We start from the raw sequence: 56,848 nt of genomic DNA on the forward strand, positions 1-56,848 counted from the left end.
TGCAAAGTCGCCCGATTACTACCCTGCAGCCGATCTGGACTCGCAAAATCGCTGCCGAGGTGATTCCGGGCAGCATCCGCCCGCTCACCTGGTCGATTAATCGGCCGCTGACCTGCGGCGTATGGGGCGATATTTTTACGATTGTGCTGGGGCCACGGGCTCAGGGGCTGGACTTTGAAGAAACGGCCACGCTACACCACAGCTATGCCTACTTCAATGCCACTCTGCTGGGCGACATCTTCCGGCGTATGGGCCTGCCTGCCGAAAGCCTGGAGTTTTTGACGCGGGGAGCCAAGTTTAGCAAGCCACCCCTAGCCTCAACAATGCGCAACCTGCCGGGTCTGCTGCGGCTGCTGGGGCGAGAACTGTCGCTCGAAAAAGACTTTGAGCAAGAATTTCAGACGTTGCTACAGCCAGAGCTAGAACAGCTGGCAGCGGTTGACCCCAAAACTTTGGCGCCCTCTGAACTGCTGCAGCGCATTGAAACAGTGCTCGCCCTGCTGCGACGGGCCACCTACTACAACATTTTCACCCCACTGAGCTTTGCCATTCGAGACGGGATGTTTAAGGTGCCTGCTCCAGCCCTAGATGCGGGGCAGAACCCAGAAGTAGCAGCGCTGAAGGAATTGGCTGCGATCGCAGCCGAAACCCGCCAGCTCCTGCCCGCTAGCACTCGCTCCAGCATTACCGATGCCCCCTCGCTAATGACCGCGCTCTCAGAAACAACCGAGGGCCAGATTGTCCTGAGCCAGCTAGATCAGTTCATCGCCACTTACGGCTATCTGAGCCAAGTGGGCACCGATATCGCTGTCCCCACCTGGCGAGAAAACCCCAGCCCAGTGCGAGAACTGCTGGCCCAATATGTCATGACTCCCCCGACAACCCCAGCCCCCGAGCCAACGACCGATGCCAGCGGCTGGAAGCGAGATGCTGTGCAGCAGCGGCTGGATCTAAAAGGCCAGGTCAATGCCCTCTACAGCCGCCTGCTGGACGAACTGCGCCGCTGTTTCTTGGCACTAGAGAGTCGCTGGCTGGAGGCCGGTCTGCTGTTCCAGACAGGCGATATTTTCTTTCTCACATTTGAAGAAATCAAAACCCTGATCACTACCCCTGACGCTCTGCAGGACAGCCTGCCTCAGCGCCTCAGCACTCGGCAACAGCAGTTTGAGGCCGACCGCCAGCTCAATCCAGTGCCTATGCTGGTGTTTGGCAACGATCCGCCTCGGGTTGACCGCGCCACCCTGACCGTGAGCCCTCTAGGCGTGGCCCAAACCTTAAGCGGCATCGGGGCCAGCCCCGGCATTGTGGAGGGCAAAATTCGGGTGATGCGAGAGCTGACCTCTCTAGAGGGAGCAGACGGCTCGATCATTTTGGTGGTGCCCTACACCGATGCTGGTTGGGCACCGCTACTCGCCCGCGCCAATGGCCTAATTGCTGAAGTTGGCGGTCGTCTATCCCACGGCGCGATTGTTGCTCGCGAATATGGCATTCCAGCGGTGATGGATGTCACTGCCGCGACTCAGCGCTTTCACGACGGGCAAAGGGTCCGGATTGACGGGGCAGCAGGCACGGTGGAGGTTTTGGCCGAGTAAACCTAGTAGCTAGTCGCAGCCGTGACGCGCCAGAGCAACTAGCTATTAATTAAGTAGGGCTAAGCATACCGAAACCCAACAGTAGAGGGGGTTGTTGGTCGCGCTGCGCTTGACCTGACCTGCGGGACTGTAGGGATGTTTGGGACGGCTATGTTTTTACTCGGTTGTCGGAGTAAAGAAACAGGGTGAAGAGAATGGCAAAGGTTAGATCAAGCACGCCTGAAATCAGGAAAAACGGGTGAAGATTGCCCAGCAGAACGTGATAGGCCAATACTGCAAAGACGCTATATTGGGCCAGCACGCCCAGCTTGATAATGCCGTAGTTGTGGTCAATATCTTCAGCCACCCACCAATAGCCAATGCCAATGATTAGAACCAGGCCATAGAATAACTGCGAGTATTCGGGATTGGCCAAAGGCTCGGTGGCGAGCAGATCGCGTATCCAGCGATCGCAAAATAGCAGCAGGATACCTTCGACCCAATTGATTACGGCTTTGGTCTGGAATATGAGTTTCCAAGGAAGGGAATTGTTCATAAGCTCAAATACTGGATACAACTGCAGCTGCAGACGTGGCACTAGGCCCCTGTGCGCCTAGCCTAAATAAGGTGTTGTTAGACAGACTTTAGGGATTTGGAATCGTTAGCAGCCATTTGTTCTTGAAGCTGCTTTTTGGCCGCTTTAAAGTCAGTCGCTAGCTGCTTCTGCTGCTCGTGGCTAAAGCAATCTTTGAGTTTTGGAAAAATGTCTTTTTCTTCCTGATTGACATGACTGCGAACAGCGATTCTGACCTGCTCGATCTGGGCTTTGAAGTTTGGATCGGTAGGATTCAAAGCTTTTATGTCATCTAGCATTTCAATCACACCGTCAGTCTGATCAAAGATTTCCGGCATCTGCGAGTAATGGGGCTGGACTGCCGGATAGAGCACCTGCTCTTCGGCTAGACCGTGAATGGTGACATCACTATAGAGCTGGCCAAAATACTCTTGAATCTTCTGAGGATCGTCGCTGCCCAAGATTTCGGTAAACAGAACATCCGCTTTGCTGTGATCCATTAGAAGCAGTTCGCGAATGGGAATTTCGTCATCGGTACGAGTGATGAGGCTGCCTGCAATGCCAGCGAGGGCTGCGATCGCATCTTCAACCCGCGCCCACAGTCCTTGCTCTGCGTCCTGTCCAGTGAGCTCACGCACACCCAAGAGTTCTATCATGCCCTTGAGCTGTTCTTGGTGAGCCCGGTTTTCAAAGTTGATTGTGTGCAGCGGTGTGATTGCGGCTTCGACATCGGCCCCAACTCGTTGGGCGATCTTGTGAATCACTAGCCCCGTCATTGTCTGTTGATGCTTTAACAGCTCATGCTGAGATACCTTCTCAGCCAGCGTCAGGTCAGAGCTCTCCATCAGACTGTGAAGGGTTTTGACCTGTTGTTCAATAGTGTCTTTGGGCTGAGCCTGAATGCCGTACTGAACGATCACTGTTTCGAGAATGCTCAGGTTTTTTTGATCCTGCTCCAGCATCTTCTGCAAACGCGGGCGAAGGGCTCCATCAAGTGCATCTAGCAGCATTTGATCGACGGAAATCAGCAGCCTCTGGAGGGCTTTCATGCCTGCAAGTTGTTCTGCGATCGCAAGGCGCTTAGTGTCGTTCAAAGTAGCCGACATTTCCCTGTTCCTCTAGCAAAGGCAACGACTTTCGGACACCCTAGCGGCTCTCCTTCTAACGACATCTCTACCAAAGGAGTAACGCCTATTTAGCTAAGAGGATGAAGTTTAGCAAACCCGCTCTGTAGAAACTATTCAGCTAGGGGCGCTAAGGTGACACTGCCTGCCGGAAACAGGGTCAGGCGCAGCTGCTGGGGCGATGCTTGAGGAGCTAAAACCGGACTGCCTAGAGGGGGCAGGGGAATGCGATCGCGATTTTCCCGCGCCAGCCTGCCCTGAGGGATGACGCTCTGTAGATTGCCCGCCTCATCAATTACTAAAACATAGACCAGCGAGTCGGCCAGATTGGCGGGCGGCACCCACTGTTCTTGCAGCGTGAACTGCAACGCCTCTAGCGATCGCGCTGCTGGGGGCGGGGCTTCGGTGGCTTGGCTGCTGAGACTACCGACAGCACTATCCGCCGAGGCATCAGGAGGTTGAGCAGGCAACTGGGGCGGGGCGCTCAGGACAGAAGGGGGGGCAGGTTCTAGAGCTCGGTTAGCCTCAGGCCCGGGCTCAGACGGCACCGGGGCGGCTTCTATCTGGGGCAGCGCTTGCTGCTCCCCAGGAACCTTAGCCGTGGGTGGAGCCGCTGGGCTTTGAGAAGGTGCCGTTGGGCTTTGGGAAGGTACTGCGTCCCCGTTTAGAACGACAGGCGGCGGGCCGACAGCTCCACTAGGGGCGGGAGGTACTGCCTGATTGAGTTCTCCAGGGGCCGTTGGCACTTCGGTCGCTTCTGGCAACCCGGTTTGCGGCATAGAAAAGCTTTCGGCTCCGGGCTCAGGGGCCATGCTATCGGCACTGCCGCCAGCGGGGGCTGAGGCCGTTGTCTCTAGCTGAGATACCGAGTTGCGCTGCAAAATTCCTGGTAAGACAGCACTTGCGCCAACCACGACCAGTAAGGCTGCCGCTGCCGTTCCCCCCCAAGCCAGCCGCCGAGACGGAGAACGGCGACGAGATCTGGCCTCAGCCGGGGCAACCTCAGTGGGCAGCACGTCAACGGCCTCCTCTAGCTGGGCCAGCACATCGGCTAGGTCGGCTAGCTGCAGCGTACTCAGACGCACCTGCCGAGGACCGCTGTGAACCGCTAAGTTACCTAGATCCAGGCTGTGACGGCTAGGGCTGTAGGGCTGTAGGGAAATGCCCTCAACCGCTGCCGGTCGCAAGGCACTCTCAGCAGGCCCGTTTAGGTAGTTTTGAACGTAGGTTTGAACGAGGGTCGAAAGGTCTAGGAGATGCGATCGCATTCCCCGTGCTGCTATTACCGGGTTTCCTGAGGCGTCTTGAATCTGCAGGTCAAACCGCAGCCGCTTCAGAATAGGCTGCTCAGCCACCTGGCTCAGGGGAGAAAGTTCCCCCATCACCTCAAGGGTGCAGGTTGGGGCCGTATACCGGAGAGAGGTTAGTTCAGAGATCGGCGTCATGGATACTCACTTTGCCCGGTCCAGCAGCGATAGCCAGAGCCGACGATCACCGCCAGTTCCGCTGTAAAAGAGCAAATCAGTCAGCAGTTTTAGGGCCAGGGCGCTCAGCTCCTCAGGCGTTGCCTCGCTATCGCCCTCCATGCGCTCCTCGTAGGTGTTGCTAAAGGCGTCAAGGTAGTCACCCAGCCGCGCTACTCGATGGGGCGGCAGCTGCCGCTCTAAAACATCCTCTAGCAGCCCTACCGCCTGACGAATCACAGCCTTATGCTGCTGGGCCAAATGACAGCTAACCAGCACCAGCGCCCGCGCTTCCTCGATATCAAGCTTTTTGCGACCCTGGCCCTTACGCAATGGGCTGGCCTGCCGCAACCGCCACAGGCTCACGCGATCGCTCAAAAAATCCTCTATCCCCAGCGTCTTTGCCGCCGTTAACATCGCATCTGACCCAATTCCAGTAAGAGATTCTAAAGCCAGCAGCACCAGATCTAGCTGAGCCTTGATGTTGTCCAGCTGGCGGGGAGACATTGGCTCCTCTGGTACACCGGGCTGAACTTGAGCAGAAAAAGACGGTTCCACTGCCCGCCACCTTTCTAAGCTAAGGGATACGGCCCATTGTGGCACAGGGGTTACAGAACCTGAAACACCAGCCTTAGTCGTGAGCAATCCTTAATTGACTGGGATTGTTTTCAAGTTCTTTGTGAGGGTCGAGGGTTGAAGCTGAGGCATGACTTTTGAGGGTTATCTAAATTAATCCTAAAACAGACTGATTTGAGTCCCAGAAGCACCCTCGGGCAGTGCTGATTGGCCCTTTCGAGAAGAAGAGAGCCGATCTGCTAAGCGGGTCGTTTCGGGCAGACGGTAGCGGGTGGTGCAGCGCAGGGTGTAGTCAATGGCCGTTTCCAAGCTGATGCGATGGCCGGGGGAAATGTAAAGCGGGTTGACCTTGTCTCGACTGCGGAGCACTGCCCCAATCCGTTCACCTTTGTCTAACAGCGGCACCCATGCGCCCTTTTCGCTGGGCACAGGGTCATGGGTACCGACGAGCCGAGATTTGGCCACCCCGATAGTAGGGCAATTGATCAGCAGGCCCAAGTGCGAAGCAATGCCGAGGCGGCGCGGGTGAGCAATGCCTTGGCCATCGCAGAGAATCAGATCGGGGTTGGTTTTAAGCTGGGCTAACGCATCTAGCACGGCAGGCACTTCTCGAAACGAGAGCAGACCCGGCACGTAGGGAAAGATCGTGGGGCGGCGTACCAGGGCTTCTTCAACCGGCACTAGATCAGGAAAGCTGAGAACCACAACGGCAGCGCGGGTGATAGTGCCGTCGGCCTCAAATCCGGCATCGACTCCAGCGACGTAGGTAATCGGGTCGGGCAGCTGGTCTTGGGTGATGATCTGGGGGCGCAGCTGGTGCTGCAGTGCGATCGCATCTGCTGCCGTTGTCGGCCACTGCTCAGGAGGCGTGATATCCATCAGTTAAGTCCATTTAATAATTCCATCAAAGCTGTTAAGAAAGGCTGTCGCTCGTTCGTTTTTCGGTAGCATCTAAAGACCATTTTGAGACCAACCTGGATACCTATGGGGATTCGGCACTGCATCACCCTTCTGGGCACTACCCTGGTCGTCACCGCTTCATCTGCGCTAGCGCAGATGCCGTCCGAGGTGCCCTCTCTTGAGCCTATGACCGGCCAAATTTATCAGAGTGAGTGGAATCAGCGCAGCCTCTATAGGGAAGTGTTGCCCCTTTGGCTAATCGCTGCCAGCCTAGCGGGCGGTGCCTTGATTGCGCTGACCTGGCTGCACCTATACCAGCAGCGATGGCGACAGCGTGTTGAGCTGGCCCGGCAAGAGACCAAAGCCTTTCGAGAGCGAGAGGCCGTCAGGAACGTGCTCGACATTCTCGACTACGAGGAGTACCGCACGTTTTACGTCAAACACCCCCAAGATGGTCGGCTGCTGACCTTTGAGGCCAGTGACGACCTGCTGCGACGAGCCCTCAGATCCCACGATCAGATGGTCAAAACCCGCCAGGGCCTAGACGAAATCAAGCAGCTTACGGCCCAGCAGCCCGACGCCATCGACGCTAAGACTGTGGCGGTTTTTAAGCGTTACGAAACCGAAGAATTTGTCATTGAAATTATTCTGCGGGACTGGTTTGACTCCTTTTTGGGGGGGCTAGAGAACTTTGACACTCTGATCGAGGCTGGCCTGATCTCCGCTAGCGAGCTTAAGCCGTTCGTCATTCACTGGATCAAGCTGATTGGCGATCGCCGCTACCGACGCAAGGGCGGCTCTGGCTTTTACGACCAGTTTTTCCACTATATCCACTGGGCCGGATATAGCCGGGTGCAAAAGCTTTTTGAGCGCTACGGCTACAAGATTTTGCCGCCGCCCTATTCCTCCCATGACTTCGCCCAGATCAGCCAAGAGCAGTCTTCCGATACGCACCGGGCCATCAGTCTGGCGAAGGCTGCCTATCTGGTCTACGAAGATCAGGACTACGTTAACGACATTGTTGGCAACTGGGTCAGCAGCGAGGACGACAACCGCTGGATGAAAATGTCGCCCCAAGAATACGTTGTAGAGGTGCTTAATAACTGGCTTAAGGAAGGAAAGCAGCCCAGCAAATCTACTCTAAAAGGCAGCTTCTTCTACCTCGATAAGAAGAAAACCGACACCCAAGCATTTATCTTCTGCCAGGGTGAAGACATTATTCTGGCCTTTCGCGGCAGCCAGCAGCTCAACGACTGGCGCACTAATTTTAAGATCCGCCTGAATCAGTTTACGGTTTTAGCGGATCAACAGCCCGTTCCGCCCTTGGGCCGAGTCCACCGGGGCTTTCTGGCTGCCTGGCACAGCGTTGAGATGGAAGTGCTCGACTACCTGAGAAAGCGGTGGATGCCTGCCTCTCGACTGTGGATTACGGGCCACAGCTTGGGCGGTGCCCTAGCAGCGATGGCGGCAGTCTCGCTGGAATCGCAGGGCTTTCAGGTGAGCGGGCTATATACCTTTGGCCAGCCGCGTATCGCTGACTGGAAGCTAGTCAACTACATGAACAGCAAAATGCGCGATCGCATTTTCCGCTACGCCAACAACAACGATGTCGTGCCGCTAATTCCGCCGCCCATCTTGCCCTGGGTGCCCACCCGAGTCTATGGCCACATGGGCCACTTCCGCTACTTCGACTGGCGCGGCAACCTACAGCGTCAGTCTTTTCCCACCGAGCGCCTGCCCGATCGGCTGCTGGGCTACCTTATGGCCATCGGACGCCCCGGCCTCGACTCCATTGGTGACCATAAGATGGAGTTTTACCTAGCCAACCTGCAAAAGGCGCTAGAGAAGGAACAGGAAGAAGCCAAGATAGAAGCCGAAAAGAAGAATATCCATAGTCAATCTGTCGCTCCCCTCACCCCCGACCCTATCAACTAAGCTAGAAACATTGCCCCTGGATAGGCTTGTCTCGTAGCGACGCTGTGAAATATTCCCCCTCTCGCCCCATTCAACTTCGTAAATACATTCCCTTGGTGCTGGTGCTGGCCTTTGTGCTGGCGTTTACAGGAACGCTGGTGCGATTGCTGACCGACTCTTGGTGGTTCGCCTCGGTTGGCTTTGAGCAGGTCTTTTGGACCCGAGTGGGCTGGCAGGTAGGAATTTGGGCTGTCACGTTCACGGTGTATACGGCATTTCTGTGGGGCAACTACCTGTTAGCCCAACGGATTACCCATGACCACCCCTATGTTTATTTAGAAAAGTACGTTGAGCAAGGCAACCCGACCGTATTGCGAGGGCTGCCCCGCTATGGTGCGATCGCACTCATTCTGCTTCTGGCTATCAGTGCTGCCTTACGCAGCGCCGCTGCCTGGGAGACAGTACTCAAGTTTTTTAACCCTGTCCCGTTTAATACTGCCGATCCTATCTTTCAACGTGACATCAGCTTTTTTGTGTTTCGGCTGCCCTTTCTCCACGACCTACAAGACGGCTTGCTGGGGCTGCTAGTCTGGAGCGCGTTTCTGGCCCTGGGTGTCTATGTGCTCAAAGGCGAGATTCGACCAGAGCGGGGTTGGAAATATTTTTTAACCGGAGAGGCCAAAACCCATCTGTGCCTCCTACTAGCGGGTGTGGCATTACTGTTTGGAGCCGGCTTTTGGCTGGCCCGCTTTGACTTGCTGTATTCACCTACAGGCGTAGTATTTGGGGCTGGATACACCGACGTTCATGCTCGTCTGCAGGCCTACTGGATGATGGGCTTTGTCACACTAGCGGTGGCAGTGCTATTTGTCCTATCGCTCTGGCGTAGCGGCTTTTCTCTGCCCAGCTTTGCCATTGTGATTTACCTAGCAGTGTTGATTCTAGTCAACGGGCTCTATCCACTGGTGCAGCAAACCGTGGTAGTCGGCCCCAACGAACTAGAGAAAGAGCGGCCCTACATTGCCTACAACATTGAATACACCCGACGGGCTTACAACCTACAGCAAGTCCAGGTCGAACCCTTTCCAGCAGAAGAAATGCTCGACCGCGAGATCCTGCAGGGCAGCCAACCGACGCTGCAAAACATTCGCCTATGGGACAACGAACCGCTACTCAGCACCTATCGCCAAATTCAAGAAATCCGCCTTTACTACCGCTTTTCAGACGTTGACGTTGATCGCTATCGCCTCAGGAACGACTACCGACAGGTCATGTTGGCTGCCCGAGAACTGGCCTACAGCCAGGTACCTGAGGAGGCGCAAACCTGGGTCAATCAGCGGCTCAAGTTTACCCACGGCTTTGGCCTAGCCATGAGTCCTGTAAACCAGGTAACGCCCGATGGTCTGCCAGAACTGTGGATTAAAAACGTCCCCCCAGTGACTTCGGTCGATCTAGAGATTGATCAGCCTCGCATTTACTACGGTGAAGAGAATGACCACTATATCTTTACCGGCACCAGTACTGACGAATTTGACTATCCTCTAGACGACGAAAATGCCTCCTTCCGCTATAGCGGTGTGGGCGGTGTACCCATTGGTAGCCTGCTGCAGCGACTGACCTACGCCTACGACCTGGTTAACCTGCAGCTAATTTTTTCTAACTACTTCACGCCAGAGACGCGCATTCACTACTACCGCACGATTAAGGATCGGGTGCGTCAGGTCGCGCCCTTTCTCACCTTCGACAGCGATCCCTACATTGCCCTGATCGACGGTCGCCTGCAGTGGATCGTCGATGCCTACACGGTCAGCGATCGCTACCCTTACTCCGAACCTTTGAGCCGCAGCCCTGAGGCGGAGGTGGTTTTGCAGAGCAGTACCCTAAGTGATCTGGTGCGGCGAGACACTAACTACCTGCGCAACTCGGTCAAAGTTGTAGTCGATGCCTACGATGGCACCCTGCGCTTTTTTGCCATTGATGAACAAGATCCAGTGCTGGCCAGCTACCGCCGCATGTTTCCCAGCCTGTTTGAACCGGCAGCAGCAATTCCTGCCACTATCCGCGACCATCTGCGCTATCCCCCAGACCTCTTTACAGCCCAGGCTCAGGTCTACCGAACCTACCACATGGCCAACCCCGAGGTGTTTTACAACCGAGAAGATCTCTGGCGCTTTCCTAATCAGGTCTATGAGGGCAACCAGGTGATGATGCAGCCCTACTACCTGATCATGCGGCTGCCCGATTTCAACCAGGAAGAGTTTGTCCAGATCATGCCATTTACCCCAGCCAATCGAGACAACATGGTGTCTTGGATGGCGGGCCGCTCTGATGGTGAAAACTACGGCAAGCTACTGCTCTACGATTTTCCCCGGCAGGAACTGGTGTACGGCCCCAGCCAGATCGAAGCGCGAATCGATCAAACCCCAGAAATTTCAGAGCAGGTCTCGCTCTGGAGCCAGCAAGGATCGCGGGTGATCCGGGGAGACCTGCGGGTGATTCCCATTGGTACGTCGCTGCTCTACGTCGAACCGCTCTACTTGCGCGCCGAACAGGGTGAGTTGCCAGAGCTGCGGCGAGTGATTTTGGCCTACGGCGATCGCATTGTCATGCGCGAAACGCTGGAGGACGCCTTAAACGCGATTTTTGGTGAGGGCGTCGGCAACGTGGTGGCTGACTCTTCCCCGCCAGAGACTTCACCCACCGGTCCCTCTTTACCTGACAACTACTCGGCCCTGATTCAGTCAGCCCTAGAGGCTTACCAGAATAGTGAGGAAGCCCTACAGGAGGGCAACTGGCAGGCCTACGGCGAGAGCCAGCGGCAGCTAGGGGAGATCTTGCAGCAGCTGCAGCAACCGTAACTCTAAAAAGATATTAAAAAACTGGAGGCGCTTGAAGTGCCTCCAGTTTTGCTTTTGAAATTACTCTGCAACTACACTTTGAAATTACTTCACCATATTTGAAATTACTTCACCATATGGTGGTCTACGGCAAAACGCACTAGCTCAGCTCGATTGTTGGTGTCGGTTTTGCGGAACAGGCTGCTGACGTATTTTTCGACGGTACGAGGGCTGAGATAAAGCCGATCGCCAATCTGGGCATTAGACAGGCCGTCGGAAATCAAGGTGAGGACGTCTTGCTCTCGGGAGGTGAGATCAGGCTTGGGTTCTTCCGCTCGCTTTCCGAGCTTGGCCTTTTCGAGGGCCATGGCTCGGTCTTGAGCGGTTTGGAGGGCGACTTGGTTGATCCAGGCGGCCTGAATCAGCTGCGATCGCTCCAGTAGATTGCGCACGACTGCGCCGATTTCATCTAGCTCAAAGGGCTTGGGCAGGTAAGCATCACAGCCCATCTGGTAGCCCTTGATGCGATTTTCGGTTTCGGTGTGGGCCGATAGGAAGATCACGGGCAGCAGTCGCCAGGCGGGATGCTGTCGCACTCGCTGCACCAGTTCATACCCGTCTACGTGGGGCATGGTGATATCTGTTATCAGCAGGTGGGGCTGATATGCAAAAATTTGCCGAAAGGCATCCTCGCCATCGGTAGCTAGAAGAACCGAGTAGCCCTCAAGCTCCAGGTAATCGCTAATTGACAGGCGAGTTCCCTCGTCGTCTTCTGCGACCAGAATTGTCAGGGGCATAGCCTCAACTTACACTCTTGCGCCTACTTAATAGCCTAGGAGAGAACTCCTTGAAATGTATGTATCTGTTGCTGAAATTCAACTAAATTGAATTCTTTTGAAACACTTTTATGAACTAATGGTTTGATAGCACTCTTTGCCCTAAGCGACAACTGTCATTAGTTCAGCCTGCCATGTCTGACGAGCCTGCTCTAAATCAAAGGGAAAAGGCCGCCTTAGGGGACGAAACTCACGGGAATGGGTCGGCCCATGACGCAAGACTGCATTGACTAGAACGCAACTTTCTCCACTGAGGTTAATGGCTGCATGGGGAACGCCCGGAGGAATAGTGACCACTTGGGGCGTGCGATCGCACAGCCCAATATAGCGGTACTGTCGGTTTTGCAACACCACCAGCACCAAACTGCCCTTAACCACCAGTAGCTGATCGGTCTGGAAGTGGTGCACGTATAGGTCATCCACTGTCCCCGCCGGAATGTCTACCAGCATGGTTTCGTGGCTGGCCTGGGGGGTGTAAAAGGCGGCCATCCCGCCCTTCATTGAATCTAGCTTGCGAACCTGCACCTGGGCCGTAAGTCCCATAAAGCCTCCCGATGGGGCACGAGTCTGCTTATACAGTTTTCTTACTCACATACTAACGAATCATTAAAAAAATGCTTCGTCTTGAGAAATATGAGCCAAACTATGCTTCTAAGCCGACCCGGCTATCGGGGCCTAGGCTACCGCAATTTTAATCTCGTCAGGTTGACCCGGATCTCCCAGAATGGTCACGCTTCTCTGATTGGCGTTGAGGTGGCGAACAATTTTATAAATAGTCTCTACCTCGTCTAGGGAACCGACCTTAGCGGCCAGGTCAGCCAGCGTTAGCGGTTGGTCGCTAGCCTGCAGGGCCTGAATCACTTTGGACTGGAGATCGATAACGCTGGCTGCCGCCTTTTTCCCGGCCTCAACCCCTGGTTGGTGATAAGCGTTGATATTGACCAGGGAGGCATAAAATCCGACGGCCCGTTCGTAGAGGGCAATTAGCGCTCCTACCGTGTGGGCATTGACTTCAGGAATGGTCAGCGTGATCGAATCTCGGAAGTTTTCAAAGAGGGCCTGACGGGTGCCCTGCAGCAAGCCCAACAGGAAATCGCCCGAGGTCGCCCCTGCTTCGATTTCAACCGAGTCTCCCACACGGTCTTTGAGAACTTCGATAAAGGTGACAAAGAAGGTGGGCACGCCTTCCCGCAGCTGCTGCACGTAGGCATGCTGGTCGGTGCTGCCTTTGTTGCCATAGACCGCAATGCCTTGATAAACCACGTTGCCGTCCAGGTCTTTTTCCTTGCCTAGCGACTCCATCACGAGCTGCTGCAGGTAGCGGCTAAACAGCAACAGGCTGTCTTTGTAGGGCAAAATTACCATGTCCTTTTCGCCTTTGCCGTTGCCTGCGTAGTACCAGGCTAGGGCCAGCAGCGCAGCAGGGTTTTGGCGCAGATCGGGAACTCGGGTAGCCGCATCCATCTCTCGCGCTCCGCCCAAGATAGAGCGAATATCGATGCCCTGCAGCGCTGCTGGCAGCAGACCCACCGCCGAGAGTTCGGAGGTGCGCCCACCCACCCAGTCGTGCATGGGGAAGGTAGCTAGCCAGCCTTCCTGCTTAGCCTGCCGATCGAGACCGCTATCGACGCCGGTAACCGCAACGGCTTGGCGGGAGAAATGCAGGCCCCGCTGCTCTAAGCAGTGGCGCACTTCAACCATGCCATTGCGGGTTTCGGGGGTGCCCCCAGACTTGGAGGTGACGATCACTAGGGTCGTGGCCAGGCGGTCTTCTAGCCGCGCCAGTATCCGGTCAATGCCTTCTGGGTCAGTGTTGTCGATAAAGTGAATTTGTAGGGGCGGAAAGTCGGGGCCAAGGGCCTGGGCGACAAACTGCGGTCCTAGGGCCGACCCACCAATGCCAATGGAAAGAATGTCAGTGAAGCGCTCTTGCCCAGGTGGGTAAAGCACTCCGGTACGGATTTGGCTGGCAAATTGCTCAATACCGACCAGCGTATCGACGATGTCTTGGCGCAGTTCGGGGGTGGGAGCGAGATCGGGATCTCTCAGCCAGTAGTGGCCCACCATGCGGTCTTCATCGGGGTTTGCGATCGCACCTGCTTCTAGCGCCGCCATATCTTCAAAGGCTTTTTGAAAACGGGGCTGCATCTGGGCCACAAAGGCATCATCAAACCGCATGCGGCTGACATCCAGATAAAAGCTTAGCCCTTCGTTGTAATAGAGCCAATCCCGATAGCGTTGCCAGAGCGCCGCAGCATCATTCATGACCGTCACTCCTCTTTTCTTCCTGCTAAATCCAACTCTACTGCGTGAAGTTTAGGACACAATCGCCGGAATGCCCCTGAAGTGGTGATGAATTTAAACTGCGAAAAGAATTGATTAACCTTATCCTTCAAGTCTTTCGAATGACGGAGCCAGTCCTTGACAGACTGGGCTTAGGGTGCAAGCGGGAGATTGCGTCGCAAAAGGTTCAGCGGTTCCTAAACACTTTTACTTGACAGCCCTCAAAGAATACTCAGAAAAATTCTCTCCAAGGGCTGACCTGTTTAGACACTCATCCGTTGAGGTCGGCAGCTTCGGCAGTATAGCGCGTTTCCTACACAGCCTAGAAAAGCCGCCTTTCTGTCGTCATTCTGTTGGCAACAAGTCTCAGGCTTATTGAAACAGAATTGCAATAAGATTAGGTTTTAGGTATTCTAAATGACAGGCACCTCTAGCTTGCCCACCTTGGCAACAGCAGGCTGCTCGTAACGGCAAACCCTGAGCCGACCGCAGTTTTTGGGAGATAGCGATGAGAGAGGCAACAATTCGGCCCCAATTTCTAGAGGGCACGTATGTCGGTGAACTAAAGTCGCCTAAAGGCAAGCTGAAGGGAATTCGGCTGCAAACGGCCCGACAGGAGTACCCAATTAAGCTGCCGAAGTATCTTGTCCCTATCCTGACCCATGAGCTTGAATCTGGCAGCCCCATGCGGGTTTGGGTCACCCCCAAAAAAGATACCTGGATAGCCCTTAATATTATTCCGCTCAGCCCCAAAGAGCTGGCAGCCGAGTCGCTGCCGATCGCAACGCCAAGCCTAGCGCAGCCCAGCAAACCCTACTGTGTTCAAGTCTGTAGTAAGAGCAATTGCTGCAAGCGCGGTAGCAGTGAGGTCTACAGAGCCATGGAGGATGCGATCGCAACCAACCCCAGTCTCAGCAACATTCGTCTAGAGCCCACAGGCTGCCTGAAAGAATGTAAGAAAGGCCCCTGCATCCGCCTGGCCTCTACCGGCAAAGTATTTACCCAAGTAACTTGCGAGAACGCACCAGCAATACTGGCAGAACACGGTCCCCGTCCTCAAGTTCTTCGTTAGATATCGCTAATTAGACGGCCTAGGGCACAGTCAACCTATCCGGCCTCTGGTCATATAGGCTTCTTACGGTAACCAACAACATCAGGGGCGCATAAATGCACACCCCTGATGCAGTCTTAGATCCTACCCTTCGCCGCCTTCGCCGCCTTCACCCCCTTCAGTTCCTCCAGGGGCTTCAGGAACAGCTCCAGGGGCTTCAGGAACAGCTCCAGGAGCTTCAGGAACAGCTTCAGGAACGGTCTCCTCCGTAGGTGCTAGATCGCCCTCAGGTGCCTCTTCTACATCAGTAGCAGGGCCTTCACAGGCCACAAGAGTAGCTGCCAAACCTGCAGCCAAAAAAAGCCCGACTGGCTTGAGTCCTCTCATTATAGTTACGCCTTAGCTTCTACTTAACTAAATCGTGCATCCAAGAGATTAGCGATCAACGAAACCAACGTCAATCGTCTTAAAGGTATAGAAATACGCCAAAATCGGTTTTTTTGAGCCTTGGCATTAAGACGAACTGGCTATCTGATTCAGGCTCCAGTCATAGGGCAAATACTTGACTGTGGTAGCACCAGAAAGCCCAGCAGCAGGCAGATAAAGCTGGACATAGTCAGGCACAGAGGGCGCAACCCGCAAAAAGTCCTGACGATACCACTTAAAAATTTTGCTGCAGTACAGGGTCTGCTCAGCCGCTTCATATCTGACCTTCTGAGGGTTTTGGATAAAGCGCTGGGCATCTTCCTCAAGCTGCTGCTCAATCTGGTCGGCCCGATAGGCTCGATTGCGCAACAAAGGGCAGCCGGTAGAAGCACAAACTAGCGCAAAGTGAATGCGAGGTTCACTATACTGCTGCCGCAGCAGGCCATGCTCAATCTGGTTAAGACTAAGCTGCTGCCCGTTAAGGGTATAAATTGACCGGGTGAAGAACCGCCAAAACGCAATCCAGTTGGGAATGCCTAACCAAGTAGGCTGAATCGAGGCAATGGGATAGCGTTTTAACACTTGCTGAACGGTCAGAGCGTTGTAAAGGTTGAGCAGTAGGGCTAGGCTCTCCTGTCGATCTAGAGCTGCAGGGTCAAAGGATGAGAGAGAAGCCAGCCAGTCCTCCAACCAGGAAGCAGACTCGGCCTGCCAACGTCGATAGTCAACTCGCCCCTGCAGATTTACGTAAGTCTGCAGCATCTCATCCCAAGGGGAAACATTTATCATGACTGCCAACCTCCCTAATAGGCACGCTCATCTGCCAATGTAGTCCTTAAGCCTAAAATAGGGCGGGTCGTGCAGTTTCTGGCAAAAAACGTCCTATGCTCAGCTTTCTAGTCAGCCCGTTGCGATCTTGGGTCTGGCAGCTTGTAAAAACCAAAATTCGAGCGCGGTTTCCCTCGGTCAAACCCATCTCAACCCAGAGTCTAGCTACCTGGCTAGATCAAGCGCCCTTCCCGGTTTTGCTAGACGTGCGCCAAGCCGAAGAGTTTGCCGTCAGCCATCTCCCTGGAGCGCAACATACGCCAAATATTGAATCGGCTATTCAAACAGGCCTAGCACCCGATCAGCCTATCGTCGCCTACTGCTCAGTGGGATATCGCTCAGCCCGATTGGTTCAGCAGCTGCAGCAAGCAGGCTTCAGCCAAGTTTATAACCTGGAAGGGTCTATCTTCCAGTGGTTCAACGAAGGCCGCAGAGTCGTGCAAAACGGGGAGACAGCCGAACGAGTACACCCTTACAACAGCCTCTGGGGAATGCTCCTCACACCCAGCCGAACAACTCCTACAGAGGCAGAAGTGGAACCACAGCAATCATGTCGTTAGAGTTGAGGTGGGCAACAAAGTTAATCAATCCCAAAAGCAGACCAATGCCCAGAATCATAGAAACGGCAACTAGAAGTCGCCCTACAACGGGTTTCACAGGTTACTGCGCTCCCAAGCTCGCAATATGTTTAGTCCCCTACCCTATAGCCGGTTGCTGCCTACCCGCGTCTACCACGAGACGGACTGGGCGCGCTACTACTCGTTACTTGATCCTGCTAGAAATTGCCGGAGACTGCCTTTTTCAGATTGTCGGGAGTGCCAATATCAAGGTAGCGCCCGGTGGGGAAGACTTCTGCCTCAACCCGTAAGCCCGCTCCAATAGCGGCTTGAATCACGTCGCCAATAGGAATTTCGCTGTAGGAAGGAAACTGCTTCAGTGTTTGTGGCACCGTGCTGCCAATCAGTTGCTTTAGCTCGGCCTCAATAAATTGGTGCAAAAACTCAGTGAAGCTGGGCTGCCAAACTGCGATCGCCCACATATATTTCAGGTCAGTACGTTGCGACTTTTCAAAAATGGCTGCAACTCGACCTGCCTTATCAAACTCAACAACACCAACCTTTTCCGGCTGATCGGTAGGAAACAGCCCCAAGACGACATCGGCTCCCCCCGCTGCCTGTCTTGCCAGCAGTTTGGTGTAGGCCTCTTGCGGTTGAAACAAAATATCAGGAAAGCCTAGCGCCACTGTCGCCTCTCGGACAAAGGGATAGGCCTGGTTCAAGCTAAACGGCACTCCAAAGGGAACATGGACTGTGAGATAGCCCAGTCGCATGTCCAGCAGTGCGCCATCGCCTAAATAGGCTGGAATATCCCATTTCCCTGGCCGCAAAATTACCAGAGCTTCGGTAATTCCAGCCTGCCGCATGGCTGTTAATAAAGAGTGGCAAGCAACTTTAGGCCCTGTCCCAGCTTGAATGCCCAAGGGAAATAGCTCTTTGCTCATCGGCAGCGGCCCCAGGCGGGTCGCCTGTCCGGCAGCAGGCATTAGCCCAATGACTCGGGTCAGTGGCATGGTCGGCAGTTTTGTTAAAGGGACTCAGCGTTGAGGGGTTGACGGTAGAGACAGCGTAGCTGCCGCACATCTGCCTGGGTTTGGAATGAATCAGGCGCTGCAACAGCCTGCACTTCATTGAAGGCAATTTGAGCTGGGGGGGCAATAGCACCTAGGGGTTGGTTTTTGACCATGGCATCTGCGATTTCCTGCCGCACCGCTGGCTCTAGCGTTTGATAAAGCAAGCTCAAGTGCGGATTGAGCTGATAGCCAGCTGAGTCCGGCAAGGCCTGGCGAATTTGCTGAGCCAGTTGAAGAAGCAAATCGCTGGGCTGGAGCTGCACAAAAACGGTTTTAGCAAATACCGAACTCTGCTGTACACCCACAACATCTAGTGTAAAGCCAGGAATACCCCGTACCGCTACTGCTATCGCCTGCTGTAGGTTCACACTTGCAGGAACCGGCCCACTCTGCAAAGTGACATGAGGCAAAAAGGAGGTTGCCCCGTAAGCTTGAGCCAAGCTATCGATCAAAGCCTGAAAATCGGTTAGATATGGTTCAGACGGTACCAGCCAGAAAGAAATGTGACCCACACTTCACCCCCCCTTAAATAAATCAGAAGGAAAGAGCCCCCGCGCTCCTCTGCCCCTCTACCTTCGATGCCCTCAATGCCCCTTACTATCTCGCACAAACTGTACATCATGGATCGGACAGCGGGGCGTTTCTACAGTAGAGCTGCGGCGGTACCACTCTTGATGGCAGCTAGCGACGGGGCAGACATAGTGAGGGCTTTCAATCGGGTTGTGGCTACCGGTCAAAGGCTCGTAAGTTCTTAGCAATTTCAGGATGGCCTCGGCGGGGGTGTGCTCCTCTAGAGACAGTCGCAGCCACTCTCGCGTCAATTCGTGCTGAGACAGTACCGCTACAATTTGCTGGGTAGCCGGAGGTTCCGTCGGCCCCTGACTTAGCAAACCGGCTAGCTGGCCGTCTACCTGCTGAGCAATCGGGGTATCGAGAAGTTTGGGCAGGTAAGGCCGGATTTCTTGAGCTATGTTGACAATTTCATCGGCAGAATACATAAAAACACCCTAGGTTGAGTGAATGCCTCCATTTTAGTGGGATGTAATTGCGGCCCTTCCTCTGCCAGCGCTGCGACGATAAAACTATTTACACAGATCTGCCGCCTAGTAAGAATGTCCCTAGAGCCACCCAGGTAACCTATGTCTGAGGCTAACCCCTTCCCACACGCTGACCGATTGCCGCCAGGGTGCTGCTTGAGAAAAGCTAGGGCAGAAGATAGCTGGGCAATTCGCTGGCGGGTGCTGCAGGCTAGGCTAGACCCGACTCAGCTGCGCTGGCAGCAGTTTTGGGTGATTGAGTGCGATAAGGAGATGATCGCCTGCGGCCAGCTGCGCCAATTTGAGGGGGGCCAAGAGTTGGGCAGTCTGGTGGTTGCGCCCCAGTGGCGAGGCCGAGGCCTAGGCACACTACTGACCACTCATCTGATTCAGCAGGCTAGCGGCCCACTCTACTTGGAATGCTTGGGCGATCGGCTAGCTCATTTTTACTATCGCCTAAGCTTTAAACCGGCTACTTGGGACACTATGCCGCCAGCCCTGCAAAAAAAGTTTCGCCTCTCCCAACGGATTTCTCGCTGGTTGCGGCTGCCGCTGCACGTTCTTTGCTATGAAATTCCCCCACTGCAGCCCTAACGTTTAGGCACAATGAAGGAAGCGGGCAAGCGTTCTACCCTTGCCGTTTATCTCCGCTGTCAGAGCTGCCAACTGGCCAACATAGATATATGGAAAACTCTCCCAATCAAGCCTGGAATACGGACCTTTATCAAAGCAGCCATAGTTTTGTCTGGCAGTATGGGGAATCGCTGCTGGATTTGCTGTCGCCGAAGAGCGGTGAGCGGATTCTAGATTTGGGCTGTGGTACGGGGCAGCTGACGAATGCGATCGCAAAACGCGGAGCCACCACTCTAGGGACAGACGCGGATGCCGACATGATTGCCCAAGCCCAGAAAAACTTTCCTGAGCTTCAGTTTGAGGTGGCCGATGCCCGCTACTTTGTCATGCCGGATGCAGTCGATGCCGTGTTTTCTAATGCCGTGCTGCACTGGATCCAGGAGCAAGACTGGGTAGCTGAGCGCATCTGGCAAGCGCTAAAGCCAGGGGGAAGATTTGTAGCGGAATTTGGCGGTAAAGGCTGTATTCAGTCGATTTTAGATGCTATTCACATTGTTCGCTCTAATCTCGGCTACGGTCAGACCACCGCAGCTCCCTGGTACTTTCCCAGCGTAGGCGAGTATGCCACCCTGCTAGAGCAGCAGGGATTTGAGGTGAGCTTGGCGACTCTGTTTGACCGCCCTACCCCACTAGAAGGCGAAACAGGCTTAGCTAACTGGATCTTTATGTTTGCTGGACGCTTTTTAGGCGACTTGACTATGGATCAGCAGGCCGCCGTGATCAAGGCAGCAGAGGACTGGCTGCGCCCCTCTATGTATCAGAATGGGCGTTGGATAGCCGACTACCGCCGCCTGCGGGTTGTGGCAATCAAACATCAGACCATCTAAACCACAGACCCCCATTAGGCGAGCCTTCTTTGAGATTTGGGTAAATACGCTAGAAGCATCTGCTAACCCCCGCCCCCACAGTTTCCCACCTTCTCGACCTCCCCGCATCCCGCGTCCTTCCTCACACCTCTACCGGCTCTAGACACTCAGCCGCATCATTTCGGGGACTGTTCACAGCTTTGCTCACCGGGTAGCTCTCCATCCCCTCTGCACGATAGGGATCTAGCATGGTCTGAAGATCCTTAGGATCATAAAAGTCAGGGTCTAACCAGGCCGCGTACTGGTCAGGCTCTAGAATCACGGGCATGCGATCGTGGACAGGTTCTAAAACTGCATTAGCAGCCGTGGTCAAAATGGTGCAGGTATCTAGTTCGCTGCCGCTTTGAGGATCGGTCCACTGCTCCCAAAGTCCGGCAAAGGCAAAGGGGGCATGTTCTTTTAGGCGAAAGTAGTAAGGCTGCTTGGCCTTGGAGTTGGGGTCACTTTTCCACTCATAAAAGCCGTCGGCCACAATCAGGCAGCGTCGCCGCTTGAAAGCAGCCCGAAAGGAGGGCTTTTCTGCAACGGTTTCAGAGCGGGCATTGATCAGCCGACTGCCGATGCTAGAATCTTTGGCCCAACTTGGGATCAGGCCCCAGCGCAGCAGCTGATAGCGGGGTTCTGGGCTGTCTGGGGTAGCTAGAATAGCTGAGACGGGCTGGGTCGGGGCAATGTTGTAGCGTGGCTGGAGGTTGGGCACAGCCTTGAGCTGAAAAGCCTGAGCCACCGATTCGCCGCTTTGGCTTTGGGTGAAGCGTCCACACATGGTTAAATTTTGAGCCTGGGTTACTGGCCCTTACCTGCCGCGCCGCTCCATTTCATCGCGGATGGCCTCCATGGTTTCTATCAGGCTGGCTTCAAACAGCTTGTAGAACATTTTCTTGAAGGGGCCTAGGTCGGCCTCTGCCTTGACCTGCTGGGAAATCAAAACGGCTTCGGGGTAGGGTAGGTTCCAGTCTACCGACTCTATCCGCCAATGTCCGTACATGTACTTGAGATTGCCTTCTAACAGCCGGAAGCTGATTTGCTGCTGGTCTATCTCGACATTCTCAGTCAGGATAGTAGTCTCTACTATAGACAGCAAAATGCGGCGGCGGTCGATCTGTTCGACAATGCTGCGAGCGCCATCGATTTCGACAATGCGGCTGGCAGCAATAGTGGGCACGAAGCGATCGAAGCTGCTGTAGTCAGTGAGGACAGACCATGCGATCGCAGCATTGACTTTAGCCAGTCCCATCAATGCATACTGACCTTTTTCCCCCAGCAGCACCACCTGCCCAAGATTCAGCCGCTGTCGGTCTGAGTCCGATAGCAGAGAAGTTGAAGCCATTGCCGAAGGATCGGGGCTAGACACGGAGGCCATGGACTGGGGTAAGTTAATAAGGTCTTTAGGCTACTTTACCCGAACTCCACAATTTAAGGTGTTCGTACCCTTAACATACCCGCAATTCTGCTGATAGCGCTTATGTCACAGTTCGACGAGGTTCTTGCGGCCTATCAGGCTTTTCCCACCGAGCGGCAGAGCCTGATGATGAGCACCGTGACGGCTGATGGCATGCCCCATGCCAGCTATGCTCCCTTTGTCATGGATGAAGACCACCGTCTCTACATCTATATCAGCGGCCTCTCAGCCCACACACAGAATCTAGAGCAGAGCGGCAAAGTTAGCGTGCTGCTGATCGCCGACGAAAGAGAAACTCCGCAGATTTTTGCCCGTAGTCGGCTAACCTACGACTGCACAGCCCAGCTGCTAGAGCGCAAGACCCCAACCTGGGACCATGTGGTTAGCCGCTTTGAGTCTCGCTTTGGCAACATTATTCAAATGTTTCGACAGCTAGAAGATTTTCGGATTTTCCAGCTAACGCCTTATGCTGGCCGATTTGTGGTGGGATTTGGAGCGGCCTATGACGTCGATCCACAGCAGCCCGATCGGCTAATCCAGGTCACAGGGAAGTGAGCGGGCAACGGCCAAAGCGCTATCAGAACCAGCCCTAGACACAGTTTTGGCCGAGTCTACAGAGACATTTATAGGAGTACTTTTTGAGATAATTTGCCGCTGCTGTTACCGGGATCGCCTGCCTTCTCAGTGATCCCACGGAGCAGACACACCCTGGAATAATTCGGTAGAATGGCCTCTTGTAACTAAAAGTGCGCCCCTTCGGGTCATCTTCTGCGCCTATGGGACAACTCAATAGTGGCATTACGCTTTTTTTGAGCTTGCTGGTTGAAGCCATGCCCTTCCTCCTAATGGGGGTCGCCTTTTCGAGCATTTTGCTGTTTTTTGTCGATGAGCGAAAGCTGATTGCTGTTCTGCCGCGCAACCCTATTCTGGCTGCTCTAGCAGGCAGTCTGGTAGGGTTCTTGTTCCCGGTGTGTGAGTGTGGCAACGTGCCGGTGGCCCGACGGCTGCTGATGCAGGGTGCACCTACGGCAGTGGCGATTGGCTTTTTGCTGGCCGCTCCCACGGTCAATCCGATTGTGTTTTGGGCGACTTGGGTGGCCTTTCGAGACCAGCCAGAGATTGTGTTTTTGCGGCTGATCTTTACCCTGCTGATCGCGACAACAATTGCGGCTATCTTCAGCAGTCAAAAAGATATGCGCCCATTTTTGCAGCAGAACTTGGCTCGACTAATGGCCGATCCGGCAGACTCTCCGGCCCAAGCTGCCTCGGATGATGGCTCAATGCTGCTGCAGTCGGGCACCTTTTTGCTCCAGGCTCCCGGCAAAACGCTGCAGCTCAGCGCCCCGGCAGGTCAAACCTTAGCAATGGCGGGGTCGATGCCAAAACCTTTCGGCGACCGGCTGCGGCTAATGGTAGACAACATGATTTTGGAGCTGCGAGAGCTGGGGGCGGTGCTGATTATTGGCAGTGCGATCGCAGCTTTTGTGCAGGTTGCCATCCCTCGCGAACTGGTGCTCAGCCTGGGTCAAGGTCCGGTCACCTCGATTTTAGCGATGATGATCTTGGCCTGGGTAGTTTCTATCTGCTCCACCGTAGACTCTTTCTTTGCACTGTCGTTTGCCTCCACCTTCACCAGTGGCTCTTTGCTAGCTTTTCTGGTGTTTGGCCCCATGATCGACCTGAAAAACATCAGCCTACTGCTGACCGTGTTTAAGGGCCGGGCTATTCTTTATCTGTTTGTGCTGGCAGGTCAGATGGTCTTTGCCCTGTCCCTGCTGATGAACCTATATTGGACCTGATTAGACCTGTTTTGAGGCATCTGCAAATCGCTATGGCCGTTTCTTCCCGTTCTATTTCGCGCCGGAAGGGCTCTATTCCCTGGTCAATGGTCGTGGATCTGCTGATCCTGGGACTTTGGGGCGCTATGCTGGTGCGCTTTTGGGTGACGGGTCAGATGGCGCTACTGCTGCACCCTGACTACCAGTGGCTGGCCCACTTAACCGCGATTTTGCTGCTGGGGCTAGCGGCTTTGCGGGGGCGGCAAATCTGGCAACAGGTTAGCCAGTTCTCTCGCCTGCCCCCGGTGATCACAGCAGACTCTCACATCAGCCTGCTGCCGCGCCAGATCAGCACTAGCCTGCTGTTGGCGGTAGCCGTATTTGGCCTGATTTACACCCCCCGGCCCTTCACTAGCGACACGGCTCTGCAGCGAGGTATCACCGATACGCTGACTATGACGCGATCGCAACCTCAGCGCTTTACCCTCAACACCAACCCTGAAGAACGCACCATCATCGACTGGGTACGCACCCTCAACGTCTACCCCGAACCCGATGCCTATGCGGGCAAAAAGGCCGACGTCGCTGGGTTCGTCATCTATCCCCCTGGCTGGTCAGAAAACTATCTGATGATCTCCCGCTTTGTGCTGACCTGCTGTGCCGCCGATGCCTACCCGGTAGGGCTGCCGGTGCGGCTAGCCGAGGGTCAGCCTCGCCCCCGTCAAGACACCTGGCTGCAGGTACAGGGCCAGATGACCACCGACACCCTAGACGGTAAGCGTCAGCTTGTCATCGATGCCAGCCAGGTGGAGGAGATCCCTGAGCCTAGAAATCCTTACGAGTACTAAATCCCTTTCATTTTTGCCTATGTCTCGCCGTCGCCATCGCCGCAGCCTCTCTCCTCTAGACCGCTGGGCCTCAATTTTTATGACCGGGATGGCTCTGCTGATCGGCGGGCTGCTGCTCTCTGGCGACCACGCCTTAGCCCGAGTGCGAGACTTCTCCTGGGACCAGCGACAGGTCGGCGCAGAAGATAGAGCATTTTTGCTGACCTTTAGCCGCCCTATGGACCCGACCAGCGTAGAGCAGAACCTAGTAGTCTCGCCGCCGCTGCCGGGCAAGGTGAGCTGGGCTGGCCGCCGCATGGCCTACACGCTAGACGTTCCGGCTCCCTACGGAGAAAACTTTTCCATCCGGCTCAATCACGCCAAAGACCTATTTGCCGCTCGAGAAGAGCGGGAGGCCCGCTTTGAGACTTTCCAGAGCACCTTTCAGACGCGCCACCGCGCCTTTGCCTATATCGGCAGTGAGGGAGAAGAGGCCGGTCGCCTGGTGCTGGCAGACCTGACCCGGCAAGACCAGCAGATCCTCACGCCCGCAGATTTGGTGGTCATGAGTTTCAAGCCCTATCCCTTGGGCGATCGCATTCTCTTTGCCGCCACCGATGCCGCTACCTCTCAGCAAGGTGGGCTTGATCAAAAACTTTATACTGTTACCACTGGGCTCAATCCCCGCCCGCCAGAGGAATTGGGCAGCTCTTCTCGCTCGCCCCTGGCGCTGTTTCGCCGTCAGCCAGTCAACCAGCCTCCCGGCAATATTGAGCTGGTGCTAGACAGCAAAAACTATCAAAACCTAAAATTTGACCTTTCTCCAGATGGTCAAACGATTGTTGTGCAGCGGGTTAGTCAAAGCAACCCGGCAGACTTTGGCCCCTGGGTTGTCAAGGCAAACCAGCCGCCTCAACCCCTAAAGACTGAGCCTGGTGGCGATTTTCTCATTGCTCCAGACAGCCAATCCCTGCTGCTGCTGCAGGGCCAGGGCACGGCCATTATTCCCTTAGATGAAGCCACGCAGCAGACCACTGAACCGCTGGATTTTCTGCCCGAGTATGGCCGGGTGTTTGATATGTCTCGCGATGGCTCTTCTGCAGCAATGGTCAACTTTAACCAAAACGACCCGGAACAGCGCTACACCGAGTCGCTATTTTGGGTGACTAACCAGGGCGAAGAAACCGAGCTAATGCAGGTGACAGGCACGGTCATGGATGCCCAGTTTGACCCCACCAATCGCATTCTCTATAGCCTCACAAGTGAGGTGCTGCCTGGCGAGGAGTACGTTGAGCAGCCGGTGCTGTCGGCTGTTACCCTGCGGGAAAAGCAGGTCACAGATCTGCTGCTGCTGCCGACCCAGCAAAACATCACCATGGACTTAGCTCCCGACGGGTTGGCTCTACTGTTGAACTTTGAAGGAATGATGTCGGCAGAGACGCCTGCTTCTCCAGAGGTGCAGGCCACAAACAACTCTATCTGGCTATTGCCCCTGTTTACCTCCTCAGAAGATCGAATGCAGGGCAAACCTGCGCAAAATCAGCCTGAGCCGATGCCTTTTAAGGGTATCCAGGCAGCCTGGTTACCCTAAGCCTGTGTCGGGGCCAGCGGCAAACTAGAGGTCAGGCCATTCCCATCATGGCTAGAAACTCTAGAACAACTCCATTCGTCCAGCCAAAGCCGACTTCGTTGGAGCTATAGCCAAAGTGGATCTCGTCAGAGACATCTGCTGAACAGCGCTCTATGTCGTACTTCTCAACCAGGGTGCCGCTCTGTTCAAACTCCTGGATAACCATGCTGACAAACTTTTGGGCCAGTCGGCGGGCGTCCATCTTAAACTGGTAGCGGTTGAGCCCCTGCACGGCAAAGAGTTGCAGGGGAGCCCAGCCAAAAGGGGCATCCCACTGATTGCCAGAGATGTGAGTGCTGGTCAAGAGGCCGCCAGGTGCTTCAAACTTCCAAAGATTCTCTTGCACTTGGCTGGCCTGCTCCTCGGAAGCAATACCGGCCCAGAGCGGCATGAAAGTTGTGGCAAACTCATACACCCGGCGCTGGCCTTGGTGCACGTTGTAGTCAAAGTACAGCCCTGCCTCGGGGTCCCAGAGATAGCGGTCGATCAGCTGCCGCCTCATTTCGGATCGGCTGTTCCAGGTTTCAACGGCTTTGGGCTGCCGCAGCAGGGCATGGATGCGGGCAATGTCGCGCTCCATGCGGTAGAGCAGCACATTCAGGCAGACCGGAACGTGGTGAACGATGTCGGCGCTGAAGGGGCCAAAGCGATCGCTAATATCAAAGCCCGACTCGCGCATGGAGCGATCGCCAATGTAAAACTGCTCGGTGAGACAATCTTGCTCGGCATCGTAGAAGCGGGTGAGGTCATAATCGGGCACGGCATGATGACGGTAGTACTGACACACCCGGTCGTAGTGGGTGTGGCCTGCCTCATCACGCTCGGAGCAGACGACCTCCGGGGCTGGGCCATGTCCTAAGGCATGATAGCGAGACAGCCCGGTCGTGGGTTCGAGGTGGGGCTCGCTCATCCAGTAGGCGTAATAGTGCTCTAGAGCGGGCAGCACTGAGCGCAGCCATTGGCGGTTTTGGGTGTATTTAAACAGCTTCAGCACCATCAGCGACAGCACTGGCGGCTGGGAGCGGTTTAGCATGTAGGTGCGGTTGGCGTTGAGCACCTTGCCGTAGTGCTGCACCTGGTAGACCAGCTGATCGACCATGCTCTGAGCCATTGCCAGTTCTCCATCGCGCAGTAGGCCCAGCAAAATGAAGTAGCTGTCCCAGCCATACATTTCGTTGAACCGACCACCGGGCACCACGTAATCGTGGGGCAGGTAGAGCAGGCCGTGCTCTGTAATCGCTTCGGGGTCATCAGGCAACACCCGTAGGTCAATCTGGGCGTATTCTTCGGGCGAGAGGGCGGCTTTGAGTGCCTGCTCGACCGACTGCCGATTTTCCTGGGCGGAGATGTACACGGGCCAAGTTTGGCCGGGGCAATGCTCGACTTTCTCATCTCTGGCGGCTTCTAGAATGTGAATCAGGGAGCGCGAGAGGGTCTGCCATGTGGCCTTGATATAGACACGAAGAGAAGTGACCTGCCGAGAGGAAAGCCGCTCGGCAGGCGCAAGGGTTTGAATATGCACAGCTTGGAAGTCTGAAAGTTGGTTAATCCAACCTACTCAGATTCCCCGTTAATCAGTAGGGCTACAGAGAAGTTTTGCAGAATCTTGCCGATTGGCAGCCGAGGCTGATCCGCAATTTCACAGTCAGTGATGGTTTCTCGCCACTGGCCCCGCAGCGTATCTGGAATGACTAGGGCCGTATCTCCCCAAACCGCTTCGCCTAGAGGCTCCTGATCATGCTCGATCAAGGAGGTGAGGAAGCGGGGGGCCACTGCGATCGCACACCTGCCCTCATAGGAGCGAGCAAAGGCCATAATGTTGCCTGCGTGGGTGCCTTCCACCTGTAGGGGCAGGTAGTCACCTTGCTCAAAGACCGGCAGATACTGTCGCCGGGCTTCTAAAATGCGGGTGATCAGAAACAGCTTCATGCGGCCATCGTGCCGGGTAGCCTGCAGATCAGACAACAGACTTTCCATGCCAGTTTGGCTGCGCCGCTTAATCTCCTGCAAAAACGACAGACGCTCTTCATACTGCACCGGGCGGCGGTTGTCGGGGTCAACCAGGCTCAAGTCCCATAGCTCAGTGCCCTGATAGAAGTCGGGTACGCCAGGAGAAACAACCTTTAGCAGCGTCTGCGAAAGGGAGTTGAAGATGCCGTAGGCAGCCAGCTTCTTTTGCAGGGGCAGAAAAGCCTCTAGAAATTCGTTCTGCTTGCCCTGCTTGAGAATGCGGTTGACGAACTTGACAAAGCCGTCCTCATACTCGCTATCGGGCCGCAGCCAGGCGGTGTGCACCTTGGCCTCCCGCACAGCTTTAACAACGTAGGCTTTCACCCGCTCAACAAAGGATTCATACTCATTCTCATTGCAGGGATAGGCCCCCAACAGCGTCTGATAGAGGAAATACTCGTCATTGGCGTCGGGAATCACCCGCTTTTCCGTGACAATCTTGTAGGGATCATTGATTTCCCGCCAGCGATGGAGGTACTGCTCCCACTCCTGGGGAATTTCCGAGAGCACGTTGAGCCGCGCTCGCATGTCTTCACTGCGCTTAGTGTCGTGGGTAGAGGAGGCGTTGATGGCGTGGGGCCAGTGGGCCAGGCGGCGCTGGTTGAACGTATGGAACTCGCTGTCGGTGAGGCCAAACTTGCCAGGGTGCCCGCCCACCTCGTTGAGCGAGATCAGCCGATTGTAGACGTAGAACAGCGTATCTTCTACGCCTTTAGCCATCAGTGGGCCAGAGAACTGCTGAAAGCGCATGGCGAAGTGGAGCCACTGGGCCCGGTCCTCGTCGGGGAGGAAGTCTTCGTAGTCGAGCAGCAGAATCTTTTCAATAAAGTTCAGCTCGTTCAGCAGCTGGGGAATGCGCTTTCTGGCACTGTCGATGGCTTCAGTGATGTACATGCGATCGCGATCGCTCACCCCATCTTCATTGGTATAAGTGCAGTACACCGGAAACTGCACCAGCACTTCCAAAACGCTCTTTCTCAGACCGCTCAGGGTAAAGTCCCGGCCATAGCGGTACTTGCCAGCGATGCGCTTGATCATGTGACCCAGGTTGTCCACATCGCCGACCAAGTTAGTCTCGGCAATCAGGCGCTTCTTCTGTATCATCCACTCTTTATAGTTGGGATTAAGCCCAGTAAAGCGGTGATAGATTGCGTCAAACCCCTCAGCATTACTAGTCTGGCAAAAGAGGCTATTGATCCGGTTCAAGAAGTCATAGCCAGAGGTGCCCTGAATCAGCCAATCCTCCGGCAACTCCTCCTCAAGTTCCAGGATCTTTTCAATCACAACATAGACATCACCAAACTTGGTACGCAGCCGCCTGAGATACTGCTCGGGGTCATATAGCCCGTCAATGTGATCGATTCGCAGCCCTTGTATCTGACCATTTTTGACCAATTGACCAATCAGAGAATGGCTCTTCTGAAAAACCTTAAGGTCTTCAATTCGTAGGCAGATCAGTTCATTGACGGTGAAGAAGCGGCGATAGTTGAGTTCTTCCGCTCCCACTTTCCAAAAAGACAGCCGGAAGAACTGATCAGACAGCAAATTGTCTAACAGATCATGGCCATTAACCTCAGGATTTTTATTGTTGAAAATCTCTAGGTTTTGTTCAATGAACTCTTTGACGTGTTCATTGGTATTAAAGAGCTCCCACAGCAGCTCTTTGACAAATTCGGCCTGCTGTTTGCGCTCTCTACCAGTTGTCTCAGTTGAGACATTTTTGACCATGTAGAGAATGCCCAGCAGCTTGATAAAGTCTGGGTTGCTGCGGCCTAGCTCGCGGGCCAGCCGATCCATGTCGTGGTTGAGGAACTGAGTATAGGACTCAATCCGCAGCGGAATTTGCAGGCTGTAGTAGTTGACGGTCAGGCCCGCATGGCTATAGCTGAGCGTAATCTCGCCGTTTTCTAGACAGTTGCCGTAAAAGTCCCCCAGCATGGGCGTAAGAATTTTGCCCCGGAAGTCATCAAAGGGGTGCTCCCACTCCACATCGAAAAAATCGCAGTATTCCGAATAGGGACCGTGCTCTAGAATGTCGATCAGAAAGGGGTTTTCTGAGTCATAGGCCATGTGGTTGGGCACAATGTCCTGTAGCCAGCCCATATTGCGGGACTGCAAATCTTCAATGAGATCATTGAAGTCTTCCTCGGTACCCAGTTCGGGGTTGAGCTGGCCGGCATCGACCACATCATAGCCGTGGCTGCTGCCAGCGCGGGCCTTAAAAATAGGGGAAGCATAGATGTCAGAGATGCCCAGCTCTTCTAGGTAGGTGAGGATTTTTTGAGCATCGTTAAAGCCAAATTCCTGACGGAACTGCAGTCTGTAGGTGGCAGAAGGTGTGCGCATAGAGAATCACCGATGAGTTGGCTGGACAGTTAGGCAAAGGAGGCAGCTGTCTGGGCAGTTTCGTACAGCACAAAGCTGTGCGGCGAAAGGGTCAACTCTTGAGCGACTTCCAGGACCTCAGGGGCTTGGCTCCCTGGGCCCTTCCAGGATACCTCTGCCGAATCAAGGCGCTTCTGCCAACGTCCCTCAATCTGAACCGACTGCACGACCGGCTCGGCCTGAAAGTTCATCAAGCAGGCCAGTTTTTGACTATCACACCAACGCTGCAGCAAGATCACCTGGTCACCAACACAGTCTGCAGTTAAAGACTCGACCCCTTGGGCGGGCATCTGTAGAGCGGGCAGTTCCCGGCGCAGGCGAATCAGGGTTTGATATAGGACCCAGAGGGACTGGTGATGTCCTTCTTGGCGTAAGTTCCAGTTCAGCTTTGACTGGTTGAAGCTGTCGCGACTAAAGGCATCGGGCGCATCTCCCTCGGCGTGAAAGGCTTCGAACTCACGCTTGCGACCTTCTCTAACAGCCTGGATCAAGTCGGGGTCGCTGTGGCTAATGAAGTAGAGAAAGGGCGCGGGTTCACCGTATTCCTCGCCCATAAACAGCATTGGCAGGTAGGGCGAGAGCATCACGGCCCCGGCCAACAGCTTCAGCCCTTCAAAAGATGTTAGAGCGGTCATGCGATCGCCCATCATGCGGTTGCCGACTTGGTCGTGGTTTTGAGAGCAGACCACAAATTGATAGGGTGGGCAGTGGCGGGCATCGCTGCCGTGGTAGCGCTTGCGGGTTTTGGAGTAGGACCAGTTATAGACAAAGCGGTCTTTAAAGACTTTAGCCATGTCGTTGCAGGTACCAAAGTCTTCGTAGTAGCCCTGGGTTTCGCGGGTAAGCAGCACATGGAGGCAGTGGTGGAAGTCGTCGCTCCACTGAGCATCAAGGTTGTGTCCACCTTGCTCCGGGGGGTTGATCACCCGCACGTCGTTGAGATCGCTCTCAGCAATCAGGTAAGCCGGAAAGGCGCGGGTTTGCATGGCGGCCTGTACGGTTTCCTGCATTTGGGCTAGGACGTGCTTGGCCCCAAAGTCGTAGATAGCGTGGACAGCATCGAGCCGCAACGCATCGAAGTGAAACTCTTGGAACCAATAGAGCGCGTTTTCAATGACGAAGTTGCGGACGCCTTCGCTGTAGGCATCATCGTAGTTGATAGCAGCGCCCCAGGGAGTGCGGTAGTGCTCGGTAAAGTAGGGGCCAAAATCGCGGGTGTAGTTGCCCTCGGGTCCAAAGTGGTTATAGACCACGTCTAAGATGACCGCTAGACCGTGCTGGTGACAGGCATCGACCAGCTTTTTCAGGCCCTCAGGGCCGCCATAACTAGTCTGCACGGCAAAGGGGTAAACACCGTCGTAGCCCCAGTTGCGATCGCCTGGGAACTGAGCTACGGGCATGATCTCAACGGCGGTGATGCCCAGCTCTACTAGATCGGGCAGCCGCTCAATGGCTGATTCAAAGGTGCCCTCTGGGGTAAAGGTGCCGATGTGCAGCTCGTAAATTACGTAATCTTTCAGCGGTACCCCTGACCAAGCGGTATCTTGCCAAGCATAAGCGCTGTGGTCAATGACTTGGGAAGGGCCGTGCACGTCCTCAGGCTGGTATTGAGAAGCGGGGTCGGGGCGCAGTAGATCGCTGTCTAGCTGGTAGCGGTACAGCGTACCGGGTGCAATGTCGTCTAGGGTAGCGCTCCAGTAACCGTCTATATCTTGCTTGAGGGGAATGAGGCGAGGTTCTGGTCCTTCTAGCTGTAGGGCTACCTGCTCTCGCAACGGAGCCCAGACTGTAAACTCGCACTGATGATTTCCTTGATACTGCGCTCCAATTCTCATGCTTCACTTCCCTAAAGGTAGGCTGACGTAGACGTGGACTAGGCCTAGGTGCTGACAATGCCCGACCACTGAACTTTTTTCTCCTTGGCACGGCGGTAGGAAAAGAAGCGCTCAGGCTCCTGGTAGGTGCAGTGGGGTGCGATCGCAACCTGCTCCGGGGCAATTCCCAGCTGCTCTAGCTGCAGCGCATTCACTCGCCTTACATCTAGCCGCACTCGACCCGGTTCGGGGTCACTCAGCACTGCCGGATTTTCCTGGGTCTGAAGGTAGCAAACCAGGGCCTCATCTGCCAGAGCTGCTTGGTCAGGCGCAATAGTGCGCCCCACCGCCGCTGCGACAGAAATAGAGACCTGGTAGACTTCACCTGCGATCGCAGGCCCCATTGCAACGTTCAAGTCCTCAAGACGACTGCCACCCGCAATTAGGCGATCAACGGTCAGAGGCACTACTTTCAGGGACGTGCCCCGCCATCCGGCATGGATAGCGGCTACCTGTCCCGTCCGACCATCAGCAATGAGCACCGGATTGCAGTCCGCCGTACATACCCAGACTGATTGTTGGGCATCATCCGATATCACTGCATCTGCCTCAGGACGGGCACCTGCCGCTGCAGAGTCTGTTTGTTGGGCGCTGATTTGGCTTGAGCTCAGCACCCCCTTGCCGTGAACCTGGTTGACTCGGTAAACAGCTGCCTCAGACGCCAGGGCCACCACCAGATCCTCTGGCGTCTGAGGCCAAAACTGTTGGGAGAAGAAACCGTGGGGCCAAGGCTCTAAAAGGCTGCAGGTAAGATAGGGCTGATCCTGCCAGGTCTGCCAATGCCAGGTATGCATAGCTATAAAAGCGCCCGATCTGGGTTCAAAACTGCTCAGACATCACCGTTTAGCCTATATGAAATCTCACAGAATGCCATGCACTCCCCGGGGATCAGCCCAGCCTCGATCCAGCAATCTTTCTTCATGAACGGATTACGGGAATTCCAGAAATTTTTACTAAAGCCCTATAAGTGGAGTGCTAGCGTAGCGATCAGAGTTAGGGGTGGTCTAAGTTGGACTGTGCACGGCTGGCTCAAGCGCTCAAAGAAAATCCCCGTAAATTAGGAGTGATTCAGCCATTCTGGTCTATTCGCCCCAAATTTCATCCCTATGTCTTTGACTGTGTCCCCTCTACCAACACTTCGGCCTGGGAATTGATTGACCAGGGCGCGCCCTCCGGTACCGCCGTCATTGCCCGCAGCCAAAAGGCCGGACGCGGACAGTGGGGCCGACAATGGCAGTCTCCTCGAGGCGGGCTGTATCTGTCTCTGGCTCTACAGCCCGAGGTGCCAGCAGGCAGCAGCAGCCAGCTCACCCTTGCAGGAGCCTGGGGCATTGCCACCAGCCTAAGCAACTTAGGTCTGCCAGTTCAGCTGAAGTGGCCAAATGACATTGTCTTTCAAGGCCGCAAACTAGGCGGAATCTTAACAGAGACCCGCGTAGACAGAGGACAGATCACGGCTGCAGTCGTGGGCGTAGGCCTAAACTTTAGCAATCCTGTCCCACCCACGGGGATCACCCTGCTTGAGGCAGCCGAGGGTAACCATCAGCCACCGCTGCAGCCCGGCCAACCAACCGAGAGCAGCAGTGTTGATCAAGCTGCCCACAGCACTGCTCCTGCTAGTCTGGAGCTAGCAGCGGCCGTTATCCTTTACGGGCTGCTCCAGGGCTATCTATTCTGGCAGGCCTACGGCACCGATGCGCTCCTAGAGGTCTACCGCACTCGCCTAGTCAACCTGGGCCAGGTTCTCGTCCTCGATGGACACAAATGGGAGGTTCAAGGCGTCACTCAGACGGGCAACCTATGGGTCAAAGACATCCATTCGACAGCGACAGCGGCCTCAGTAATCAGAGAACTTCAGCCAGGGGAAATCACTCTGGGCTACAATTCATAGGGTTTGGCATCGTGGATAACCAAGACGACAACGGGATGAGCCGACACACACCTTCACAACGCACAGCTTCTGTTTCAGTGCCCCTATTCTGGGTGCGCCTCTTGGCGCTTTTCGGTGGATTGGGCTTGACGGGCAGCAGCCTGGCCATCTCCGAAGCCCCAGTCATTGCCGAAATAGAAGGGCCCATTTACACGACAGCCGAACAGCTGTTGCCCTCACAAAAGGCAACGGCAGCCCCGGCTGCCTCACACGGATCCCAAGCAGTACAGGCGGCCCCGGCCCCAGTGCCTGCGTTCTCGCCGCTGCGGACTTCCCCAACAGCTTCTCTTACCACCAAGGCCAACAGCGACCAGCGGCAGCCTGCCCCAGCTCCAATTAGTCTAATCGCACAACAGCTCATCGAAATCGCCCCAGAGGGGGAACCTGCGGTAGCTCCAGCAGCTCCAGCGGCTCCAGCGGCTTCAGAAGCCCCAGCGGCTGCGCCTGAGGCTCCTTCTCTAGCTGTCCCGTCTGAAATTTCTGCCGAGGCCGATGTCCCAGCAGGGTATAACAGCGTCTTTATTGATCCAACAGACTACAGTGTAGGCGCGACCGAAAGCCCCTCCCTGGTCTTTTCAGAGCGCTCTACTGGCTGTCAAATTACGGTTCCAGCGGGGCAGGCCCTGGCTCAATCTTGTGGGGGAGGATCTGCCCCCGCTGCCGCCCCTACCAGTTCAGCTCAAACAGCCGCAGCAGCCGCAGCGAATTCAGGAGGACTGCAAGTCGGTCCTGTTAATTTCAGTAGTCGCGGCGTTAGTCTGGGCAATACGACCATTGTCAGCCGAGAGGCTCTCAACGAAAAACTAAGACCGCTCAATGTGCTGCGGCGGGGCACTCAGGAGTACATCTTCCCGCTCTCTATTCCGGCTCCCATTACTTCGCTGTTTGGCTGGCGGATGCACCCTATTTTTGGTGAATGGCGCTTCCACGCTGGGACTGACATTGCGGCTCCTTCCGGCACCCCTGTGATGGCGACTCGCGCAGGCCAGGTCTCAGTTTCTGATTTTCTAGGCGGCTACGGCCTGACAGTTATTTTGCGGCACGAGGGCGAGCTGGAGTCACGCTATGCTCACCTGTCTCAAATTCTAGTGCAGCCGGGAGAGCGGGTTGAGCAGGGTGAAGTGATTGGCCTGGTTGGGAGCACTGGTAACTCGACTGGTCCCCACCTACACTTTGAAATGCGACAGCTCACAACCCAAGGCTGGATTGCGGTCGATCCCCAGGAGATTTTGGAATACGGCGTTGCTAACCTGATAAATATCATCAACAACCCGCTGCAGGCGCTAAATCGGCCTGTAGCCGCTCCAGAGGCGGCAGCCCCCCAGGTCCTGCCTGGAGATCTGCCCTACCGTCCGGCCCAGCCCAATGCCAGCTAACGGCTCTTTTAGGAAGTCTTTGCGGTAGGCCATGACCTTTCTCTATGCCAGAACCATTCGCTTCCAGGAGACGGATGGGGCAGGGGTCGTCTATTTCGCTAACGGTCTGACCCTTTGCCACGAGGCTTATGAAGCCTCTTTAGCGGCAGCTGGAGTAGACCTGGGCGCTTTCTTCGCCCGAGGTCCGGTGGCCTATCCCATCGTGCATGCCAGCATTGATTTCCGAGCGCCGCTGGCGTGTGGCGATCGCATTTCAATCGCCCTAACTCCTCGGCAGGCAGATTCAACCAGCTTTGAAATTTTCTACCGCATCTATCTGGCAGATCAGCCTGAGCGTAGTGCAGCAACGGCCCAAACTCGCCATGTCTGTATCGACACTACAAAGCGATCCCGACTAGCCTTAGCGCAGAGTCTGCTCGACTGGATCGAACAATTTGGTGAAGCCAGTTCCTCTGAGAGTAGTACGCGGTTACCATAGACAAGTTGGCAGCCGGAAAGGCACGATGACCCTGACTTCTCAAAGGCTATCGGTGAGTGAGCTTACAGCCCGAGTTCTGGAAATGGCTCAGACTGGCGTCTACCGAGAGTTGATTTTTCAAGCCTTCCAGCCAGTAGCAACCAAGCGGCAGATCCGCAGTGCGATCGCACAGGCCAAACAGTTTGGTCTGCACTCTGTAGCGGCTCTAAGAGACAGTGAATTGGGCACCTACTACCAGGCCGACCCAGCCCGCTACCAGCTTTTCCAAAAAGCCCTCAGCACCTCAGCCCTAACCAACAGCGAAGATCTAGCGCAGCAGTTGATTCACGGTACTCAGGCGATCAAGACCATGTTGTTCGTTGTGGCTGGCAGCGCTTTGGGGCTGTTTGGCATCGGCAGCCTGTGTTTATTGGGGGGGCAGACGCAAACCGGTAGCCTGCTGTGGTTAGGGGCTGCTTTGGCGGGCGGGATCTGGGCAGTGCAGCGGACTGTCGCTAAACCCCTGGTCTGACAGTCGCACTCACAAAATTCTCACCCAGTAGCGATCGCGCCCCCGCCGCTTGGCCTGGTACAGAGCAGCATCAGCTGCCGCCAACAGTTCATCGCAGGAGCCATCACTGCTGGGCATAGTGCTGGCAATGCCCATACTAGCTGTCACATAGGGGCTGACAGCAGAGTTAGGGTGGGGAACCTGCAGGCTGGCAATTTCGCTTTGGATAGCCTCTGCGACCACAATTGCGCCAGCTCGGCGGGTGTTCGGCAAAATCACGGTAAACTCCTCGCCGCCATAGCGAGCAACCAAATCTGCCGTTCGCTTTACCGCTCGACAGAGCGCCTGGGCCACCTTAAATAAGCAGACATCTCCCTGCTGGTGCCCGAAAAAGTCGTTGTAGATTTTGAAATAGTCTACATCTAGCAAAATCAGAGACAGGGGCTGCCCTTCTCGAGCCATGCGCTGCCATTCCTGCTGTAGGTAATCATCAAAGCGTCTGCGGTTAGCGACTTTGGTCAAACTGTCGAAGGTCGCTAGCCGTTCTAATTTCAGGTTGGCCGCCTGCAGATCCGCCTCTACCGATTTACGCTCAGTGATGTCGATACAGTTACCAATAATGCCCTGGACCTCACCGCTCGGGGAAACAAAAGGACTGACGATGGTTTGGTACCAGCGCGTTTCTCCAAAGACATTGGTGATAGTGAGTTCTTCCTGAAGAGTAATGCGCTGGCTGATGACCTGCTGGTTAAGGGTGAAGAGGTGCTCCAAATCAGCCGGGGTCACGTTGGGATTAAACTCGGTTTCGACTTTGCCGATCATCTCCTCTGGCTGCTTGCCGTGCATGGAGGCACTGGCTTGGTTAACGGCAATGAGGCGGCCCTGGCAGTCCTTGACAAAGGTAGCGCTAGGCATGTTGTCAATCACCTGCTGAAGAAACTGCTTTTGGGTATTGAGTTCATCCTGGGTGCGTTTAAGGTCAGTAATGTCCCAAAATACTCCCTGTACGCCAGTGATCTGACGATCTGCTCCATAAACAGGAGACTTGATCACCTGGACATAGATCTCCTCTTGCCCAGCAGGCGTTTTGTGAGCTTCGACCGTGCGCAGTGTAGCGCCTGTTGTGGTCACACGCTCGTTGTCGGCCGTATATTTATCAGCTAAAGAGGGAGGGTAAAAATCATAGGCGGTCTTACCTAAGCAATCTTCAATCGGCCTGTCTAAAGTTTTGAGAAAAGCCGGATTAGCAAAGATCAGGCGGCCTTCTACATCGGTTCGATAGAGGCAATGGGGCAAAACTTCTGTAAGAGACTGGTAGAGGGCACGGCTCTCCTTAAGGGCATTTTCAGCCTGCTTTTGCTCCGTTGTGTCTCGAACGATGATTAGGACTTCGTTTTCACCACTCGGCACAATTCTAGATTCTTCATACCGGCAGACACCGGCCTGCTCAAACTGGTATTCATGAATCTGCATTGTGCCTGTAGCCAAGGCCTGACGGATGAAGTGCAGCCGTTCTTCCGCCATCGGCGAGGGCAGGAACTCAAAAAGATGTTTGCCTACCAATTCTTCAGCCGGGGCCAGCAGGAAGACTTCGCCCGAATTCATCAGACTGAGGCAAATTCCGTCTCCAGAGTAGCGAACCAGCAGATCTGGAATGGCATTGAGGATAATGGCCTGAGTTGCTTCACTTTGTCGCAGCGCCTGAGTTCGCTCGGCTATTTGAGCTTCTAGGGCAAGGTTGTAGCTGGCCAGCATCCGTTCCGCTGCAACCCAAGCTTCAGGGTCGTTCAAATCTAGCGTTTCAGAAGCCGCAACAGGGGCTCCGCTTGCTTGGGCCTTATGGGAAGGGGCACGAGAACTTTTCCAGAGCCCCTGTCTGATGCACCTAAAGGTCCGCCCTAGAAAGCCGAGGATTATCCGAAGAACCGCTTTGAGAGATAAACGGTACACAGTATTGAGAAGCCTCTCTAGGCAATTGAAACGTACCACTAGGGCATGAGCGCAGCAGACAAGCTTTGAAGAGTTTAGCTCTTTCCCAAACTAGCAAGGGGAAGAGATGCAAGGACTCTAGGCGTAATGGGCAGTTAACAGTCTTACTTAACATTAACTGCTTAACAATGTTATGGGCAGCGTCAGGGTGCCGCTAGGGAGTAGCCCCACACCTGTCCCTACATCCATCAACGCATCAAACAAAGACTCAGATAGGTTTCTAGAATGCAAAACAACTTCTAGGCTGGAAGCCCGATAAAGCGTGCAGCGGATAGTGTGTAGCGTGGTTTGTAGGACTGCCCCAACCAAAACAGAGTCCCGCCGTAGGTTGAGGGCTGTTGATCGCTCCAGCACCTCATCTCGCCTAGGGCCTGCTAAGGCAAAACAGCCCAAGGCCCCGCTTTGATCAGTAACGGCCAACGAGCCAGCCTCCAAGCGGGTCACGAGGCTGTCTGCCTGATCCGGCAGACATAGCATCAAATAGTCATTCATCGTTAACCGCAGGGCAACTATCTGCCCAGCTATCTGGCTAGTCAATGGAGGCGCAGCAGCGGCCCCAGGAACGATCTGATCGACGCGCTCCGCTGCCCCTCGACCAGAAACCGACACTTTGCCCAGGCAGGCCCAATCGATCAAGACAGCGCCGGTCAGCCGCTGCTGCTGCTCCCGTTCGGGGTTGCCAAAGTGCCGAGCCATACACCAGCCCGCCAGCAGCTCTGTTTGTACTGGGTAACGGCGGTAGACACCAGACAGGGGGCTAGTTTTAACCAAAGGCGTTAGCGTCATGATTTAAGAAGTTAGGCGAGTACCGTCTGGGTCGTAAGCAGCCTGAGCCAGAACAGTTGCCTGCACCTGTTGACCGCTGCCCAGCCGAATTGTAAATTCCCGCTCGGGCTGCGCCAGCTCCTCAGCGAGCCAAGCCAGGCCAATGCCTTTATCGAGGGTGGGGCTACGGCGAGAACTGGTGATCCGGCCGATGACCTTGCCCTCAGAAAAGGCCACTACCCCATCTTCAGGAACCGGATCTTGGGCATGGTTGAGCATAAAGGGCACCAGGCGGGTCTCTATCCCCCGCTGCTGAAAGGCCGACAGGGCAGTCTTGCCAACGAAGCTAGGTTTATCAGTTTTGACCGCAAAGCTGAGGCCTGCTTCGTAGGGGTTCGTCAGCGCATCGGTATCGACGCCGGGAATCAGGTGCCCTTTTTCCAGCCGCAGAATCCGCTGAGCTTCCACCCCAAAGGGCTTGATTTGAAGGGGCCGCCCTTGCTCCAGCAGAAAATTCCAGAGGGCCTCTCCATACTCTGCTGGAAAGTGCAGCTCATAGCCTAGTTCGCCGGTAAAGCCAATGCGAAACATCAGGGCAGGGATTCCAGCAATCTGAGCCTGGCGGCTGCTCATGTAGGGAAATGCTGGATTGGCCAGATCAATATCAACCAGCGGCTGCAAAAAATCTCGGGCCATTGGGCCGGTGACGTTGACGGCAGCATAGACAGCACTGAGGTTCTTAAACCGCACGTCAAAGGGTTCGACTGTCAGCCACCACTGAAATAGCGCGTTAATCGCCTCCTGATTGCCAGTGGTGGTCGTGAGATAGTAGCGATTTTCCTCCAGCCGAGACAGGGTGCCATCTTCAAACAAAATGCCATCTTCGCCCACCATGATGGAATAGCGGGTGCGCCCAACCGCTAGCTTGCCGTACTTGCCGGGCAGCAAAAACTGTAAGAAGTTTAGGGCATCCGGCCCGCTCAACTCCAGCTTGCCTAGGGTGCTGATGTCGATTAGGCCGAGATGCTGGCGCACGTGTAAGGCTTCTAGTCCAGGATCACCATAGGCATAGGGCCGCTGCCAGCGCCCAGCTTCTAGAAATGTTGCCCCTGCCTGCTTGTGACACAAATGCATGGGCGTTCGCTGAATCGGCTGCAGATGGTAGGAGCGGCCTGCCAAGACACCAAAGGAGACCGGGGCAAAAGGCGGCCGCAGGGTAGTGGGCACAGCCATCTCAGCAGGGAGACCCGTATCTTGGGCTGCTAGTCGAGCGACGGCCTCGTAGCACTGCTTGCCCTGACACGGCCCCATGCCCATGCTGGTGTAGCGCTTTAGCGTTTCTACCGCGTCAAACCCTTCGGCGATTGAGCAGCGCACTTCCTGCCGGGTCACATCCATGCACTTGCAGATGATGTGGTGGGAGCCGCCCGACTCAATGTCGGCAGGCAGGGCCGGAATTAGATCAGTTGCCTGCCGCGTAGACAGAGGTTGGGGGCTTCCTTGGGCAGCCGCTGTTCCCGCTAACCAGCCTTCTTCATAGAGCTGAGCAAAGCTGGCAGTGCCGTTGACGTCACCCGCTGCATAGAGCCCTGGGGGCAGTTCAGGGATGCGAAAAACCTGCCGCTGGCTGTCCCACACCGGGCGATAGCGTCCGGCTGAGAGCAAATTGAGTTGGGGCTTTAAGCCAACTGCGATCGCAACCAAATCACAGGCAAAGCTGCGCAGACAGCTGCGGCCATCCAAGCTACCAATATCAATGCTAGCGACCCAAGAGTCTCCGTAGGCTGCCTGAATTGTTTGCTCTCGGTAAATGGGAATGCCCAGCTGACTCAGGCGCTGCTCAAATGGCCCCGGAGTGCCTTCAGGGCGAGCATCTACCACTGCCTGCACCCGAGTACCCGCTCCCAGCATCAGAAGGGCAGTGTGATAGCCGCCGTCGTGGCAGGTCACCACTACCGCGTTTTCTCCCACTGCCAGTCGATGGCCAGCAATCAGACGCTCCACCCCGCGAGCTGTCAAAATGCCGGGAAGGTCATTGTTCTCAAAAACGAGATGACGGTCGGTAGCACCGGGTGCCAGCACCACGGCCCCTGCCCGGATCTTGAACAGGTCATTTCCCTGCTGGGCCGCCACCAAATTGTCCTCGTAAAGGCCAAAGACAGCGGTGTTTCTCAGAATTTCCAGTCGGGGATGGTCTTTGAGGCAATCTGCCAGTTGGTGAACAGCTTCGTATTCTGGCAGCTGATTGAGTACCGCCTCTCGGCAATTCTGCACCAGGGCAATGCTGTGTAGAGCATGGCCGCCTAGTTGGGGCCGATCGTCAATCAGCAACACCTGCCGACCGGCTGCTAGCGCTGCCTGGGCTGCAGCCAATCCTGCAGGGCCGCCTCCCACTACACAGACATCCGGAAAACGGTAGCGCTTCTCGTAGCGAACCTCATTTTCCCCAGCCTGCCGATCCACCTCTCCCAGTCCAGCGATGCGGCGAATCACCCGCTCAGCCAGCGGCCACAGCCACTTGGGCTTGTGAAATAGCTTGTAGTAGAAGAGGTTGGGCAGTCGCGGCACCACCCAACCGTTGATCGCCATCAGGTCAAACTCTACCGAAGGCCAAGCATTTTGAGTGCGGACCTGCATCCCTTCTCGCACAGAGATCCGATCGGCTAGTTCATTGGGCGTGTTGTCTACCGTAACTAGCGTTTCTGGCCCCTGACCGTGGCCGTCATAGACACTGCGCGGCCGGTGAAACTTAAAGCTACGAGAAAATAGACGAATGCCGTTAGCCAGTAAAGCCGAGGTAACGGTGTCGCCCTCAAAGGCAGTTAGGGTTTTGCCGTTGAAGCTAAAGGTGACGGGGCGGCCTAGGTCAGGCAGCTCTATTTCGGGGTGGTGGGTGATGCGCCGGAACATAGATATAGAAGTTCAACAAATTGGTCTGGACAAGCCTTGGAGCTTATCTATAAACCCAGGTTTCAATTTAGTGAATCGGTTTTTAGCGTGAGGGGTCTTCTGGCATCCCCTGCAAATCTCGGTACCAAAAACTCCGGTGCTGAGTGTTGTCTGTGGTATCGCGCTCAACTAAAAACCAGGACTGGCAGCCACTGCGGTGATACCACCATTCCAGCTGCCGCCCCCGACGGTTTTGCCTGAGATAGAGGTAGTCGGTCCAGTCCAATAGACCTGCATCAGGCAGCGGCCGGGGAGTAAATTCACCTTTACAGGCAAACTCACTGACCGAACGCCTGCCGCAGTTAGGACAGGTAAGTTGAAAGCTCATATCAGCAGTTGACGTACTGTTTCATTTCCCAGGGAGTAATACCGGCGTGGAAAGCATCCCACTCGCTGTACTTAAATTCAAAGTAGGTCTTGGTCGCCAGCTCCCCAATCACATCCATCAGCAGGCTGTCGTTTTTAAGGGCTTCCAGCGCTTCCAGCAGGTTTGAGGGCAGACGCTGCAGGTCAAACTCAGACCCTCGAACGAACAGGTTTTCATCGATGCGCTGGCCGGGGTTGGCCTGGGTAGCGATGCCCTCCAACCCAGCAGCTAGCAGCCCCGCCAGCACTAGGTACAGGTTGGCAGCCCCGTCTACCAAGCGGCACTCAAACCGTCCAGCCTCCGGAATTCGCAGCATGTGGGTGCGGTTGTTGCCGCCATAGGAGATGTATTGAGGGCTCCAGGTGCTGCCAGACTCGGTCATGGCAGCACCCAACCGACGGTAGGAGTTAATGGTTGGGCCACACAGGGCTGTAAGGCCCCGCCCGTGGGCCAAAACCCCGCCCAGGAAGTGATAGCCTACAGCAGAGAGGCCCCCGTCATCTGCCCCGTCGGCGAACAAATTGTTGTCGCCCTGCCAAAGGCTGTTGTGAATATGAGCCCCGTTACCCGTCAGATGACTAAAGGGTTTGGGCATGAAGGTTGCTGTCAAGCCCTGCTGTTCTGCCAGGGTTTTGACCATGTATTTAAAAAAGACGTGGCGATCAGCGGTGACTCTGGCATCGTCATAGGTCCAGTTGATCTCAAACTGGCCGTTAGCATCTTCATGATCACACTGGTAAGGTTCCCAGCCCAGTTCCTCCATATAAGTCACCAGCTTGGAGATCAGGTCAAACTGGCGCATCAGGTTGAGCTGGTCGTAGCACGGACGGGTGGCGGTGTCGTGGGCATCTGCGATCGCATATCCCGTCTCAGTCTGCCGCAGCAGAAAAAATTCAGCCTCCACCCCTGCCTTGTAGCTGTAGCCCAGCTCAGCCGCCTGAGTCAGCACCCGGTTCAAAATCATGCGAGGAGCCGCTGGAAAAGGCGCTCCATTGAAATACACATCGCTAGCTACCCAGCCCACATTAGGCTGCCAAGGCAACACAATCAAAGATTCAGGATCAGGGATAACGGCGATTTCTGCAGCATCAGGTCCCAGACCCAAATTAGAGGCAAAAGACGCAAAAAAAGCGCCGTTTCGCTCCACCGAGCTGATTTTAGCAGCAGGTACGAGCTTGGCCCTCGTCCCCCCCAGCAGGTCAGTGTAAGACACCAGAAAGAAGTTTAAGCTGTGCTCCTGCGCCAGTTCAGCCAGGGTTTTGCCCTGGGTCAACGTTGCAACCATACCGTTCTCCAGACCGCTTAAATTAAGACAGCGGGCCAATCACCTGGCCAACTCCTGAACCCCTTTTGTCATAACGTTATTTGTCACAGCCTTAACGCAGGGGATTCAGTTAAGCCCAGTAAATCAACCTTGTTATGACAAGTTTGTATCCCTAGATACGACTGCGGCCTTCAAGTTCGCCTTTCCCCTCCTACGGGAGCCTCTTCTTGCCAACCAAAACTTTTCGTGATGTAGACGACATTCTGTATCAGCCTCTTGTGTTAGCGAAATCTGATTATCTTAACCTCCTCTTTACGCAAGCCCTGTAACGTGGTCATCGAGACATCGTGCAAACCTCTATTGCGCAAACCACCTAATTGGCTAGGGAGTGAGAACCCAATGGTTTTAACAACGCTTTTATCCCGTTCCGCTTATTCTGTTGCCCTGGCAGCTCTGGTAGCAGGCCTAGCAGCCTGCGGCGGCGATTCCCCAACCGCTACAACCGAAGGTACTGATGCCGGTGGTACCGATAGCCCTTCTGGTATAGCAGGCGATATTCAGGTTGACGGTTCTAGTACCGTTTTCCCCATTTCTGAAGCCATGGCTGAAGAATTTATGGCAGCCAACCCCGAAACCCGCGTAACGGTGGGTGTTTCTGGAACTGGCGGTGGCTTCGAGAAATTCTGTACGGGTGAAACCGACATCTCCAACGCTTCTCGCCCCATTAAGCAGGAAGAGATTGAAGCCTGTGAGCAGGCTGGCGTTGAGTTCGTCGAACTGCCGGTTGCATTTGACGGTATTACGGTCGTTACCAACACCGGCAACGACTGGGTTCAGTGCTTGACCACTGAAGAACTTAATACTATTTGGGCACCTGAAGCTGAAGGCCAGGTCGCCAACTGGAATCAGGTCAGACCTGATTTTCCCAACCAGCCTCTAGGGCTATATGGTCCCGGAACCGATTCAGGCACCTTCGATTACTTCACTGACGCCATTAACGGTGAGGAAGGGGCCAGCCGAGGTGATTACACTGCGAGCGAAGATGACAATGTAGTTGTTCAAGGGGTTGGGTCAGATGACGGTGGCCTAGGCTACTTCGGCTACGCCTACTACGAAGAGAACGAAGGCCAGCTCAAGGCCCTAGAGATTGAAAACGAAGCCGGTGAATGTGTGGCCCCTTCTCGCGAAACCATCGCTGACGGCACCTACGCTCCCTTAGCTCGGCCCATTTTCATCTACGTTAATCGGGAGGCTTACGAAACCAAGCCTCAGGTTCAAGCCTTTGTGGACTATCAAGTAGATCCTGCTAACGAAGAGTTGGTTTCTGAAGCAGGTTACATTGCGCTTCCTGCTGATATCTCAGAGAAAGTGGTCGCAAGAGTTAGCAATGCAACAACAGGCTCTATCTATGAAGGTGGCTCCTCTGTAGGCGTCAAGCTCTCTGATAAGCTGTAGAAACTAGGTGTTTTAGGGGCGGAAGTTACTGTTTCTTTTGCCCCTGCACTTTGGGATTCACCAGGTTCCTAGAAATGGCTTTGTGCTCCTGCGGGGCTGCATAGCTTTGCCCGTTGTGTGAGTTATTTATAGCAGGTGCGGTGTGTAGATGACGGCTGAAGTACCTCCCCAAAGCTCGGCTTCTCTTTGGCGGCCTAACCGTCAAAGAAGTAAACAAATTCAGAATCTAGTCGTCGTGATCACGGGGGCATTCGCAGCGATTTCTATCCTGACGACCCTGGGTATTGTTGCGACCTTGATGTTCGAGACATTTGAATTTTTCCGGGAAGTTCCTTTCTGGAATTTCCTCACCGATCGGCGCTGGACTCCACTGTTTAGCAGCAAGCAGTTTGGCATCTTTGTTCTAATCAGTGCGACGGTGCTGACCTCGGTTATCGCTATTCTTGTCGCTCTGCCCCTAGGGCTACTAGCTGCGATCTGCTTGAGTGAGTATGCTCAGCCAAAGACGCGCCGCATACTGAAGCCTGTTCTAGAAATCCTGGCAGGCATTCCTTCTGTCGTCTTTGGCTACTTTGCTCTGCTGACGGTTACACCGTTTCTGCAGTCTTTTATTCCTAATCTTCAGGGCTTCAATGCTCTCAGTGCAGGGTTAATTTTAGGAATTAGCATTACGCCCCTCGTGGCTTCTCTCAGTGAAGATGCCATTTATTCAGTGCCTCAAAGCCTGCGGGATGGTTCCTATGCTTTGGGGGCAACCAGGCGAGAAACAATTACTGCTGTAGTCTTACCGGCTGCTCTATCGGGGATTGTAGCGTCGTTGATCTTGGCGGTTTCTAGAGCTATTGGGGAGACGATGATTGTAACGCTAGCAGCAGGCCAAAACCCAACCCTTGGCTTAAATCCTTTTGTGCCAGTCATGACCATGACTGCCTACATTGTGCAGGTCAGCTTGGGAGACACGCCAGTGGGGTCGTTGGCCTTCAAAACGATTTTCGCTGTGGGCATGACTCTCTTCCTGATGACCTTGGTTCTTAACCTATTTAGCTTCTGGTTCGTGCGTCGCTTCCGGGAGAAGTATGAGTAATGACGATTAATACCTCACAAGAGCTTGCCAGTGGCGATGCTGCCTCCGGTAAAGAGAATTTTGATCAGAACTTGGCTGGACGCTATCGCGCTGACTCCATGTTTCAAGCTGCTGCTTGGGGGGCTGTTGCAATTGCGATCGCAGTTTTGGTCTGGCTATTGGTGGACGTCCTAATAGACGGCTTGCCTCATCTGGACTTGCAGTTTATCACCAGTTTTCCTTCCCGAAGGGCTGAGTCAGCCGGGATTGCCGCAGCCCTGGCAGGTACCCTCTGGGTTATGGCCCTAGTCGCCCTCATCTCCTTCCCAATAGGCGTAGGGGCCGGCATTTACATGGAAGAATTTTCCAAAGACAGCTGGTTTAATCGCTTTATTGAAGTTAACATCAGCAATCTTGCAGGTGTGCCCTCAATTATTTATGGGTTGCTCGGCTTAGCAGCATTTGTGCAGCTTATGGGACCGCTAACCGGGGGCCGCAGCGTGATTTCAGGAGCATTAACGCTGGTGCTGTTGATTTTGCCAATTATTATCGTGGCTACCCGTGAGGCGCTGCGATCTGTGCCAGACAGTATTCGGCAGGCAGGATTTGCCCTGGGGGCGACTCGTTGGGAAGTTGTTTGGGCCCATGTGCTGCCCTCCTCATTGCCGGGTATTCTTACCGGAGTCATCTTAGCCTTGTCCCGTGCAATTGGAGAGACGGCACCGCTGATTGCCATTGGCGCTTTGACCTTTGTACCTTTTAGGCCAGAAGGTCTAAGAAGTCCTTTTACAGTGTTACCCATTCAAGTTTATAACTGGGTCAGCCGGCCTCAAGCAGAATTTCATAGCATTGCAGCAGCAGCCATTATTGGGCTGCTAATTGTGTTGCTTGGGATGAATGGAATTGCCATTTACCTGCGTAACCATTTCCAAAAATCTCGCTAGTGACGCGGCCCTAGTCGCATTTGCTGATAGTGACTCCTAATGTGACGCCTAATAATAACTGCTACTCATCGTCTCGCTAACCTAACTGCGCCATGTTACAAAATTCTCAGGCCCAAACCGCCAATGACATAGCTCTAGAGGTAGAGAATGTCTCGGTCTCCTACGGTTCGACGCTCGCAGTTCGGGACGTGTTCCTGGACGTTCCCAAAAACCAGATTGTGGCTTTTATTGGTCCCTCTGGCTGCGGTAAGAGCACAATTCTACGCTGCTTCAACCGCATGAACGACCTGATTTCTGGAGCTCGTATGGAAGGTCGGATCACCTACCACGGTCGCAGTATCTACGACCGCTCAGTTGACCCGGTAGAGCTGCGCCGTCAGATTGGCATGGTGTTTCAAAAGCCCAACCCCTTTCCCAAATCAATCTACGAAAATATCAGCTTCGGTGCGCGCATTAATGGCTACCGGGGCAACATGGATGATTTGGTAGAATCGTCCCTGCGGAGCTCTGGCCTGTGGGAAGAGGTGAAGGACAAGCTGAAGGAGAGCGGCCTCTCGCTTTCGGGTGGTCAGCAGCAGCGGCTATGTATTGCGCGTGCGATCGCAATTGAGCCCGAAGTGATTCTAATGGACGAGCCTTGCTCAGCTCTAGACCCAATCTCCACTCTCAAAATTGAGGAGCTGATGCAGGAGCTCAAAACCAACTACACCATCATCATCGTCACCCACAACATGCAGCAGGCGTCGCGGGTTTCTGATAAAACTGCCTTCTTCAACGCCCAAGCTACGCCTGCCGGAGGTAAAGTGGGCTACCTGGTTGAATATAACGATACTAAAGTTATTTTCAATAACCCCAAAGAAGAATACACCCGAGACTACGTGTCTGGTCGCTTTGGGTAAATTCTTTTCGTTAGCGTTACAGCACACCTTAAAAGCAGGGGAGGCAAGACCGTCGCCCCCTGCTTTTTTATTGAAAATAGAATTTTATTGAAAATAGAAATACAGCGCCTGCAGGCCCCCAATCAAAAAGCCTAAAATACCGCCCAGATTGACAATAGCCTGTAGTTCGCTCCGCACAATTCCTTGGATGGCCACCTCCAGCTCAACTGGAGATGTGGCATTGACTCGGTCGATAATGACCTGATCAATATTCAAAATCGGGATAATCTGAGCAACCAAATTTTCCAAGTCTCGCTCTAGGTAGCGCTCCAGGATAAGCGCCAGCTCCTCACTGACTGGATCGATCGAGCTAGTGACCACCTTGGACGATCGCAGCCGGTTAAGCAGCTGCGTAGCCAGCATTTCCCAGTTCACCGAACTGCTTAGCCCCTTCAAAAACTCAGGTCCTCGGGTGCGAACATAGTTTCGCACGGCATCCCGCAGGTCTCGCCGCAGCTGCCGCACCGTCGCCACTGGCAGCTGCTGTAGTGACAGGTTGAGAATCCATTCCTCTAGCCGGTATGACACCTTCAGAGTATCTATCAGTTCGGCAATCCGGGCGTTGCTGACCTCTCGCTCATCTAGACAAAAGCTGCGTAGTCGAGACAGCGCATTGCGAACCCCAAACAGGTTAGCCACGACCCAATAGGTGCCGCTGGTACGCTCGCGAAAGATGGTGTCAATCACCTGAATATTGCGGTCCGTGAGAAAATCCACCACGGCCTGGCGAATCTTATCTGGTGGGAACACGCCTGCCAGCAGCCATTGAGAGAGCTGTCGGGCTTGCTCCTCTGAAAACTGAAACTCCAGAAACACCTGATCAAAGAGCTGATTAACCTGCTCTTCTAAAAAGTTTTCTCGCCGAGCCCATACCCGCAGCAGTCGGGGCAGGGACTGGCCAAAGAGGTCTTTAAGAATGCTGCCAACGACGGTAGCGGTTCGATCCTGGGAGGTGGAGCGCAATTGCTCCAAAGCCAGCTCTAGCAGCCACTTGATTCCGGCCTGAATGCGCTCTGTCTGCAGCAGGCGGCGGGCCAGTTTTTGCAGCTCCTCAGGAGTCAGCAGCGTTCCCATGATGGTATCGGAGATACGCAGGGCCAAGCGACTCTGGTTGCTGGGAATTAGCCCCGGTGTAAACGGGAGCTGTCGCTTAAACAGATAAATTGGCCGATAAGGCCGAAACAGCATCTTGATGGCGATGTCATTGGTGAAGTAGCCAATCAAACCGCCAATCAGAGGAGGGGCCAGTAGTAACCGTAAATCAGACCAGTTCATCTCAATGGGCTGCCACGAGAACACCCATCATGCCGCCTGCAATGGGGTAGTGGACTGCCTGACTAAAGCCTGCCTCTAGAGCCAATGCCACCTGTTTCTGACCAGTGGGAAAACGATCCACGCTGGGGGCGATATAGGCATATTCATCTGGCAGCCCATAGCGCTCAGCTGCAGGCACTACCACTTGGTCCAAGTACCACTGCTGAAACTGCTGCATCAAGGGATTGGAAGGGCGATGAAAATCGAGGATTGCTGCTGTACCGTTGGGTTTTAGAACGCGGCGGAGCTCAGCTAATCCCTGGGGAATATCTGTCAGATTTCGCAGGCCGTAGCCCATGGTAACAGCATCGAACTTAGCCGCCTCGAAGGGCAAGTCCAGCGCGTCGGCCTGCTTCCAAGCAACAATTTTAGAGAGGCGAGCGGATTCAGAGCGCTGCTGTGCGATCGCAAGCTGCTGAGCCGAAAAGTCCACGCCATACACTTGCCCCTTCACCCCTACCTGCTGCGCCAGCATTAGAGCCAGATCACCACTGCCGCAGCACACGTCCACGCAGCAATCACCCGCCTCTGCTCCGCTCCACAGCACCGCCATCCGTTTCCAAACTCGATGAAACCCCAAACTCAAGGTCTGGTTTAGCTCATCGTAAACTGGAGCAATGCGGTCAAACAGCGCCTGAATTTCCTGGGTACTGGGTCGCAAATCGGAAGGGGCCACCATACAGGGCACACAATTAAAGGTAAAGGGCTTCTTGCACTACTCTAACAAGTCCGTCCTACCCAAATGGGCAACCCTTAACCTCTATTAGCGATTTACCCTCGGTTACACAGCAATAGCAGCAGACGTTTCACTAACCTTGCAGGCACATCAGAGCCAAGGCCAGATGGCCCGTAGCCAGAGCCAAACCTTCCTGCTGAGATTCGGAAAAGCGGCGTGGTACGCGCCAGCGCAGAGCCATAACGGCCACAACCTGATTGCGGTACAGAGTCGGCGTCAGCAGTAGAGAGCACATGTCCGAAGGGCTAGGGCCTTCAATGGCGGCTACCGCCGCAGCTTCGTTGATCCGCTGCACCTGCCTTTGTGCGATCGCAGCTGCCACCAAGGGGCTACTGCTAAAAGCTGCTGCATCGACTAGAGAACCTGCGGTTCCAGGGACTCCAACAGGCTGACCATCGGCAACTAGCTGAATAACACAGCCATCAGCCTGAAAGGTTTCAGCAAAGACAGACGCAATGGACGGTAAGGCAGCTTCCGGGTGGTCAACGGTCTGGGCAATTTGAGTAATGCTGCTTAGCAGAACAGTCTGAATATGAGCCCGATACAGCTCATCAGTACGCTGCTTGAGCGCCTCGTAGGTATCCACCGCTCGACGCACGACCTGCCGCAGCTCTTCAGGATCCCAGGGCTTAGTAATGTAGCGATAAACCTGCCCGGCATTGATCGCATCTACCAGGTCTTCGACATCGGTAAAACCAGTCAGAATTATCCGCATGGTGTCGGGAAACTGGGGAACCGTGCGGCTGAGAAACTCAGTCCCCTTCATTTCCGGCATCCGCTGGTCAGAAATGATGACAGCGACTTCTCCCTCTTCAGCCAAGACTGCTAGCGCTTCCTTACCGCTAGCGGCCCGCAAAATCTGAAAGTCCCTTCGAAATGTCCGGTAGAGCAGATCAAGGTTATCTGGCTCATCATCAACCACCAGCATTCTCGGCCGAGAAGGTTTACGAGAGCGAGGAGATTCGTCAGGGGCAGTCAAGATTGCAGAAGTCATGGTCATGGTCAACCTGCAGGAATAAAAACAGTGACTGAACGCTCTAGCATGAACAGCCCATTTACCCTACAGATCTGTTGACACCAAAGGGTACTGGCTTAAATACCACTCGAAAGTTTGAGTTGGGCAAGAGGAATCCCTCCTCTTAATTGTGCCCAAACTGCCTAAAGAAGCCAACAGGCCCTTACCCCTGGCTCATCTCAATTACATTGCTGTCTGGGTCCTGTGTAAACAAGGCGGCCCTACCAGACGCACTGAGCTGAACCGGGTAACCTGCAGCTACCAATACAGCCTTAGCAGCCTTGAGATCTTTGACAGCCAAAGCCAGATGCGGGTTGCGGCCCCACTTCTCTGAATTTTGCAGCGGTTTTTGCAAACCCTGGGCCACAATTAAGTGAATCTGGAAAGCACCTACCTGATACCAACTGCCCGGAAAGCTCATGGGACGATTTACTTTCTCTAGCTGCAAAAGCCCACCATAGAAAGCCTCTGCCCGTGACAAATCGCTCACCAGCACAGCGATATGAAGAGGAGCCTCAACCGCAATCATTGCCCTTGAGCTCGAGAGCGAAAACGGCGCTTCTTACGGCGGGACAACGCCTTCCGCTTTTCCTTTTGTAGAGGCGTTTCAAAGTGGCGGTTCTTTTTGATGTCTGAGAAAATATCCGCTTTAGAAACCTGACGTTTAAAGCGGCGTAGAGCTGATTCAATCCCTTCGTTTTCACCCAAAATGACTTGAGCCATGGCAACCCCTTCAGTGAATTAACAGCTGTAAAATCATAAAATCAATGGATTAGCAAATTGCTAGTCCGAACAGAGACGATAAAAATACAAAAGCTTCCAGCAGAGCGGGAGAACTACCCGGTTCTGGCTGGAAGCTCTCATATTTTAAAAGATCAGGCAGCTAGAAATTTAGCAACTGGCCCTAGTAGCGACGATCGTTACGACGGCCACGGTCACCACCGCCGCCGCCACCCCAACCACCGGAGGCAGGCCGCTCTTCACGGGGTCTAGCCTTATTGACTTTAAGGTCACGGCCCATCCACTCAGCTCCGTCAAGGGCATCAATGGCAGCCGTTTCTTCAGCTTCTGAGGACATTTCAACGAACCCGAAGCCGCGCAGACGACCTGTTTCCCGGTCGGTAGGCAGTTGGACCCGCTTAACGGTGCCGTACTCTGAGAAGATTTCGCTGACTGCCGCCTCGGTTACCTGGTAAGACAGGTTTCCAACGTAGATTGACATGAAATACAACTACTCCAGTCTAAAAACAGTGTAGAGAATCAAATAAGTCGGAGAGTTGTCTGTCAGCCTAGTGAAAATACAACTAAACACCGAATATCAAATCTCAGAATTCATACTAGCTCAGTTTGAAAATTATGGCTAAGGATTATCTCCCGTCCTTACGGAATTTTGCATTTCTGTATTTTCTTAAATTTCTGTATCATTCGGCCTAAAGACAGGAACCTGAAGATTTTTCTTCGTTTTACTCAGCCTAATTCCTTATGACAGCCATTTGTGTCCGTTATCTTCCATTTTAGCCGCTTAAGTCCAACCGACGACAGCTACCTAATGAGCATAGCGGGAGCAGGGGGCTGGTGCTGCTCTGCAGCAGGGGGCAGCACCCACTCTACTACGTTGTCCAGGGCTTTAGGCCGCTGCCCGAAGCGCATTCAACGACATTCGAGGCAGGAGTAGAGCCTATAAGCTAGCTCACCATTTCTTGAGTTCGCTCGTTTAAAGCTATGAAAAAATCCCCCTGCTATCGAGGGGGATGATTGGGAGCAATCCCACGGCATCTGAACCTTTACGCGCGGTAAAGGTCAGCAGAATTAACGGGCGTCGGTTCCCTGGTTGGGGTTGCCAGGAACAACGTCGTTCTTGTGGCCAGGGGCTTCGGCTTCAGCACCAGGGCGCACATCTTCTTCCATGGCTTGCTGTCCAGTCTTCCGAGACATCTCATCAATGGGCGTCTCACCCTCTTCCGGATCGGGGTCTAAATCAATATTTTCTAGCAGCTTATCTTGGTTATCGTCAGGCATAATTTTTCTTCCTTGTGGTATTCAAAAAACAGGGGGGTTTCTATGTATTACCCCGCATGTCTTCTTCAGGATAGGCAAATGAAGCAGACAGCTTAATCTACCTAGAGTAAGGAAAGAGAGCCAAAAACTAGGCTGAAAACGCAGAAAAACGCGGTCAGAGTTTAATATCTGCCGCGTTTTCTCTAATACAATCAATGTCGCGAAAGCAAAGCCTCTAGCCGGCCCATACTAAGGCTAGGCTTCGCTCGGACGCCCGTCTGATTCGGGATCTAATTCCCAACGCCGCTCGTCTCTGGCATACATTTTATCGGTCACATTGAGTGGGTGACCATCCGGCACTTGTACCCCAACTGACTCAGCAATATCATCTGCTACGTTCTGGCCAGGCAGCGAGACAGTGCCTCCAACCGCTTCGTCACCAACTACTTTTGTCTGTTCTGGTAGGCTAGACAACCCTCCCCCTGTAGGCGGTGGCTCGGCTTCCATATGAGCTGTGTCTGTTTCGACCTCGGCCCCTAAGAGCTGACTATGGTCAGCCATACCAATGCGAGCAGCCTCAGCTTCATCGTCGCCTGCTTCAATACCAATGTTTTCTTGAAAGGCTGACTCAGAGGGGTACTCAGAACCCTGGCTCAGGTCTTGGTCTGACTCAAGAAATGCCTCTTCCGCTGGATTATTCATCATGTCATCTGATCCTCAAATTCGATTTTTAAAGGCCCTAGAACCAGCCAAACAACACCAGTGCAGCTAACCAGCCGCAGACAATGCCGTAACAGCAGCTCACCAGTGCCTCAAAGGAGTTCCGGCGCTTGTAGCGCCAGATCAACGTTGCCAGGGTGAGGGAAAACAGCAGTTCTCTAAACGGCAAGCCCACAAAATCGTAGGTTCGCTCAAGCCCAATAATGAGTAATGTCCAAAGGGTGAAGATAACGAAGTTGTTAATGGCTGGAGATCTGCTTTCGTTGGCCGGAACCTTTAGATTGAGCAGAAAACCCACGTAGACAGCTATCAAAATCGGTAGGATGCCTGCAGCCAGGCTCCGCAGACCTAGGCCAAAGTCGTTGGCAAAGCTGACTAAAATGGGGCCAATTAGATTAGTCAGCAGAAAGGCTAGGGCTAATGTGACAGTGATGTAGTTTAAGGCGCGGCGGAGTACAGCCGGCACACCTGGAGGGGAGGTTTTTTGTCTGGAGGGAATGCGGCTGTAGGGCATTGCAGTTCACAGTTTGCCTGTGAGAAAGGAATAAACGGGCTGGTAGGATGCTGGACAACCCCAGACGGTTTGGGGCCTATTATCGATGCTAACAAGGGTGGTAATTGCGCTAAATCGTTCGCAGGAGTGATTTGGTGGCTTCTCTCCAGACTCTGCTGTTTCTTTACCTCCACGATCCCACCGTCTGATAGACTGTTTGGTTGAAGCTGGGAACGTCAGACCCACGAAAAATAGGCAGTTTGGAGGATAAGTCCCGTGGAAAATACCCTCGGATTGGAAATTATTGAGGTCGTCGAGCAGGCTGCGATCGCATCTTCCCGCTGGATGGGCAAGGGCGACAAAAACACCGCTGACCAGGTGGCGGTAGAGGCAATGCGGGAGCGTATGAACAAAATTCATATGCGGGGCCGCATCGTCATTGGCGAGGGCGAACGGGACGATGCACCGATGCTCTACATCGGTGAACAAGTGGGTATCTGCACCCAGCCCGATGCCGCTGACTTCTGCAACCCCGATGAGCTGATGGAAATCGACATCGCGGTAGACCCTTGTGAGGGCACCAACCTGGTGGCCTATGGTCAAAACGGGTCGATGGCGGTGCTGGCGATTTCCGAGAAGGGCGGTCTGTTTGCCGCACCCGACTTCTATATGAAGAAGCTAGCAGCTCCTCCTCAGGCTAAAGGCAAAGTAGACATCAATAAGTCTGCGACTGAGAACCTTAAGATTCTCTCTGAATGCCTGGATCGAGCTATTGAAGAGCTAGTCGTAGTGGTGATGAAGCGCGATCGCCACACCGATTTAATTAAAGAAATCCGGGAAGCGGGGGCTCGCGTCAAGCTGATCTCCGATGGCGATGTCTCTGCTGCCATTGCCTGTGCCTTTTCCGGAACCAACACCCATGCCCTAATGGGTATCGGGGCTGCTCCCGAAGGCGTTATTAGCGCTGCCGCAATGCGCTGCCTGGGTGGACACTTCCAGGGGCAGCTAATCTACGATCCGGCAGTGGTGAAAACGGGCCTGATTGGTGAGAGCAAGGAAGCTAACCTGGCACGCCTACGGGAAATGAACATCAACGACCCCGACAAGGTCTACGACACCCATGAACTAGCCTCTGGTAATACCGTTCTCTTTGCTGCTACTGGCATTACGACCGGGGAACTGATGGAAGGTGTGCGCTTCTTCCACGGCGGTGCTCGCACTCAGAGTCTGATTATCTCTAGCCAGTCCAAGACCGCTCGCTTTGTCGACACCATTCACATGTTCGAAGCTCCCAAAGCCCTGCAATTGCGTTAGGTTGCTTAGAGGTTACTATCAGTAGGCGTGGGGTTAGACTCTCTGTTGGCCCCACTCTTAAATGCCTTTGGATTGTTATAGAGACGTGGCCTGCTGCGTCTCTATCTTTTTTGGGGCAAACTAATAGGAACTTAACAACAATTTGATGGACTTTTGTTGAGATTTCTTGAGTTGTGGCTTATTTCTCTCTAAGTTCAAAAATGTTGGCTTTGTGCGAAAGTGGCTGAGCTTGTGGGTTTTCAGGCCCAACTGGCATAGTACTCGCTGCCATTTAGGCCACTGCGATCGCACAATTTAAATTACAGGCGCATAAGATAACCCGAGTGGAGGAAGCATGAATATTGCCGTTATTGGCCTTAGCCATAAAACAGCCCCCGTTCACGTTCGTGAAAAACTCAGTATCCCAACGGCCCAAACGGCAGATGCGATCGCGCAACTCACCAGCTATCCCCACGTCAACGAGGTCTCTATTCTCAGCACCTGCAATCGACTCGAAATCCACATCGTTACCGAAGAAGTGGAGCAGGGTGTCCGAGAAGTGACCCAGTTTCTAGCCGAACACAGCAAACTGCCCCTACCCGAGCTGCGGCAGCACCTCTTCATCCTGCTGCATCAAGACGCAGTCATGCACCTAATGCGGGTAGCAGCAGGGCTAGACAGCTTAGTGCTGGGCGAAGGCCAAATTCTCTCCCAGGTTAAGCACGCTCACCAGCTAGCCCAGCAAAACAAAAGCGCAGGCCGCATTCTCGACCGGCTGCTGAAGCAGTCAATTTCAGCTGGAAAGCGTGTTCGCAG

At 54.4% G+C, this 56,848-nt stretch carries 54 protein-coding genes (2 of these 54 running past the window's edge); 21 read left to right on the top strand and 33 right to left on the bottom strand.

Features of this window, described 5'->3' with window-relative positions:
• Positions 1–1,592, top strand: the 3' portion of a protein-coding gene (locus tag H6G13_RS05795; RefSeq protein WP_190482208.1) for a glycerol-3-phosphate acyltransferase. 1,375 nt of this gene lie to the left of the window's left edge; the window shows 1,592 of its 2,967 coding nt (coding positions 1,376–2,967); its start codon lies beyond the left edge, outside the window; the stop codon is at positions 1,590–1,592.
• Positions 1,593–1,740: 148 nt separating this feature from the next.
• On the opposite strand, the gene H6G13_RS05800 is transcribed toward H6G13_RS05795, so the two are convergent.
• The 5 genes from H6G13_RS05800 to nfi form a co-directional block, all read right to left on the bottom strand.
• On the bottom strand, positions 1,741–2,127 hold the full coding sequence (locus H6G13_RS05800; RefSeq protein ID WP_190482209.1) for a hypothetical protein: 387 nt from the start codon (positions 2,125–2,127) through the stop codon (positions 1,741–1,743).
• A gap of 77 nt (positions 2,128–2,204) precedes the next feature.
• Complete coding sequence (locus H6G13_RS05805; RefSeq protein ID WP_190482210.1) at positions 2,205–3,251, bottom strand: hemerythrin domain-containing protein; 1,047 nt, start codon at positions 3,249–3,251, stop codon at positions 2,205–2,207.
• Between the two features lie 131 nt (positions 3,252–3,382).
• On the bottom strand, positions 3,383–4,714 hold the full coding sequence (locus tag H6G13_RS05810; RefSeq protein ID WP_190482211.1) for a DUF4335 domain-containing protein: 1,332 nt from the start codon (positions 4,712–4,714) through the stop codon (positions 3,383–3,385).
• A gap of 6 nt (positions 4,715–4,720) precedes the next feature.
• On the bottom strand, positions 4,721–5,239 hold the full coding sequence (locus tag H6G13_RS05815; protein ID WP_190482899.1) for a DUF3038 domain-containing protein: 519 nt from the start codon (positions 5,237–5,239) through the stop codon (positions 4,721–4,723).
• A 228-nt stretch (positions 5,240–5,467) separates the two neighbouring features.
• Positions 5,468–6,187: a deoxyribonuclease V gene (nfi, locus tag H6G13_RS05820; RefSeq protein WP_190482212.1), complete on the bottom strand. Its 720-nt coding sequence runs from the start codon at positions 6,185–6,187 to the stop codon at positions 5,468–5,470.
• Positions 6,188–6,292: 105 nt separating this feature from the next.
• Between nfi and H6G13_RS05825 the strand changes: the two genes are divergently transcribed.
• Both H6G13_RS05825 and H6G13_RS05830 read left to right on the top strand, forming a co-directional pair.
• Positions 6,293–8,143, top strand: a complete 1,851-nt coding sequence (locus H6G13_RS05825) for a lipase family protein (protein ID WP_190482213.1) — start codon at positions 6,293–6,295, stop codon at positions 8,141–8,143.
• A gap of 44 nt (positions 8,144–8,187) precedes the next feature.
• On the top strand, positions 8,188–10,980 hold the full coding sequence (locus H6G13_RS05830) for a UPF0182 family protein (RefSeq protein WP_347277435.1): 2,793 nt from the start codon (positions 8,188–8,190) through the stop codon (positions 10,978–10,980).
• Positions 10,981–11,084: 104 nt separating this feature from the next.
• Here the strand turns inward: H6G13_RS05830 and H6G13_RS05835 are convergent, their stop codons facing one another.
• The 3 genes from H6G13_RS05835 to H6G13_RS05845 form a co-directional block, all read right to left on the bottom strand.
• Positions 11,085–11,756, bottom strand: a complete 672-nt coding sequence (locus tag H6G13_RS05835) for a response regulator transcription factor (protein ID WP_190482214.1) — start codon at positions 11,754–11,756, stop codon at positions 11,085–11,087.
• 141 nt (positions 11,757–11,897) lie between these two features.
• Entirely contained in the window at positions 11,898–12,338 is a 441-nt protein-coding gene (locus tag H6G13_RS05840) for a dTDP-4-dehydrorhamnose 3,5-epimerase (protein ID WP_190482215.1), read from the bottom strand.
• Between the two features lie 132 nt (positions 12,339–12,470).
• On the bottom strand, positions 12,471–14,060 hold the full coding sequence (locus tag H6G13_RS05845) for a glucose-6-phosphate isomerase (RefSeq protein WP_190482216.1): 1,590 nt from the start codon (positions 14,058–14,060) through the stop codon (positions 12,471–12,473).
• A 526-nt stretch (positions 14,061–14,586) separates the two neighbouring features.
• Here H6G13_RS05845 and H6G13_RS05850 point away from each other — a divergent pair.
• Entirely contained in the window at positions 14,587–15,150 is a 564-nt protein-coding gene (locus H6G13_RS05850) for a (2Fe-2S) ferredoxin domain-containing protein (protein ID WP_190482217.1), read from the top strand.
• Between the two features lie 123 nt (positions 15,151–15,273).
• Here H6G13_RS05850 and H6G13_RS05855 read toward each other — a convergent pair whose 3' ends face one another.
• Both H6G13_RS05855 and H6G13_RS05860 read right to left on the bottom strand, forming a co-directional pair.
• Positions 15,274–15,516, bottom strand: coding sequence for a hypothetical protein (locus H6G13_RS05855; RefSeq protein ID WP_190482218.1), 243 nt, complete (start codon positions 15,514–15,516; stop codon positions 15,274–15,276).
• A 126-nt stretch (positions 15,517–15,642) separates the two neighbouring features.
• Positions 15,643–16,344: a DUF547 domain-containing protein gene (locus H6G13_RS05860; protein ID WP_190482219.1), complete on the bottom strand. Its 702-nt coding sequence runs from the start codon at positions 16,342–16,344 to the stop codon at positions 15,643–15,645.
• Between the two features lie 95 nt (positions 16,345–16,439).
• Between H6G13_RS05860 and H6G13_RS05865 the strand changes: the two genes are divergently transcribed.
• Positions 16,440–16,943 carry a rhodanese-like domain-containing protein gene (locus H6G13_RS05865; RefSeq protein ID WP_190482220.1) on the top strand — a complete coding sequence of 168 codons (504 nt, stop codon included), beginning with the start codon at positions 16,440–16,442 and terminating at the stop codon, positions 16,941–16,943.
• Between the two features lie 215 nt (positions 16,944–17,158).
• On the opposite strand, the gene H6G13_RS05870 is transcribed toward H6G13_RS05865, so the two are convergent.
• The 3 genes from H6G13_RS05870 to H6G13_RS05880 all read right to left on the bottom strand — a co-directional run bounded on the left by H6G13_RS05870 (position 17,159) and on the right by H6G13_RS05880 (position 19,011).
• Positions 17,159–17,953 carry a sugar phosphate nucleotidyltransferase gene (locus tag H6G13_RS05870; RefSeq protein ID WP_190482221.1) on the bottom strand — a complete coding sequence of 265 codons (795 nt, stop codon included), beginning with the start codon at positions 17,951–17,953 and terminating at the stop codon, positions 17,159–17,161.
• A gap of 14 nt (positions 17,954–17,967) precedes the next feature.
• Positions 17,968–18,525 carry a 2'-5' RNA ligase family protein gene (locus H6G13_RS05875; RefSeq protein ID WP_190482222.1) on the bottom strand — a complete coding sequence of 186 codons (558 nt, stop codon included), beginning with the start codon at positions 18,523–18,525 and terminating at the stop codon, positions 17,968–17,970.
• 72 nt (positions 18,526–18,597) lie between these two features.
• Positions 18,598–19,011 carry a hypothetical protein gene (locus tag H6G13_RS05880; protein ID WP_190482223.1) on the bottom strand — a complete coding sequence of 138 codons (414 nt, stop codon included), beginning with the start codon at positions 19,009–19,011 and terminating at the stop codon, positions 18,598–18,600.
• A 141-nt stretch (positions 19,012–19,152) separates the two neighbouring features.
• Between H6G13_RS05880 and H6G13_RS05885 the strand changes: the two genes are divergently transcribed.
• A complete protein-coding gene (locus H6G13_RS05885) occupies positions 19,153–19,644 on the top strand; it encodes a GNAT family N-acetyltransferase (RefSeq protein ID WP_190482224.1) in 492 nt (163 codons plus the stop codon).
• 89 nt (positions 19,645–19,733) lie between these two features.
• Complete coding sequence (locus H6G13_RS05890; RefSeq protein ID WP_190482225.1) at positions 19,734–20,510, top strand: methyltransferase domain-containing protein; 777 nt, start codon at positions 19,734–19,736, stop codon at positions 20,508–20,510.
• A 121-nt stretch (positions 20,511–20,631) separates the two neighbouring features.
• Here H6G13_RS05890 and H6G13_RS05895 read toward each other — a convergent pair whose 3' ends face one another.
• Positions 20,632–21,315, bottom strand: coding sequence for an SOS response-associated peptidase (locus tag H6G13_RS05895; RefSeq protein ID WP_190482226.1), 684 nt, complete (start codon positions 21,313–21,315; stop codon positions 20,632–20,634).
• A gap of 30 nt (positions 21,316–21,345) precedes the next feature.
• Positions 21,346–21,912, bottom strand: a complete 567-nt coding sequence (locus tag H6G13_RS05900) for an SRPBCC family protein (RefSeq protein WP_190482227.1) — start codon at positions 21,910–21,912, stop codon at positions 21,346–21,348.
• 102 nt (positions 21,913–22,014) lie between these two features.
• Between H6G13_RS05900 and H6G13_RS05905 the strand changes: the two genes are divergently transcribed.
• The 4 genes from H6G13_RS05905 (at position 22,015) to H6G13_RS05920 (ending at position 26,147) form a co-directional block, all read left to right on the top strand.
• Positions 22,015–22,506, top strand: a complete 492-nt coding sequence (locus tag H6G13_RS05905) for a pyridoxamine 5'-phosphate oxidase family protein (protein ID WP_190482228.1) — start codon at positions 22,015–22,017, stop codon at positions 22,504–22,506.
• 221 nt (positions 22,507–22,727) lie between these two features.
• Positions 22,728–23,750 carry a permease gene (locus H6G13_RS05910; RefSeq protein ID WP_190482229.1) on the top strand — a complete coding sequence of 341 codons (1,023 nt, stop codon included), beginning with the start codon at positions 22,728–22,730 and terminating at the stop codon, positions 23,748–23,750.
• A gap of 32 nt (positions 23,751–23,782) precedes the next feature.
• The gene (locus tag H6G13_RS05915) at positions 23,783–24,577 is read left to right on the top strand and encodes a TIGR03943 family protein (RefSeq protein ID WP_190482230.1); all 795 of its coding nucleotides are present in this window, start codon (positions 23,783–23,785) and stop codon (positions 24,575–24,577) included.
• A 19-nt stretch (positions 24,578–24,596) separates the two neighbouring features.
• On the top strand, positions 24,597–26,147 hold the full coding sequence (locus tag H6G13_RS05920; protein WP_190482231.1) for a hypothetical protein: 1,551 nt from the start codon (positions 24,597–24,599) through the stop codon (positions 26,145–26,147).
• Between the two features lie 31 nt (positions 26,148–26,178).
• On the opposite strand, the gene H6G13_RS05925 is transcribed toward H6G13_RS05920, so the two are convergent.
• Genes H6G13_RS05925 through pgeF form a run of 4 tightly spaced genes read right to left on the bottom strand, consistent with a single transcriptional unit; the run spans position 26,179 to position 33,249 of the window.
• The gene (locus tag H6G13_RS05925; protein ID WP_347277436.1) at positions 26,179–27,708 is read right to left on the bottom strand and encodes a trehalase family glycosidase; all 1,530 of its coding nucleotides are present in this window, start codon (positions 27,706–27,708) and stop codon (positions 26,179–26,181) included.
• A gap of 32 nt (positions 27,709–27,740) precedes the next feature.
• A complete protein-coding gene (gene treY, locus H6G13_RS05930; protein ID WP_190482232.1) occupies positions 27,741–30,542 on the bottom strand; it encodes a malto-oligosyltrehalose synthase in 2,802 nt (933 codons plus the stop codon).
• A 29-nt stretch (positions 30,543–30,571) separates the two neighbouring features.
• The gene (gene treZ / locus H6G13_RS05935) at positions 30,572–32,416 is read right to left on the bottom strand and encodes a malto-oligosyltrehalose trehalohydrolase (RefSeq protein WP_190482233.1); all 1,845 of its coding nucleotides are present in this window, start codon (positions 32,414–32,416) and stop codon (positions 30,572–30,574) included.
• 44 nt (positions 32,417–32,460) lie between these two features.
• Positions 32,461–33,249: a peptidoglycan editing factor PgeF gene (pgeF, locus tag H6G13_RS05940; protein ID WP_190482234.1), complete on the bottom strand. Its 789-nt coding sequence runs from the start codon at positions 33,247–33,249 to the stop codon at positions 32,461–32,463.
• A gap of 215 nt (positions 33,250–33,464) precedes the next feature.
• On the opposite strand from pgeF, the gene H6G13_RS05945 reads away from it, so the two are divergent.
• From H6G13_RS05945 to H6G13_RS05960, 4 genes are read left to right on the top strand one after another with little or no spacing between them, the layout of a single operon-like run.
• The gene (locus tag H6G13_RS05945) at positions 33,465–34,346 is read left to right on the top strand and encodes a biotin--[acetyl-CoA-carboxylase] ligase (protein ID WP_242028163.1); all 882 of its coding nucleotides are present in this window, start codon (positions 33,465–33,467) and stop codon (positions 34,344–34,346) included.
• 11 nt (positions 34,347–34,357) lie between these two features.
• Entirely contained in the window at positions 34,358–35,761 is a 1,404-nt protein-coding gene (locus H6G13_RS05950) for a M23 family metallopeptidase (RefSeq protein ID WP_347277437.1), read from the top strand.
• Between the two features lie 31 nt (positions 35,762–35,792).
• Positions 35,793–36,239 carry a thioesterase family protein gene (locus tag H6G13_RS05955; protein WP_190482235.1) on the top strand — a complete coding sequence of 149 codons (447 nt, stop codon included), beginning with the start codon at positions 35,793–35,795 and terminating at the stop codon, positions 36,237–36,239.
• 25 nt (positions 36,240–36,264) lie between these two features.
• Positions 36,265–36,750 (top strand): hypothetical protein, encoded by a 486-nt coding sequence (locus H6G13_RS05960; RefSeq protein WP_190482236.1) that lies wholly within the window; start codon positions 36,265–36,267, stop codon positions 36,748–36,750.
• A gap of 9 nt (positions 36,751–36,759) precedes the next feature.
• Here H6G13_RS05960 and H6G13_RS05965 read toward each other — a convergent pair whose 3' ends face one another.
• The 5 genes from H6G13_RS05965 to glnT form a co-directional block, all read right to left on the bottom strand.
• Positions 36,760–38,520 carry a GGDEF domain-containing protein gene (locus H6G13_RS05965; RefSeq protein WP_190482237.1) on the bottom strand — a complete coding sequence of 587 codons (1,761 nt, stop codon included), beginning with the start codon at positions 38,518–38,520 and terminating at the stop codon, positions 36,760–36,762.
• 312 nt (positions 38,521–38,832) lie between these two features.
• On the bottom strand, positions 38,833–39,504 hold the full coding sequence (locus tag H6G13_RS05970; protein ID WP_190482238.1) for a hypothetical protein: 672 nt from the start codon (positions 39,502–39,504) through the stop codon (positions 38,833–38,835).
• A gap of 3 nt (positions 39,505–39,507) precedes the next feature.
• Entirely contained in the window at positions 39,508–42,393 is a 2,886-nt protein-coding gene (locus H6G13_RS05975; protein ID WP_190482239.1) for a 2Fe-2S iron-sulfur cluster-binding protein, read from the bottom strand.
• An 82-nt stretch (positions 42,394–42,475) separates the two neighbouring features.
• A complete protein-coding gene (locus H6G13_RS05980) occupies positions 42,476–42,760 on the bottom strand; it encodes a sarcosine oxidase subunit delta (RefSeq protein ID WP_190482240.1) in 285 nt (94 codons plus the stop codon).
• A gap of 1 nt (position 42,761) precedes the next feature.
• Positions 42,762–44,084: a type III glutamate--ammonia ligase gene (glnT, locus tag H6G13_RS05985; protein ID WP_190482241.1), complete on the bottom strand. Its 1,323-nt coding sequence runs from the start codon at positions 44,082–44,084 to the stop codon at positions 42,762–42,764.
• Positions 44,085–44,462: 378 nt separating this feature from the next.
• Between glnT and H6G13_RS05990 the strand changes: the two genes are divergently transcribed.
• From H6G13_RS05990 to pstB, 4 genes are all read left to right on the top strand, one after another.
• The gene (locus tag H6G13_RS05990; RefSeq protein ID WP_190482242.1) at positions 44,463–45,518 is read left to right on the top strand and encodes a PstS family phosphate ABC transporter substrate-binding protein; all 1,056 of its coding nucleotides are present in this window, start codon (positions 44,463–44,465) and stop codon (positions 45,516–45,518) included.
• A gap of 148 nt (positions 45,519–45,666) precedes the next feature.
• Positions 45,667–46,602 carry a phosphate ABC transporter permease subunit PstC gene (pstC, locus tag H6G13_RS05995; protein ID WP_190482243.1) on the top strand — a complete coding sequence of 312 codons (936 nt, stop codon included), beginning with the start codon at positions 45,667–45,669 and terminating at the stop codon, positions 46,600–46,602.
• Entirely contained in the window at positions 46,602–47,525 is a 924-nt protein-coding gene (gene pstA / locus H6G13_RS06000; protein ID WP_190482244.1) for a phosphate ABC transporter permease PstA, read from the top strand. Before pstC ends, pstA begins: the two co-directional genes overlap by 1 nt.
• A gap of 92 nt (positions 47,526–47,617) precedes the next feature.
• Complete coding sequence (gene pstB, locus H6G13_RS06005; protein ID WP_190482245.1) at positions 47,618–48,424, top strand: phosphate ABC transporter ATP-binding protein PstB; 807 nt, start codon at positions 47,618–47,620, stop codon at positions 48,422–48,424.
• A gap of 84 nt (positions 48,425–48,508) precedes the next feature.
• Here the strand turns inward: pstB and H6G13_RS06010 are convergent, their stop codons facing one another.
• From H6G13_RS06010 to H6G13_RS06050, 9 genes are all read right to left on the bottom strand, one after another.
• Positions 48,509–49,738: a DUF445 family protein gene (locus H6G13_RS06010; protein ID WP_190482246.1), complete on the bottom strand. Its 1,230-nt coding sequence runs from the start codon at positions 49,736–49,738 to the stop codon at positions 48,509–48,511.
• Position 49,739: 1 nt separating this feature from the next.
• Complete coding sequence (gene ubiE / locus H6G13_RS06015) at positions 49,740–50,456, bottom strand: bifunctional demethylmenaquinone methyltransferase/2-methoxy-6-polyprenyl-1,4-benzoquinol methylase UbiE (protein WP_190482247.1); 717 nt, start codon at positions 50,454–50,456, stop codon at positions 49,740–49,742.
• 130 nt (positions 50,457–50,586) lie between these two features.
• Positions 50,587–51,513 carry a response regulator gene (locus H6G13_RS06020; RefSeq protein WP_190482248.1) on the bottom strand — a complete coding sequence of 309 codons (927 nt, stop codon included), beginning with the start codon at positions 51,511–51,513 and terminating at the stop codon, positions 50,587–50,589.
• Between the two features lie 178 nt (positions 51,514–51,691).
• Positions 51,692–52,057 (bottom strand): VOC family protein, encoded by a 366-nt coding sequence (locus H6G13_RS06025; RefSeq protein WP_190482249.1) that lies wholly within the window; start codon positions 52,055–52,057, stop codon positions 51,692–51,694.
• Positions 52,054–52,251, bottom strand: a complete 198-nt coding sequence (rpsU, locus tag H6G13_RS06030) for a 30S ribosomal protein S21 (protein WP_190482250.1) — start codon at positions 52,249–52,251, stop codon at positions 52,054–52,056. Before rpsU ends, H6G13_RS06025 begins: the two co-directional genes overlap by 4 nt.
• A 181-nt stretch (positions 52,252–52,432) precedes the next feature.
• Positions 52,433–52,750, bottom strand: coding sequence for an RNA-binding protein (locus H6G13_RS06035; protein WP_190482251.1), 318 nt, complete (start codon positions 52,748–52,750; stop codon positions 52,433–52,435).
• A gap of 587 nt (positions 52,751–53,337) precedes the next feature.
• Entirely contained in the window at positions 53,338–53,547 is a 210-nt protein-coding gene (locus H6G13_RS06040; protein ID WP_190482252.1) for a hypothetical protein, read from the bottom strand.
• Positions 53,548–53,781: 234 nt separating this feature from the next.
• Positions 53,782–54,231, bottom strand: a complete 450-nt coding sequence (locus H6G13_RS06045) for a DUF6335 family protein (protein ID WP_190482253.1) — start codon at positions 54,229–54,231, stop codon at positions 53,782–53,784.
• A gap of 34 nt (positions 54,232–54,265) precedes the next feature.
• Complete coding sequence (locus H6G13_RS06050) at positions 54,266–54,712, bottom strand: hypothetical protein (protein ID WP_206756515.1); 447 nt, start codon at positions 54,710–54,712, stop codon at positions 54,266–54,268.
• A gap of 303 nt (positions 54,713–55,015) precedes the next feature.
• Here H6G13_RS06050 and glpX point away from each other — a divergent pair, with 303 nt between their 5' ends.
• Positions 55,016–56,053, top strand: a complete 1,038-nt coding sequence (glpX, locus tag H6G13_RS06055) for a class II fructose-bisphosphatase (RefSeq protein ID WP_190482255.1) — start codon at positions 55,016–55,018, stop codon at positions 56,051–56,053.
• Positions 56,054–56,387: 334 nt separating this feature from the next.
• On the top strand, positions 56,388–56,848 hold the start of the coding sequence (locus tag H6G13_RS06060; RefSeq protein WP_190482256.1) for a glutamyl-tRNA reductase. Its footprint extends 832 nt past the window's final position; the window shows 461 of its 1,293 coding nt (coding positions 1–461); its start codon is at positions 56,388–56,390; the stop codon falls past the right edge of the window.

The organism is Pseudanabaena sp. FACHB-2040 (assembly GCF_014696715.1).
Lineage (GTDB): Bacteria > Cyanobacteriota > Cyanobacteriia > Phormidesmidales > Phormidesmidaceae > JACVSF01.

What these genes read in the sequence shown, in the direction of transcription:
- treY (WP_190482232.1), bottom strand. Translation starts at nt 30,542, where the DNA reads ATGCGCACACCTTCTGCCACCTACAGACTGCAGTTCCGTCAGGAATTT.
- H6G13_RS05980 (WP_190482240.1), bottom strand. Translation starts at nt 42,760, where the DNA reads ATGAGCTTTCAACTTACCTGTCCTAACTGCGGCAGGCGTTCGGTCAGT.
- H6G13_RS05855 (WP_190482218.1), bottom strand. Translation starts at nt 15,516, where the DNA reads ATGAGAGGACTCAAGCCAGTCGGGCTTTTTTTGGCTGCAGGTTTGGCA.
- H6G13_RS05955 (WP_190482235.1), top strand. Translation starts at nt 35,793, where the DNA reads ATGACCTTTCTCTATGCCAGAACCATTCGCTTCCAGGAGACGGATGGG.
- H6G13_RS05860 (WP_190482219.1), bottom strand. Translation starts at nt 16,344, where the DNA reads ATGATAAATGTTTCCCCTTGGGATGAGATGCTGCAGACTTACGTAAAT.
- H6G13_RS05840 (WP_190482215.1), bottom strand. Translation starts at nt 12,338, where the DNA reads ATGGGACTTACGGCCCAGGTGCAGGTTCGCAAGCTAGATTCAATGAAG.
- nfi (WP_190482212.1), bottom strand. Translation starts at nt 6,187, where the DNA reads ATGGATATCACGCCTCCTGAGCAGTGGCCGACAACGGCAGCAGATGCG.
- H6G13_RS05975 (WP_190482239.1), bottom strand. Translation starts at nt 42,393, where the DNA reads ATGTTCCGGCGCATCACCCACCACCCCGAAATAGAGCTGCCTGACCTA.
- rpsU (WP_190482250.1), bottom strand. Translation starts at nt 52,251, where the DNA reads ATGGCTCAAGTCATTTTGGGTGAAAACGAAGGGATTGAATCAGCTCTA.
- ubiE (WP_190482247.1), bottom strand. Translation starts at nt 50,456, where the DNA reads ATGGTGGCCCCTTCCGATTTGCGACCCAGTACCCAGGAAATTCAGGCG.
- H6G13_RS05810 (WP_190482211.1), bottom strand. Translation starts at nt 4,714, where the DNA reads ATGACGCCGATCTCTGAACTAACCTCTCTCCGGTATACGGCCCCAACC.
- H6G13_RS05835 (WP_190482214.1), bottom strand. Translation starts at nt 11,756, where the DNA reads ATGCCCCTGACAATTCTGGTCGCAGAAGACGACGAGGGAACTCGCCTG.
- H6G13_RS05920 (WP_190482231.1), top strand. Translation starts at nt 24,597, where the DNA reads ATGTCTCGCCGTCGCCATCGCCGCAGCCTCTCTCCTCTAGACCGCTGG.
- H6G13_RS05850 (WP_190482217.1), top strand. Translation starts at nt 14,587, where the DNA reads ATGAGAGAGGCAACAATTCGGCCCCAATTTCTAGAGGGCACGTATGTC.
- H6G13_RS06045 (WP_190482253.1), bottom strand. Translation starts at nt 54,231, where the DNA reads ATGATGAATAATCCAGCGGAAGAGGCATTTCTTGAGTCAGACCAAGAC.
- H6G13_RS05900 (WP_190482227.1), bottom strand. Translation starts at nt 21,912, where the DNA reads ATGGCCTCCGTGTCTAGCCCCGATCCTTCGGCAATGGCTTCAACTTCT.
- H6G13_RS05960 (WP_190482236.1), top strand. Translation starts at nt 36,265, where the DNA reads ATGACCCTGACTTCTCAAAGGCTATCGGTGAGTGAGCTTACAGCCCGA.
- treZ (WP_190482233.1), bottom strand. Translation starts at nt 32,416, where the DNA reads ATGAGAATTGGAGCGCAGTATCAAGGAAATCATCAGTGCGAGTTTACA.
- H6G13_RS05880 (WP_190482223.1), bottom strand. Translation starts at nt 19,011, where the DNA reads ATGTATTCTGCCGATGAAATTGTCAACATAGCTCAAGAAATCCGGCCT.
- H6G13_RS05865 (WP_190482220.1), top strand. Translation starts at nt 16,440, where the DNA reads ATGCTCAGCTTTCTAGTCAGCCCGTTGCGATCTTGGGTCTGGCAGCTT.
- H6G13_RS05800 (WP_190482209.1), bottom strand. Translation starts at nt 2,127, where the DNA reads ATGAACAATTCCCTTCCTTGGAAACTCATATTCCAGACCAAAGCCGTA.
- H6G13_RS05815 (WP_190482899.1), bottom strand. Translation starts at nt 5,239, where the DNA reads ATGTCTCCCCGCCAGCTGGACAACATCAAGGCTCAGCTAGATCTGGTG.
- H6G13_RS06010 (WP_190482246.1), bottom strand. Translation starts at nt 49,738, where the DNA reads ATGAACTGGTCTGATTTACGGTTACTACTGGCCCCTCCTCTGATTGGC.
- H6G13_RS05915 (WP_190482230.1), top strand. Translation starts at nt 23,783, where the DNA reads ATGGCCGTTTCTTCCCGTTCTATTTCGCGCCGGAAGGGCTCTATTCCC.
- H6G13_RS06040 (WP_190482252.1), bottom strand. Translation starts at nt 53,547, where the DNA reads ATGCCTGACGATAACCAAGATAAGCTGCTAGAAAATATTGATTTAGAC.
- H6G13_RS06020 (WP_190482248.1), bottom strand. Translation starts at nt 51,513, where the DNA reads ATGACCATGACTTCTGCAATCTTGACTGCCCCTGACGAATCTCCTCGC.
- H6G13_RS05905 (WP_190482228.1), top strand. Translation starts at nt 22,015, where the DNA reads ATGTCACAGTTCGACGAGGTTCTTGCGGCCTATCAGGCTTTTCCCACC.
- H6G13_RS05825 (WP_190482213.1), top strand. Translation starts at nt 6,293, where the DNA reads ATGGGGATTCGGCACTGCATCACCCTTCTGGGCACTACCCTGGTCGTC.
- glnT (WP_190482241.1), bottom strand. Translation starts at nt 44,084, where the DNA reads ATGGTTGCAACGTTGACCCAGGGCAAAACCCTGGCTGAACTGGCGCAG.
- pstC (WP_190482243.1), top strand. Translation starts at nt 45,667, where the DNA reads ATGACGGCTGAAGTACCTCCCCAAAGCTCGGCTTCTCTTTGGCGGCCT.
- H6G13_RS06025 (WP_190482249.1), bottom strand. Translation starts at nt 52,057, where the DNA reads ATGATTGCGGTTGAGGCTCCTCTTCATATCGCTGTGCTGGTGAGCGAT.
- H6G13_RS05910 (WP_190482229.1), top strand. Translation starts at nt 22,728, where the DNA reads ATGGGACAACTCAATAGTGGCATTACGCTTTTTTTGAGCTTGCTGGTT.
- H6G13_RS05885 (WP_190482224.1), top strand. Translation starts at nt 19,153, where the DNA reads ATGTCTGAGGCTAACCCCTTCCCACACGCTGACCGATTGCCGCCAGGG.
- H6G13_RS05890 (WP_190482225.1), top strand. Translation starts at nt 19,734, where the DNA reads ATGGAAAACTCTCCCAATCAAGCCTGGAATACGGACCTTTATCAAAGC.
- H6G13_RS05970 (WP_190482238.1), bottom strand. Translation starts at nt 39,504, where the DNA reads ATGACGCTAACGCCTTTGGTTAAAACTAGCCCCCTGTCTGGTGTCTAC.
- pgeF (WP_190482234.1), bottom strand. Translation starts at nt 33,249, where the DNA reads ATGCATACCTGGCATTGGCAGACCTGGCAGGATCAGCCCTATCTTACC.
- pstA (WP_190482244.1), top strand. Translation starts at nt 46,602, where the DNA reads ATGACGATTAATACCTCACAAGAGCTTGCCAGTGGCGATGCTGCCTCC.
- H6G13_RS05805 (WP_190482210.1), bottom strand. Translation starts at nt 3,251, where the DNA reads ATGTCGGCTACTTTGAACGACACTAAGCGCCTTGCGATCGCAGAACAA.
- H6G13_RS06035 (WP_190482251.1), bottom strand. Translation starts at nt 52,750, where the DNA reads ATGTCAATCTACGTTGGAAACCTGTCTTACCAGGTAACCGAGGCGGCA.
- H6G13_RS05990 (WP_190482242.1), top strand. Translation starts at nt 44,463, where the DNA reads ATGGTTTTAACAACGCTTTTATCCCGTTCCGCTTATTCTGTTGCCCTG.
- H6G13_RS05895 (WP_190482226.1), bottom strand. Translation starts at nt 21,315, where the DNA reads ATGTGTGGACGCTTCACCCAAAGCCAAAGCGGCGAATCGGTGGCTCAG.
- H6G13_RS05870 (WP_190482221.1), bottom strand. Translation starts at nt 17,953, where the DNA reads ATGCCACTGACCCGAGTCATTGGGCTAATGCCTGCTGCCGGACAGGCG.
- pstB (WP_190482245.1), top strand. Translation starts at nt 47,618, where the DNA reads ATGTTACAAAATTCTCAGGCCCAAACCGCCAATGACATAGCTCTAGAG.
- H6G13_RS05845 (WP_190482216.1), bottom strand. Translation starts at nt 14,060, where the DNA reads ATGAATGATGCTGCGGCGCTCTGGCAACGCTATCGGGATTGGCTCTAT.